The organism is Plantactinospora sp. CNZ320 (assembly GCF_002846275.1).
The window spans coordinates 5,208,039-5,263,999 of the sequence record NZ_PJMP01000001.1 but is presented as its reverse complement, the minus strand read 5'-3'; the positions used below and the strand labels follow the sequence as shown (position 1 = coordinate 5,263,999).

The following is a 55,961-nucleotide window of genomic DNA, read 5'->3' as shown; positions in this document are numbered from 1 at the left end:
ATCGCCGAACTTTCGGCGGAACCGCAGGTCGACGCGGCGGCGGTCGGGCGAGGATGCGCGTCTACCTGACAAACACTTCCTACCCGCGCGCTTCGGGCGTACGCTCCGTTGTGGAGCGCCGGGAAGTCTGGTCGGCAGTCGGATGTCGCGTCGACCGAAGAGGGCTCCCATGGATACGTTCGCGGTTCGCACCGAAGGTCTCAGCAAGCGCTACGGCAGGCTGCTCGCGCTCGACGCGCTCGACCTCGCCGTACCCACCGGATCGGTGTTCGGATTCCTCGGCCCGAACGGCGCCGGCAAATCCACCACCATCCGCCTGCTGCTCGGGATGGCCCGACCGACCGCGGGGCACGCCTGGATCTTCGACACCGACGCCCAGGACGTGCGCACCGCACACCGGTCGTTGGCGTACGTGCCCGCCGACGTGGCGCTGTGGCCGCAGCTGACCGGCGCCGAGACCCTGGAACTGCTGGGGCGCACCGGGCCGGGTGTCGACCGGGTGTACCGGGACGAGCTGATCGAGCGGTTCGCGCTGGACGTGTCGAAGCCGGGCCGGACGTACTCGACCGGGAACCGGCAGAAGGTGGCCCTGGTGGCGGCGTTCGCCACCCGCGCTCCGCTGCTGGTGTTCGACGAGCCGACCAGCGGCCTGGACCCGTTGATGGAGCGGGAGTTCCAGCGGGCGGTGGCGCAGGCGCGCGAGCGGGGACAGACGGTGTTCCTCAGCTCGCACCAACTCGCCGAGGTCGAAGCCGTCTGCGACCGGGTCGCGATCCTGCGGTCCGGCAGGCTCGTGGAGATCGCCGACGTCGCGGACCTCCGGCGGTTGCACCGGGGCCAGGTCGAGGTCACCTTCCCCGGCACCGCACCCGAGCTGGACGGGGTACCCGGGGTCGAGGGGGTCGAGCGGGTCGGGCCGGCGCGGCTGCGGTTCACCCTCACCGGCCCGCCCGCGCCGGCACTGCGAGCCCTGGCCACGGCCAACGTGAACTCGCTGACGATCCACGAGCCGACGCTCGAGGAGATCTTCCTCGACTACTACGACGAGGTGTCCCGGTGACCGCCGTCGACGCGCCGGTCGCCCGGCTGACCGGGGACGCCGGCGGAGGGCACGCGGTGACCTGGCTGGCTCTCCGCCAGGTACGGCGTGGGGCGGTCATCGTCCTCGCGCTGGCCGGCGGCATGTCCGCGATGGTCGCCAGCACCTACGCCAGCACCGTCGGCGACACCATGGACGCCGCCGCCCTCGCCGCACTGGCCGAGAACCCGGCGATCCGTACCCTGTTCGGGGAGCCGGTCGCCCTCGACTCCGCAGGCGGGTTCACCGTGTGGCGCACCGGTACCGTCCTCGCGGTCCTGGTCGGGGTCTGGGCCCTGCTCGCCGCCACCCGGATCACCCGGGAGGCGGAGAACGCCGGTCACTGGGACCTGCTGCTGGCCGGCCGGGTCCCGCTGTCCGAGGTCGTGCTGCGGCACGCCGTCGTGCTGGTCTCGGCCGCGCTGCTCGTCGGACTCGCCACCGGTACCGCCCTCGCCGCCACCGGCACCCCGCCCGCCGGCGCCGCGCTGCACGGCGCCGGTCTCGCCCTGGTCGGCGTCTTCTTCGCCGCCGCCGGCACCCTCGCGGCGCAGCTCTTCCCGAGTCGCGCCGCCGCGAGCGGGGCCAGCGTGGCGCTGCTCGGCGCGGGGCTGCTCCTGCGCATGATCGGTGACGGCGTCGACACACTCGGCTGGCTGCGCTGGCTCTCCCCGTTCGGGCTCACCGCGCTGTCCCGGCCCTACCACGACAACCGGGTACTGCCGCTGGTCGTGCTGGCCCTGGCCGCGGCCGCGCTGCTCGCCGCCATCCCCACGGCCGCCGCGCGCCGCGACGTCCGGGGGAGCTGGCTGGCACCCCGCACCGGACGCGCGGCACGGGTACGCCTGCTCGGCTCGATCCCCGCGTTCGCCCTGCGACGCCTGCTCCGCCCCCTCGCCGGCTGGACCACCGGGGTCGGCGCCTACTTCCTGCTCATCGGAGTGCTCGCGGTCTCCATGACCGACTTCCTGGCCGACAACCAGCAGTTCGCCGAGCTCGCCGCGCGAGCGGGGTTCGCCGGCCTCGGTTCGGTCGAGGGCTACGTGGCGGCGATGTACGTGCTGCTCGCCATCCCCACCGGGATCTTCGCCGCCGTACGCGTCGCCGCCCTCGCCGCCGCCGAAACCGACCGCCGGCTCACCCTCGGCTACGCCGGACCCGTCACCCGGCTGCGGCTCCTCGCCGCCGAAACCGCCGTCACCGCGGCCGGCGCCGGCACACTGGCCATCGGGGCCGGGCTGCTCACCTGGATCGGGGCGCGAAGCGTGGACGCTCCCCTCCAACTGGGCGGGGCACTCGCGGGCGCGGTGAACGTACTGCCGATCGCGGCCCTCTGCCTCGGTGCCGCGATCCTCGCCCTCGGTTGGTTCCCCCGCACGGTCGCGCTCGTCGGCGCGCTACCCGCCGCAGGCGGTTTCCTCCTCCAGGTCATCGCCGACAGCACCGGCGCGCCGCACTGGGTCGGCGAGCTGTCCCCGTTCGCACACCTCGGCTCCGTACCCGAGGTGGCGCCCGACTGGCCCGGGGTCGTCGGCATCCTCGTCATCGCCGCCGGCTTCGCCGTCATCGGCGCCGTTGGATACCGACGCCGCGACCTACGCCTCTGAGGAGGCGACGACGAGGTGCGGTCCCTTCGGAAGGGAGCGGGCTGCCGAGATCGCGGCTCGACCGCCCGCCCCTTCCTTCAGGATCACCGCGTCCCTTCAGGATCACCGCGTCCCTGCAGGGCCACCCCGTCCCTGCAGGGCCACCCCGTCCCTGCAGGGTCACCGCGTCGGGGATCCCACCGGGTTGCTCTCCTCGGCGGGGGAGGGCTGAGGTCGGGACCCCTTCCGCTCCCGGACCGCGTAGTTCAGGTGCGTCACCCTCGGGGAGGACTCCGAATTGACCTGCTCCAGGGCCACGCGGCTCGCGTCCACCCCCTCGAACAGGCGGACTCCGGCGCCGAGCAGTACGGGGGAGAGCGCGATCGAGAACTCGTCGACCAGGCCGGCGTTCACGTACTCCAGAATTGTCGTGCCGCCGCCCGCGATCCGTACGTCGCGGTCGCCGGCGGCCTCTCGGGCCTGGTCGAGCGCGGCTTCGATGCCGTCGTTGACGAAGTGGAAGGTGGTGCCGCCCGGCCGCTCCCATGGGTCACGCTTCTCGTGCGTCACGACGAAGACCGGCGTGTGGAACGGCGCCTCCTCCGGCCACATCTGCTCGCCGGCGTCGAACATGCGCTTGCCCATGACGTTCGCGCCGGTGCGCTCGAACGTCTCCCGCAGGATGTCGTTGTCGCGCCCCTCCTCGCCGCCTCCGCCAAGTTTGAGGTTCTGCCTGAAGAAGCGCTGTGGAAAGACCCACCGTTGCAGTTCCATCCACTGCTGCCCCATCAGTTCGCCGAGGGACGCGGGCGCGATGAACCCGTCCAGCGACATCGACACGCTGAAGAACACCTTGCCGGCCATCAGCCCTGCGCTCCCTTCCGAACGAGCTCGGCGACATAGCCGGCCAGGTTGTTCAGGGTCTGCCGGCCGCCCTCGACGGCGTGGTACTTCTCGACCGCCTCGTCGCGCAGTTCCTTCGAGGGGAAGATCGTGCGCATCTCGATCCGGGTCGCCGCCTCGTTCGGGGTGAACGTGAGGATCGACTCGAAGGCGTTCGGGTCGCCACGGGACTCGCCGTGCAGCAGCGTGATCCCCTCCGGCGGGACGATCTCGGTCCAGGTGATCCACTCCTGGTAGTCCGTCCCGTCCGGGCCGTGCATCACGAAGTCCCACTCCCCGCCGACGCGGAACTCGAAGGACCGCGTGGTGGTGCTGAACCCGTCCGGCCCCCACCACCGCGACAGGTGCCGCACCTCGGTGAACGCCTCGAAGACCAGCTCCCGTGGGGCGTCGATGACCCGGGAGATCACGATCTCGCGGTCGGCCACCGGGGACTGTTCCGGCGTCCCTCGTCCTGTCTCACTCATCAGCTATTCCTCCTGCCTTGCCTGCTTGAGGTCCTGCACGTACGCGTCCAACCGGTCGAAGCTCTCGTTCCAGAACCGCTCGAACCCGCCGGTCCACTCGTGAATCGGCCGCAGCCCCCGGGCGTCGAGGCCGTAGAGCCGCTGCTTGCCCGCCTTGCGGTCTCGCACCAGTCCCACCTCCCGGAGCACCCGCAGGTGTTTGGACGCTCCCGGCTGGGTCATCCCCAGTTCCCGGGCCAGGTCGGTCACCGGCCGCTCACCCGCCCGCAGCAGCATCAGAATCTCCCGGCGCTGCGGCTCGGCGATCGCGTTGAACACGTCCGACGTCGTCGCTGCTCGTGCCATGGCAGCAATCATATTCCCATAAGGGTATGCGTCAAGGAACGACCATGTGTGACCTGCGGCTCAGGTCGCCGGGACGGCACGCCTGCGCAGGGGATGCGGATGTGACGGTGACTCACGGGCAGCCGGTCAGACGAACGACCTCCGGACTCGACCCGCTCGTCCAACAGCGCTCCGCGCTACGCCGACGCCCGCCAGCGCTTCACCACCACCGAGCGCTCCGGCGCGGCCGGCCACACCTGCAGACGCAGCCGCTCCGCCGCACCGAGGTCTCCCCGTTCCACTACTACATCGGCAACGAACCGCTGCGTAACGGCTTCCAATGGGCCGACCCCGGCATACTCGGCTCGACCGTCGGCGTGCTCGTCATCGTCGCCATCGCCGCGTTCAACCGACGCGACCTGACCAGCTGAACCAGGCCCCCCGTCCCGCCGACCCGGCTCGACGCGAATCTGGTAGCCGCCAGCACAGAACTCACACCGGCGGCCGGCGCCCTCACGGTCGGGTGGCCGCCCGGAACCCGGTCCAGCGCAGGTCGCCCGTCAGGTGGCTCTGATCGTTGAACATCACCAGGGTCGGCGACAGGCCGGTCCGGTACTCGATCATCGTGAGCCCGGTGTTGGCGGAGTCCAGGCCCAGCCACCGGGTGGGCGGCGCATCCAGCGCGTGCCGCACCAGCCAGGCGATCGGGTACGCGTGCGTGACCAGCAGCTCGTGCGAGTCGGGCTCGGTACGCTCGGGCGCCCTGGCGAAGCGCGCCACCAGTGCGTCCGCCGTCCGCCTGCCGGCCTCGGCCTCGGCCCGGTCGAAGCCGTCGAAAAAGCCCGCCCAGGCGCGGGGCATCTCGTCCGGGCCCGGCACGTACGGCACGTGGTCGACGAGTTCGGCCGCCTCGGCCACCGGCACGTCCGGCAGGTGCTTGGCGATCTCCCGCGCGCTCGCGGCGGCCCGTGGCAGCATCGAGTGCCACACCGCGTCGATCGGCGACCGGGCGAGCCGCTGGCCGAGCAGGTCGGCCTGTCGGTAGCCCACCTCGGTCAGCTCGCCGAACGCGTCCGCCGCTCCGTGTCGCGCCAGATAGAGATGTCGGGTAGCCACAGAAAGAACCTACCGGCTCCCCGGCTCGGCACCACGGGCCATTCCGAGCGTCGACAGTAGATCCTCGTGCAACTCCATCCAGACGCCGTGGCACGACGCGACGCCGACCCCAGCCACCCACTGCCCCTCGCCCGCCCGCGCCCGGCGCAGCGCGGCGTCGAACCGCTCGGCGTAGCCGTCGAAACGGGCCAGCACGCCGGTGAGCGCGTCCATCAGCCGGGTCAGCTCCGCTCCGACCACCGTGAGCTCGTCCAGCACCCGGCCGTCCCACCGGGGGTCGGTGTGGTCGTTGGACGCCAGCCGGTCGCCCTCGGTGGGCCGTAGCTGCCAGTCGGTACAGGCCTGCACCACCCGTCCGTTGAGGACCTCGAACTCCTTGTGCGTCCGCTCGACGACGTCCCGGGCGCCGGCCTGGTCGAGTTCCTCTCCGAGCCTGCGCGTGTCCTCGGTACGGCCACGTTCGGTGAGCGTCCACCCGCTGGTCTCGCCGAACGCGACGTGCGTCACCCACCCGTACGCCTCGAAGTCGCCCAGAAGTTCGGAGACGGTCTCCTGGTCGATGCCGGTCCGGCGGGCGACCGCCGCATCGTCGGCCATCCCGGTCACCCGCACCGCGTGCAGGACGGACAACTCCGGCGTGGAGGCATGCGTCATGCCAGCGAGCATTCAGCCTCAGGCGCCGAGCGTCAACGTGGCACACCCGATCGCCACAAGTCACGACAGATCCCGCATCCCCCGCTCGCTACGATGCACGGGTGTTGATCGACCTCGCCGACGCCCAACCGGCGACGTCCGGCGGAAAGGCCGCCGTGCTCGCCCGGCTGCTGCGGGCTGGGATACCGGTGCCACCCGGCTTCGTGGTGCCGACCACCGCCTACCAGCACACGGCCGCCGCCGAGCGATGGCAGCACGCGGCCGACGACCACCAGCGGGCGGCCGGCGACCTTCCCGCCGACCTGGTCGACGCGCTCGCCCGGGCGCTGCCGTCGTTAGGCGACGGTCCCGTCGCCGTGCGATCCTCCGCGACCAGTGAGGACACCGCCCACGCCACCGCCGCGGGCCAGCACGACACGTTCCTCGGCGTACGCGGCCCCGACCAGGTGGTCGACGCCGTACGCCGGTGTCGGGCCTCGCTGTGGTCCGAGCGCGCCGTGCAGTACCGGCGCCACCGGCACGACACCCAGCCGCCGTCGATCGCGGTGCTGGTGCAGCGTCTGGTCGACGCCGACGTCGCCGGGGTGATGTTCACCGGGGACGAGATCCGACTCGAAGCGTCCTGGGGGCTGGGCGAGAGCGTCGTCGGCGGCCACGTCACCCCGGACTCCTGGGTGGTGTCCGGCGACACGGTCACCCACCGGTCGCTCGGCACGAAGAGGACCCGGGTCGACCGCACCGTCACCCGGGACGTGGAACAGGCCGACCGCGACCGCTTCTGCCTCACCGACGACCAGGTCACCGGACTCGCACGGCTCGGCCGGCGGATCGCCGACCTGCTGGACGGCCCGCAGGACGTCGAGTGGGCCATCGCCGGCAGCGAGATCTGGATCCTCCAGGCGCGCCCGGTGACCAGTGCCCTCCCGGCCGCGACCACGGCCAGCGGCGACGAGGCCACGGCCAGCGGCGACCAGGGCAGCGCCCTCACGGGTACGCCCGGAAGCCCCGGTTGTGCCACCGGCCCGGCGCGGGTGGTGCGCGGCCCCGCCGACTTCGGCCGGGTACGGCCCGGTGACGTCCTCGTGTGCCGCACCACCGATCCAGCCTGGACTCCGCTGTTCGGCGTCGCCGCCGCAGTCGTCACCGAAACCGGCGGGCTGCTCTCGCACGCCGCGATCGTCGCCCGCGAACAGGGCCTCCCGGCCGTCCTGGCGGTCCCGGACGCGATGACGGCCCTACGCGACGGCGTGCCGGTACGGGTGGACGGGAGCACCGGCCGGGTCGCGCCGCTCGGTTCCTGAGCGGGGGGTCGTTCGACGCTCGCTCGGCCCTTTCCGCGTCACCACCTCATCGATCTCTGTGGCGCAGATACCTCGATGCCGTCAGCGGCCGGCGTCAGTCAGCTTCACCACCCACCGCTCAAGCGCCCGGGCGGATTCCTCCAGGTCAGCGAGCGACAGCAGTCGCGAATCAACCATGTAGAGCAACGTCATTGCCTGCGGGGACGGCAGGGCGAACACGAAGTACAGTCCGGCACTGTCACGCTCGTGGCCGGGCCCGGTGTCGAACGTGCTCTCCGGCAGGACGGCGACCTGGTCATTGTCCGGCAGCGCCACGGGGTTCGCGCCGTCGAAGTAGTTCAGAAAGGCCTGCGGCATGAAACTGTGATCCGTCACGTGGCGCTGGCCAGACAGCGTCTCGAACAGTTCGTAGATGTCGTACCGGGCGGTCGCCGACGCGCGCATCGTCTCGCGGAACGCACTGCGTGCCACCGTCTCCGCCGGAGCGCGTACGTCGAGGACCGACAGGCCCCATTGCATGAGCGTCTCGATGCCGTGGTCCCGCGGATCGGTCCGATTGCCGAACGCGATCCGGATGGCCACCTTCGCAATGCCGAACAGATCGCCCAGCACGCTGCTCATGCCGGCCAGCAGCAGGACGGCCGGAGGAAGCCCCAGCTGCGCCGACGCCGTGGACAACGCACGGCGTAACCGAGGGGACACCAGCCGACCGATCTGGAAGCGTGGACTCAGGCCGGGCAGGGTGGGCGTCGGGGTGCTGGAAACCCCCCTTTCGTTCAGCCGCAGCCACCGGCTGATGTTGCGCTTCGACATCGTCAGCCCCGCCGGAGACTGCTCGAAGACGGTCCGGTCCACCGGCTGGCCAGCGACCGGTGGCAGCTCATCCGGGTGGTCGCCCTTACACAGCCGGCGCAGCTCACCGGCGAGACGGTCCGCGGCGAACGCGTCGGCCGCGAGGTGTGACACGGCGATCAGGAGGGTGGCCGAGTCGTCGGGCCGGTTCAGCACTCCGAACCGCACCGGCAGATCGACTGAACTGAATGGCCGCTGGTAAAGGTCGGTGATGATTTGCTGCGCCTGCTCGTCCGAGCCTGCCGACGCGACCGGCACCAACAGCTCGGCCTCTGCCTGCACTCGCTGCCGCCGGTCCGGCGAGTACAGGGTACGTAGGCTCTCGTGGCGTTCCAGAACGCTCCGCACCGCCGCCGCTATCCGTTGTGGCGGCACTCCCGGCGGTATGTCGACCGACCGACGTTGGCTCAGTCGGTGCGACTCGTCGCCGGCGAAGTCGTAGATGGCCTGCTGAGTGAGTTGACCCCAGCTCATCGGCGCCTCCCGGCCGGAGCCGCACCGGACCTGGACGGGCAGTGAGTCCATGGCATGTCCCCTATTTCGCTGACTCGTACGACACTCGAGAGAGTCCGGTCGCCCGCCCGGCACATCAAGACTTGGGCGCACCCGCCGGACGTGGTCCGCCTTGCCGTGACGGAAGGTATCAACTACCTTGCCCTCACAAGGACGCAGCTCGATGTCGTATGAGTCGGATCGCATGTGCTGATCACCCTCGGCATCCGGTTGACGAACGACGGGGGAATGGTGCGCAACGATGTCAACAGAAAGCTCGACCCAGGTCTCAATGCATCCCACGTGGCCTACATTCCGGGCGAACGGATTCCGATGGGCGACACCTCCGACCCGGAGGTCAGGGGCCAGTTGGAGGGTCTGTACGAGCAGGGCATCCGGCACCACCTAGTCGGCCGGCGGCCTGCGGCCGGTGCCGGAGCTCGCGGTGGCGGCCGTCCGGCCGGCGCTTGACGTCCTCGCCGGATCGCCGCCCGATCTGATGGTGTATTGCACCGGCACGGCGACAGCGCAACCTGTGGCCCGCCAGACGTGGCAGGTGCACCCCGGAGCAGACCTCTGGCCCGTGGGTCGCTGACCTGGGTCAGTGCTTCTCCGCCGACATTCTGATAAGCCTCGCCACCCTGATGGAACGAACGCAGATCGACCCGGGCGACCGCCTGCTACTGCTCGGTTCGAGCCCGCAGTCGTGGTCGGTCATCATCGCCGAATACCAGCCGTCCGACGCAGGTTACGCGGGGCTGGCCCGGCCGCCACGAATCGACGACGAAGGTGGACATTGTGACTGACCACTGGGACGACAACTTCGAGTCGACAATCCGGCAGAGCCTGCCGTATCTCGCGCCGGACGCGTCGCTGACGCCCGACGCCAGGCTGCTCGACCTCGGGCTCGACTCGGTGCAGATGGTGGGTGTCATGATCGCCATCGAGGACGAGTACGACATCCAGTTTCCCGACGAGATGCTGACCGCAGAGACCTTCGCCACGGCGGGCAATCTGTGGCGCGCGGTCTCCAGCCTGAGTGCCGCATCCGGGAGGATTGGATGAGCAGTCCCGCGTTGGCGCCGGCTCGGCGTGCTGAACTGCTGGAGGCTGTGCTGCCGGTCCTGCGCCGGCACGCCCGCGAGGTCGACATGGCCGCAGCCTTCCCGACCGAGAACCTGGCCGCCCTGCGCCGGAGCGGTTTGCTGGGCCTGCTGGTTCCGCAACGGTACGGCGGGCTCGGCGGCGACCTGTCCGACCTGGTGGAGATCGCCGGTGACCTGGCCGCCGAGTGCCTGTCCACCGCCATGATCTGGGCGATGCACTGCCAGCAGCTCGACGTGCTGGTGCACTACGCGTCTCCGGCGCTGCGGGACCGGCTGCTGCCCCGGGTCGCCGCCGGCGAGGTGTACCTCGCCTCGGTCACCACCGAGGCCGGCAAGGGCGGACAACTACTGGGGGCAGTGGCCGCGATCGTCCCCGTGGACGATGACCAGTACATCGACCGGGCGGCACCGGTCGTGACCGGCGGTGAGCACGCGGACGGCTTCCTGATCACGATGCGGACGTCGCCGGACGCCACGCCGAACGAGGTCAGCCTGGTCTACGCCGACCGGGACCAGCTCACCCTCGCCCGTCAGGGCAACTGGGATCCGCTGGGCATGCGAGGAACGCACAGTCTGGCGCTCTCGATCACCGGCCGGGTTCCCGCCGACCAGTTACTCGGGGAACCCGGCGGCTTCCGAGCGATCACCGTCGAATCCATGGTGCCGGCCGGCTACCTTGGCTGGGCGGCCTGCTGGCTGGGTGGGGCGCGGGCGGCTTACGCCGGGCTGCTCCAGATCCTGCGGTCCCCGGACCGCCCCGGCTCCATCGATCTCAGGTCACCACTGGTGGCGGAACGGCTGGCCCGGATCAGGCTCGACCTGGAAGCGGTGAGTGCCTACCTGCACGGCACCCTGGCCGAGGTGGTGGCGACCCGTGAGTCCGGCGGGTCGCTGGGTGGCAACGACAAGCAACTGCACCTGAACTCGCTCAAGGTGCTGGCCGCAGAGCTGACCTTCCAGGCGGTCGACCGGATGGTGCAACTCGGCGGGCTGGGAATGGGCTACCGGCGGGACTCGCCGGTACCACTGGAACGGGTATTCCGGGACCTCCGGTCGGCGAGCCTGAATTACGCCAACGATCGCCTGCTCGTGGGCAACGGCGCACTGTGCCTTATGGACACTACGGTCACTCTGCTGCGGTGACCGCCCCGATGACCGCCGGTATCACCCCAGCTCCCCACGTCGACGCTCCGGACGGCGGCCAACGGGCACTGCACGACTGGTTCCTGCACGGCCTCGGCATCCGCCCGGACGCCGAGGCGCTCCGGGTCGGCGCGCATCGACTCACATACCAGCAACTGCACGAGCAGGCACTGGAGACCGCTGGCGCGGTCCTGGCCGCCGCGGGCACCGACCGGGTACGCCGGGTGGGACTGCTCGCCGGTCGCACCGAGGAGGCGTACGTGGGCGTGCTCGCCGCGCTCTACGCCGGAGCCGCCGTCGTACCGCTACACCCCAACTTTCCGGTCCCCCGTACCCGCCAGATGATCGCTGCGGCGCGGCTGGACGCGGTCATCGTGGACCCGCAGGGCGCCCGCGTCCTGCCATCCCTCGCCGCCGACCTGCACCAGGTACCCGTGATCCGCGAGCCGACCGGCACGCCGCTGCCGAGGCCGCTCCCACAGGGGCCGGACGATGTCGCGTACGTCCTCTTCACGTCCGGCTCGACCGGGCGGCCGAAGGGTGTGCCGGTGCTGCACCGCAACGTCGACGCGTACCTGCGCACCGTGCGGGACCGGTACCGCTTCGGACCGACGGACGTGTTCTCGCAGAATTTCGACCTCACCTTCGACCTCGCGATGTTCGACCTGTTCGCGGGCTGGGGCTCGGGCGGCAGCGTCGTGTTCGTCCCGCCGACGTCGATGGCCAGACTGCCCCAGTTCATGGCAGCGAACGGGATCACCGTCTGGTTCTCGCCACCGAGCACCATCCCGCTGGTCCGTCGGCTACGCGGGTTGGCCGCCGACGACCTGCCGACACTACGCTGGAGCCTGTTCTGCGGAGAACCCCTGCTCGCTCGGGACGCCGCCGCCTGGCAGGCCGCCGCGCCAGGGTCCACGGTCGAGAACCTCTACGGACCGACCGAGCTGACGATCTCCTGTACCGCGCATCGGTGGGACCCGGCGACCTCGCCGGGCAGGTGTGTCAACGACCTGGTCCCGATCGGCCGTCTGCACCCAGGGCTGCGGTACCGGATCGAGGAGTCGGGTGAGCTGTGCGTCACCGGCGACCAGATGTTCCCGGGATACCTCGACCCGACGGACGACGATGGCCGGTTCATCGACATCGACGGTGAACGCTGGTACCGAACGGGTGATCTGGTCCGGCTCATCGGCGACGGTACCGGCGAACTCGCCTTCCTCGGCCGGGCCGACAGCCAGGTGAAGATCCGCGGTGTCCGGGTCGAACTGGCGGAGATCGAGTGGGCGATGCGCCGGGTCGGCGGGATGATCGACGCAGTGGCCGTGGCCGTCGGCGGCGAACTCGTCGTGTACTGCCTCGGGGAACGGCGGCCGTACCCAGACGTCGCGCTCGAGGTCGCCGAGATGCTGCCGCAGGCGTTGGTGCCGCATCGCGTGGAGTATCTCGAGGAGTTTCCGCTGAACGCGAATCGCAAGATCGACCGCAAGGCGCTCACGGCGCGCGCCGCCGAGCTTCTCGGCAGCGTGCGTGGTGCAGCGCCGGACGCGACCGCCAACCGCGCAAGGGCCGATTAACGCGGCGTATCCGGCCCGGGCCGCCTATGTCGATGGCAGGACCAGCGGCGCCCCACGCTGGCGAAAGCGACCAGTTGCCGGCCCGGTTACCTCCCTCGCGTTCGTCCCGCTGGGGGTGGCTGATGAGGACCGGGATAGGTGGCCGATGCGCAGGCGCTCATGACGGCATGCGTGGGCTGGAGGTTTCGGTCAGGCACTGACGCAGGCGCCGCGCCTGTTTGACCGTCTGCGAGCCGGACTTGCTGTCGGCGACGGCGTCCAGCTCCGGGAGCGTGCCTGTCGCACCACATCGGCTGACGCAGTCGGCGGCCAGCGACAAAAGCGCCGCGAGCCGGCGTGGGCGCCGGCCCTCGGGAAGCAGACCGGGTAGGGCGCCGGCCAGGATCCCTCAGACACTGGCGTACGCACCGGTACGCGCCATCTCACTCAGGACATCCAGCAATTCGGGCGGCCGGGGAGTCGTCGCCCTGGTGCCAGCGCCCCAGATACTCACCGCACTGCGCCGCGTCGAACTCGTTGCGGGCGACCAACTGCAACAGCCCGTCGATGACACCGGCCCAGTTCTGCGGGCTGGCCCGCACCAGCGTGTCCGCGACGAGCCGGTGCAGGGCCGGCCCTGCCGGCCCGTCGGCCGCCACGAGCCGGGGCAGATCGCCGGCGTACCTGTCGAGGTGCTCGCCTGCCCCGCTCGTGAGCATCTGCTCCGCGACGTACTCACGCAGCACCGGTACGGTGGCCACCCACTGGGGTAGGTCGATGCCTTCCATGATGAACATCCTCCCGAGGAGCGCACAGCCCCCCTGAGCTGGGATGTCCGTCAAACCGGGTCAGGCCCACGGGGTAGGTGCCGCGGTGTAGGCGACACCCGGACGGGTCCTCGGTCGAGGCAACTCGGCATGCCGGCCCGTACAGGTGTACGATGGGGTCATTCCGGAAGCGACGACATCCCAGCCTTGAGGTGCCCGCCATACCGGCCCACCCCCCAGAGGGGGATGTCATGTCCAACCATCTCCGCACCACCCCCGGCACGCCGATCGAGTCTGCCACCACGGCATCGCCGAAGCCCTCGGCCCCACCGTTGACGTCGCCGACGACGACCCGAGTGCCACACACCCGCACCGGCGCCGCCTGGTTCGGGATCTGCGCCGCCGCGCTCATCTGCGTGGTGCTCATCGTCTTCATGATGCAGAACACCCGCAGCGTCGAGGTCAGCTTCCTGTGGATGCACGGCACTCTGCCGTTGGCCCTGGCCCTGCTGATCGCCGGTGTCGGCGCCGCGATCCTGACCATGGTGGTCGGCGCCGCCCGCATCACCCAACTGCGCAGACTGTCCCGCCGCCAGCGTCCCTGAGCCGCGCCCCACACCCACGTCAACCATGGCCAGTCGCTCACCCCGCTGGTCGCGGTTCACGACTTCGCCGGCAAGTTCGACGCCTCGGCCTGCCATTCTCCTGACCGCAGCCTCTCGCCGGATCCCAAACGCGGCGACGGGCGGAAGGAATTCTCCATGACACACGCCACTGCCGCCAGCCGCGCGACGACGATCCCGCCAACGCCGCCGTCGACTCCACGACTGCGGATGGAACCCACCGGCTCCCGCCGTACCCTCCTGGACGGCGGTTGGTGGCCTCGCTCGACCGACCCCGTCGCGGAACTGCCGGGTCTCGTCCTGGCCATCGACAAACTCCGCGGACCCGTCACCAGGCTCGTCCTCGCCGCCGACGGCTGGGACACCCACCCCCGCCGGCTGGGGGTGGCGGGCCGGGTCCTCCGGCTTGGCTACTTCAACAGCCAGCCCGTCAGCCTACTGACCGCGCTGTGCGACAACGGTGACCGCGTCGACCTGCTGATCGTCCCGCCGGAGACCGCGAGCGACACCGCCGACGCGGCGATGGTCCTCGCCGCCGTCACCAGCAACCAGGTGCACCCCCAACACATCCTGCTCGCCGTCGCCACGTCCACTCCCCGTGCGGTCGATGGCGCTCCCGAAGCCGTGTGGGATGACGAAGGCGGTCAGCCGGGTCTCACGCCGCCCCGGGTCTTGTCGGACGCGCGGTAAGGCGGCGGCAGCGTCCCGTCGACAGTGTGGGCAGCCCACGGTGGGGCGGGGTTTTCGGTACCTCGCGCACCCGGCGCCACCACACGGCGGCGGCGTACGACGAGGTTCCTGAGGCGGACGTTGTCCTTGCACTCTCGGGGCGGCGAGTGCTAGACCGTAGTTAGCACTCGCCCTTTGTGAGTGCCAACCGCATGGGATGAGCCCTTTGTGGGCGTGCGCGATGTGTTTGTCGCAGGTCGCGCCAGCAACGCCGGCCATGAGGGAGCGGTGGTGGCAGAGAGGGTCAACTCACTCCCACCCGGCCAGGGCCTCGACGCCGCCACAGGCGAGTATGTCGACATGATCAAAGCAGGCATCGTCGAACCTGCCAAGGTGACCCGTTCGGCATTACAGAACGCTGCGTCGATCGCCGCGCTGTTCCTGAGCACCGAGGTACTCATCGTCGACAGGCCGTAGCCGCCCGGACGGCGGGGCGCCGGTCAACGGCGGCCTCGGGTCTGGCACCGAGCGGGCCGGCCAGCGCTGCTGCGGTCGCACTGACCGACCCGGACAGGAATGAAGCAGATCGACCCGGCCGTCTCCGGACGGCCGGGTCGATCTGGGATCAGGCGGTGACGGTGAGCTGGTTCTTGACGCTGGTGACGCCGGCGCCCGACCACGCCACGTTCTCGGCCTGACGGCGTTCGGCGCACGAGCGTACGGCCCCCCGCAGCGTTACCTCGGTGCCGTTGACGTCCGCCTCGACCTGCTCGGCGTCGAGCTGGGCGTTGCGCCGGATCGCCGAGCCGATCGCCGTCTTCAGGTCGTCGGAAGCCGATCCGGTCGCCATCAGCCTGATGGTGTTGCTGACCGCGGTGACGCCCCTGAGATACATGACCGCCCGTGCGGCGGCCTCCCGCTCGTGGTGGCGGGCGACGGTGCCGGAGAGGGTGACCACACGATTGCGGACCTCGACCGTGACGGCGTCGGAGGGTACGTCGACCGCCCAGCCGAGCATCTGGTTCGCCGCTTCGGCGATGTCGCTGTCCTTGGCGCCGAACGCGCCCGGGTCGCGGACCACGATGTCGATGGTGACGGCCTGGACACCGGCCACCCGCATGGCCGCCCGTTTCGCCGTGTGTCGCTCGGGCAGGGTGCCCACGTCACCGGAGAGTGTCACCACGCCGGCGTTCGCCAGCACCACGAGATGCGCGGCGTCGATGCTGGAATCGAAAGTCAGTTCGTTGGTGACGTTGGTCTGCAGGTCCTTGTCACTTACCTGGGCGGTCTGTGTCATGGGCCAACCCTGACCCTTTGGCCGCCAATATGCCACCACATTTGGTGCATATTCAAATATATCTTGAGCTTGATTCTCAACTGCGGACTTTTAGTATGCTATGCACTCCTATTCCGTGTGTCATTGTTCCTTGCCTGAGTGTCTGACCGCGGTGGTATCCGGGGTGCGGTTCGCCGACGGGTCGCCGGCATCCTGGTGTAGATGAGTGCGGGTACGGCCACCAGCAGCACCCCGAACGCCGTGGCCATCACCAGCGCGATGCCCATGGGGATCTGTCCGTGCGCCCCCAGGAAATGTACGTCGGACGGTTGGCTGTTTTGCAGGATGACGATCAGCGACAGCAGCATCATCGCGGAGGCGGCGAGCGCGGCCCACAGACTGATGCTGCGGGTGGGTTCCGTCAAGCGGAACTCGCCGTTGGTCCTGCGGCGGTTCCGCTCGGGAACGGACCGCGCCGGGCTGAGAAATCGTGTCATTGCTGGACCTCATCTCGACGGGGGTACGCGGAGTCCGTAAGACCTGAGGCGCCCGGGTCCAAGACGTCGCAAGCCTAGGGCCGAGCCTGGTTCCCGGTAGGACTGGAATGTCGGAGTTGGTTGCCGGCCGGAGAATGGACCGGCGAGTGGTTGCGTCGGAAGCGTCCCGGAGATGCGCGCCCGGGCGAGGTGTCGTCGCGCCGGAGCTGGTGGATTCGCCGGTCCGGCCGGCGCGGGAGTACCGGGCGTGTCGGGCACGCCGCCGTCCTCGGGTGAACGCGAACCGCCGATCCGAGCGCGGCGGGGCGTAGTGTTCGGGTTTACCCGGGCTGACTCGTTCGCTCCACTCCGGCCCCGCTCCAGCACGTCAGGCGCTTCGGGGCCGGCCGGAAGGCTGATCTGAAACGTCCGACGGACATCGAAGGTCGCCACGATCAGGTGTCAGGCCGTGCGGGCGGGTGCCGTCGGCAATCGTTCGGGCGCGATCGGACCGGAACCTGCGGTTGACCCGGCTGAATTCGTACGCGAGGAGAAGCGGATGGCGATCGACAACGACATAGCCGTCGAATTGTTGCGTGGTCGTGGTCACCAGGTCAGGGCCGACTGGATCGACCGCGAGCCGCCGGACCGGGTCGACGGCGTCTGTCACGCGGGCGCGCTCCCGATCGGCCTCGACCCCGCCGACCTGGCCGATCGCGCATCGCGGTGAGGGTGGCCCTGCTGGGACCGGTGGCGTGGCGCACGCCTCCACACCACTACGGACCGTGGGAGCAGGTGACCGGCCTGCTCGCCGATGGTCTGGTCGCCCGGGGTGTGGATGTGACGCTGTTCGCCACGCTGGACTCGGTCACCTCGGCCCGGCTGGACGGGGTGTGTCCGCGGGGGTACGCGGACGATCCGGCCGTGGACGGGCGGGTGGCGGAGGCGATGCACGTCGCGCATGCGCTGGCGCGGTCCGCCGAGTTCGACCTGGTGCACAACCACCTCGACTGGCTGCCGCTGGCCTTTGCCGAGCACTGCCACGCCCCGCTGGTCACCACCATCCACGGTTTCTCGGATCCGGGGATCCTGCCCGCGTACGCGAGGGCCGGGTCGGCCTATGTGTCCATCTCCGACGCCGACCGGGTCGCCGCGCTCGACTATGTCGCCACCGTGTACCACGGGATCGACTTCGACGGGTTGCCGTTCGCGCCCGACGCCGGACCCGGGCTGATCGCGTTCGGCCGGATCCACCCCGACAAAGGCACCCACGTCGCGATCGAGATCGCGCGGCGGGCCGGCCGGCCGCTGGCCATCTGCGGGATAGTCCAGGACGAGCGGTACTTCGCCGAAGAGGTGGCCCCACATATCGACGGCGAGCGCGTCGTCTTCCACGGCCCGGTCGGTCCACGTCGCCGCGGCGAACTCCTCGGCGCCAGTGCGGCGCTGCTGCACCCGATCGCCTTCGACGAGCCGTTCGGCCTGTCGGTGGTGGAGTCGATGGCGTGCGGCACACCGGTGGTGGCGTACCGGCGCGGAGCGATGCCGGAGGTCGTCGACGAGGGTGTGACGGGTTTCCTGGTGCGTACCGTCGAACAGGCCGTCGCGGCCGTCGCCCGGGTCGCGACGATCGACCGGCTCGGCTGCCGGACCCGTGCCCGGCAGCGGTTCGACGCCGAGCGCATGGTGGCCGACTACCTGCGCGTGTACCGCGACGTCGTCCGCTGACCGGATCGGTACCGTCCGCTGACGGGCCGATACTGATAGTGTCGACCCGCCGATGGCTTTTCGAGGGTCCGGCGTAGGTCCGCGATCGGCCAGACCCCGCGTAGAGGCGGTGGCTCCCCGCGGACCCGTCCCGCCCGTCACACACGCTGACCGGGTAGACGCCACTATCGCGTGAGGTCCGTAACCGCTCACGCGGCAGCGGCCGACAACCGAAAGGCGCGGCAGATGGCCCGCAGCTACGGTTTTCTCAGCACCCATCCACCGACCCAGTGCGGACTGGCCACCTTCAACGCGGCCCTGGCCGCTCATCTCGCCGCCGACGGACCGCCGGACGGCGTTGTCCGCATCGTCGACGCTGGCGAGGACCCCGCCGGTCCGGCGGCGCAGACCACCGGGCACGCGGGACCGGTCGGCCCCGAGGTCGTGCATGACTGGTCGACGCGGACAGTCGCCGGTTGGCGGGACGCCGCCGCGGCCCTCGACCGCTACGACATCGCCGTCGTCCAACACGAGTACGGCATCTACCCCGGACCCGACGGCGCGGATGTCCTGCCGCTGCTGCGCCGGCTCACGGTACCGAGCATCGTGGTCCTGCACACCGTGCTCGCACATCCGACCGCCGGGCAGAAGGCGGTACTGGAGCAGCTGGTGGAGGCGGCCAGCGCGGTCGTCACCATGACCGACACCGCCCGCGACCGGTTGCTCGTCGGCTACACCGTCGACCCGGGCAAGGTTACGGTGATCCCGCACGGCGCGGCCGAACTCGCCGCCCCGGCTATCGAACCGCGTGAGCGCCCCCACCTGCTCACCTGGGGACTGCTCGGCCCCGGTAAGGGAATCGAATGGGCGTTACGGGCCCTCACCCGCCTGCGCGACCTCCGCCCGATGCCCAGCTACACCGTCGCGGGCCGGACGCACCCGAAGGTGCTCGAGCAGGACGGTGAGGCGTACCGGGCGGAGCTGCACCGCTTGGGTGCGATCCTGGGCGTCTCCCACGCCGTCGACTACCAGCCGGTCTACCACGATGAGACCGCACTGGGCCGGCTGATCCGCTCCGCCGACGCTGTCGTGCTGCCCTACGACTCTCGCGAACAGGTCACCTCCGGCGTGCTCGTCGCGGCGGTCGCCGCCGGCATCCCCGTCGTCGCGACGCCCTTCCCGCACGCCGTCGAGATGCTCACCGACGGCCCCGGCCTGCTCGTGCCCCACCAGGATCCGGCGGCACTGGCCGCCGCCATCCGGCGGATCCTGACCGAACCCGGTCTGGCCGCCAGGCTCGCCGACCGCACCCGCACCAGGAGTTCGACACTCCGATGGCCTGCGGTGGCGGCCCGGTACCACGCTCTCGCCGAGCGGCTCCTCACCGACAGAGTCCACACCGGTGGCTCACCTGCCGTAACCACCGCACCGGCATGACCGCACCCGCGTCCCGCGTGCCCGTGCCCGCGCCCAGTTTCGCGCACCTGGCCCGGCTGACTGACGACACCGGCCTGTTCGAACATGCCCGTAATGCCACCGTGCGCCGCGAGCACGGCTACTGCACCGACGACGTCGCCCGTGGATTGGTCGTCACCAGCCGCGAGCCCGATTCGCCCGACAGGGTGCTGCAACTCGCCGAGTGCTACCTGACCTTCCTCACCCACGCCCAGGACGACAGCGGTGCCTTCCACAACCGGCTCGGTCACGATCGACGCTGGACCGACGAGCCCGGTCTCGGCGACTGGTGGGGGCGGGCGGTGTGGGGGTTGGGCACCGCCGCCGCGCGCAGCCGAGCCCCGTGGATCCGCGACGAGGCCCTCGTCGCCTTCACGCTCAGTGCCGGTCGGCGATCGCCCGCGCCGCACGCGATGGCCTTCGCCGGCCTCGGTGCCGCCGAGGTGCTGCACGGACAGCCGGACAACCGGGTCGCGGCCGACCTGCTGGTCGACGCCGCCGTCGCCGTCGGCGTTCCGGGCACCGACCCGGACTGGCCGTGGCCGCAGCAGCGGTTGACCTACGCCAGCGCCGCGCTCGCGGAGGTGGTCATCGCCGCCGCCGACCTGCGCGGCGACACCAGGCTGCTCGCCGCCGGGCTGCGGATGCTGACCTGGCTGCGCGACATCCAGTACGCCGGTGGTGTGCTGTCGGTCATCCCCGTCGCCGGCTGGCAGCGCCATGCCCCACGAGCCCGGCACGACCAGCAGCCGATCGAGGTCGCCGCGCTCGCAGACGCATGCGTCACCGCCGCCGCCGTCACGGGCAACTCCGTCTGGGGAACCGGGGTGGGCCAGGCCGTCGCCTGGTTCCTCGGCGCCAACGACGGCGGCACGGCCATGTGGGACCCGGCGACCGGCGGCGGTTACGACGGCCTCACCCCGGATGGCCCCAACCTCAACCAGGGCGCGGAGTCGACCCTCGCGCTCATCTCCACCCTCCAGCACGGCCGGCGGTGGTCATGACCGAGGCATCCGTCGACCCACCGAACCCACCATCGACCCGGTCGGCAGCTCCCGGCCCGGACCGCCGGCGCGAGTCGACATGACCGGGCCGGACCTGGCCACCAGGCTGGACCTCACCCTCAACCCCGACCCGGCACGGGTCGTCGTCAAACTATTCGTCCCCGGCGAGGACGCGGCCCTGGTACGCACTCGCGCCTCCGCGATCATCGAGCGCATCGCCCGCCTCGACGACGACGAAGCCGCCCGCCTGCTCCAGCAGACCCTGCAACGCTTCGGCGGCCGGCACCACGATCTGGAAGGCACCTTCCGGCACCACCACGACCTGGTCCACCACCGGATTCCCCGGACCAGCGAACTGTCACCCACGGCCCGCCTGCTCGTCGGCGCATACTTCAGCCACGAGTACGCCGTGGAAGCCGCCGCCCTGTGCAACCCGTCCATGGTGCCGCATCCGGATCAGACCGGCCTGGGCCCCGACCAGTTACGTGTCGCGGTCAGCCTGCGGCAGATCGGCGAGGGACACCTGTCGTCGATCGGTTTCGCTGCCGCCATACTCGGACCCGGGCACCGGCTCACCGTCACCGACCGGTCGGGCCCGCTGGTCACCGGCCGCCGCGTCAGCGCCCGTCACCGCAGGGACCTGCTCGCCGCCGGACTAGCAGAGGAAGGCTGGGACAACGAAGTCTCCGCCACCGTGCTGGGACGCCTGCCCGAACGGTTCGACGACCACACCTTCGAACAGGTGCTGACCAGCCTTCCCACCGACCTGCTCACCCGCACCACGAGCCAGCGCACCCTCGAGCAACTGCGCCGTACCGCCTCGGCCAGCTACGCCGTGACCTTCCCCACCGACGTCCCGCTCCAGCGACGGATCCTCTGGCCTGCCGCGCCCGCCGAGAGCAACGGCATGGAGGACGCCCGCTTCGTCAGAATCACCGGCGACGACGGCGAATCGGCCTACCACGCCACCTACACCGCCTACGACGGCCGACGCGTCGCCGCCCGCATGCTCAGCAGCGACGATCTTCGCCACTTCCAGGTGACCCCGATGCGCGGGCCGGCGTCCCGCAACAAGGGCATCGCACTGTTCCCCCGCCCGATCGGCGGCCACCACCTCGCGCTGTGCCGCTCCGACGGCGAAACCATCGGCCTGACCCGCCTCGACCGAGCCAACCGGTGGCAGCCTCCGGTGCCGTTGCACGCTCCGCACCGCGGCTGGGAACTCATCCAGGTCGGCAACTGCGGATCACCCATCGAGACCGAAGCCGGCTGGCTGGTACTCACCCACGGAGTCGGCCCGATGCGCCGCTACGCCATCGGCGCCCTCCTGCTCGACCTGCACCGGCCCGACCGCGTCCTCGCCGAACTACCCGGCGTACTCCTCGCCCCCGACGACACCGAACGCGACGGATACGTGCCCAACGTCGTCTACTCGTGTGGCGGTCTGCTGCACGCCGGCACCCTGTGGCTGCCGTACGGGGCCAACGATGCCCGGGTCCGGTTCGGCGTCGTCTCCCTCACCGCCCTGATGGAGGCGATGGACGACGTACCCGCGCGGTAGATCGGCGCGGGACAGAGGTTCCGGCATCGCCTCGGTGGCCGGCCCGCTCGAACCCGATACTCGGGTCCAGCACCCCGCGTCGGTGACACCTGCCTTCCGATGCCGGCGAGGCAACCGGCCTGGATCATCGCTGCCGGGGCTGGCCCAAGACACGAAACCTCCTACCTGTCGTAGGTGGGTCTCCCACGGTGACATCGTGCCTACGCTGGGATCGAAGGAGGCGTCCTGGCAGCTTATGATGTCGTCTGAGGGTGTGCGGGCGGTTGACGACCGACGTCGATGCGTGTCGACGCTACTCCGACCGTCAACCGGACCAGGTATCCCGTGACGACCGACCGGGCGATCGGGTTGGCGCGCCGAGTCGAGGGGCCGCAACGAGCGACCCTGTTGGAACTGTTCCTCGATCTGGTGTTCGTCGCCGCGCTCGCCCTGACCTCGCAGAAGCTCGCCACCGACATGACCTGGGCCGGCGTCCTCCAGACCCTGCTACTACTGCTGGCGATCTGGTGGGTCTGGTCGATCACCGCCCTGTCCACCGACCTCTACCTGTCCCAGCGGCCACCGATCTTCCTGATGACCATCTCGGTCATGTTCGGCACCATGCTGATGGTCGCCGCGCTGCCCGCGGCCTTCAGCGGTGACGGGTTGGTCTTCGCGGGCGCGTACGTGGCCATCCACCTCGGTCGCAGCCTCTTCCTGACCCCCGCGCTGCGGGGCCGGCAGGCACGTCGGCACGCCGCGCGGTTTCTGTTCTGGTTCTCCGTCTCGGCCGTGCCGTGGCTGTTCGGCGCCATCGTGACAGGCACCGCGCGTGGCGCGCTGTGGACGGTCGCGCTCGCCCTGGACTACGGAGCGGCCTGGCTCCGCTACCCCACGCCCTGGCTCGGTCGGGTCCCCAGGTCGCAGTACAGGATCGCGGCCGAGCACCTGGCCGAGCGGTACCAGCAGTTCTTCACCCTCGCCCTCGGCGACCTCATTCTGGTCACCACCCTCACGTACGCCGGCTCCGGGTTCGCGGTCGACCGGACCGCCGCTTTCGTGGTCGCGTTCGCCACCACCGTGCTGCTGTGGCAGATCTACGTCCAACGCGCCGGAGCACTGCTCCAGGCCGCAATCGAATCTTCCCGTGACCCGGGACGGCTCATGCGGTCGGCCCCCTACACCCACCTGCTCATGGTGGCCGGCGTGGTCGCCTCCGCCGCCGGAGCCGAAACCGTCATCCGGCACCCCACCGGAGACACCACCTTCGGGCTGGTCGGCATCGTTCTCGGCGGTCCCGCGTTGTTCCTGGCCGGCCGGGCCCGATTCGAGTACGAGGTATTCAACCGGATATCCCCGTCCCGACTGATCGCGCTGCTCGTGCTCGCTGTGGCCGTACCCGCGATGATGCACGTACCACCGCTGGGAGTCGCCATCGTCGGTAACCTCGTCCTGGCAGGGATCGCCGCCACAGACCTCCTTCGCGCCCACGGTCGCCCACCCGAAGCGCCATCCCCCGCTCTCTAAGGAATGGCCTGCTGGCGTACGTTGCGGGACTGGAACGACGCCGCCGTGTGGCAACGACAGTACGCAGTGCTCCTGCGCGAACTGCGGGCCGCCGGCCAACCGGACATACTTCGGGGTGATCGACGACGCCCACATCCAGGCGCTCGAAGGCGGCCTGAACCGGACCGAGCCCGGTCGACCGCCGCAAGCCAGGCTCGAACCACCACGTCATCACCGACGCTGGCGGCATGCCCGCTCGCCGCGAGCCTGACCAGCGGCAACCGCCACGACGTCACCCAGCTCCCCTGGTCGAGGCGATCCCACCGGGCAACGGCATCCGCGGCCGGCCTCGACAACGCCCCGACACGCTGCAGGCCGACCGCGGCTACGGCTTCGACACCTACCGGCCGCCCGCTGCGGGTCAGAGCATCGTCCGGGTCACCGCCCGGCGTGGTACCCCGCCCGGCTCCGGCCTCGGCACCCGCCGCTGAGCCGTCGATGGGACCCTCGCTCTACCGCACTGGTTCCGACGGCTACGCATCCGCTGGGAGATCCGCGACGACATCCTCGAAGCGTTCCTCACCCTCCGCCGCCACGACTGTGCGGACACTGATCACGATGATCATCACCGCTGAGCCGGCCGTGGACACGGCGGCGCCACCACCTGCCCCGCCAGACCGGCGACGGCAGCGAGCCGGAGCGTGAAGTGTCTGGTGTCCGCTCCCTTGCCTTCAGGGGTTGAGGTATGCGAGGACGGCGAGGACCCGGCGGTTGTCGTCGTCGGAGGGCGGCATGTTTAGTTTGGTGAGGATGTTGTTGATGTGCTTGCTCACGGCTTTCTCGGTGATCCGGAGTTTGGCCGCGATCGCGGCGTTGGAGCGGCCCTCGGCCATCACGCCGAGCACTTCGCGTTCTCGGGCGGTGAGCACCGCGAGTGGCTGCCGACGGGCGAGCAGTTGCGACACCACTTCGGGGTCCATGGCGGTGCCGCCGTCGGCGACCCGGCGGACGGCGTCGACGAACTCGCCGACGTTCGACACGCGATCCTTGAGCAGGTAGCCGACACCGCCGTGCGGGGTGGTGAGCAGTTCGCGGGCGTAGAGCGGCTCGACGTGTTGGGAGAGCATGAGGATCGGCAGGCCGGGGATCTGGGCGCGGGCCGCGATCGCGGCTTGCAGACCTTCGTCGGTGAATGTCGGGGGGAGACGGACATCGATAACCGCCACTTGTGGATGGTGTGTGATCAGGGCCGGCAGCAGGTCCGGGCCGCTGTCGACCGCTGCGACGACGTCGAAATCGAAGGCCTGTAGGAGCCGGGTCAGTCCGTCACGGAGGAGGGCATGGTCCTCGGCGATGACAACGCGCACGGCACCTCCATGGTGATGACGGTCGGCCCTCCGGGCGGACTCGACAGCGCCATCGTGCCATCGAACGCGGCGAGGCGACGTTCGATGCCGCGCAGACCGGTGCCGGCGACGGGGTCCGCACCTCCTGCGCCGTCGTCCGTGACGACCATCGTCAGCACCCCGTCGGTATGCCGTAACGACACCGATGCGGTGCGCGCGCGACTGTGCCGGATCATGTTGGTCAGCGTTTCGGCGACGGCGAAGTACGCCGCGGACTCCACGGGTGTGTCGGGCCGGCCCGAAAGGGCGGCATCGACTGTAATCGGTACCGGGAGGCTGAGCGCCAACGCGCGGACCGCGCCGTCTAGGCCGCGTTCGGCGAGCACCGGCGGGTGAATGCCGCGGACCAGGTGCCGCAGCTCGACGAGTGCCGTGCCGCTGGACTCACGCGCTTCGGCGAGCAGTTCGTGAGCCGCCGCCGGGTTCCGGTCGATCAATTCGTCGGCCAGACCGATCATCATACCCAGCGAGACGAGGCGTGCCTGGACGCCGTCGTGCAGGTCTCGTTCGATGCGGCGCAGCTCCGCCGCCTGGGCATCCACGGTGTCAGCACGCGTCTCCGTCAGCTGGGTGACGCGCAGCCGGAGTTCGGCGGCCCTGGTCGGTGCAAGGAAGAGTCGGGCGAAGTACGCGTCGACGCGGCCCAGCCACGGCGCGGCCCACAGGCCGCTGGCGAGGATGACGGCGCCTTGCGGCAGGCAGAGCAGCCCGTCGCTGAACGTGTCGATGGTCCAGATGGCGCCGTAGCCGTACCAGCCGGTGCCGAGCCAGATCCACAACGGCGTCAGCGTCAGACCCGCGAGCCCGTACAACGGCACGACCACACGGATCGTCCCGAGCGCGAACCCGACGATCGCGCCGGGCACGAGCCAGGCAAGATCGCGCCAGGTGGCCGGGTCCGTCACGATCCACCGGAAGCGCTGCCAGCCACCGGCCAAGGCCCCCTTCGGGGGCGGGTGGTACGGACGTGTCACAAGGACACCGGTCCGTGAGGCACGTCTGCGCTCGAGATCGGCACGCATCCGGACCAGCGTCATCGTCCAGGGCACCAGCGCCAGACCGAGGAACGGCACCGGCGCCAGGGCCAACACGACCACGGACACGGCGAGCAGCGGCACGTTGGTGAACGCCAGACCGATCCCGGCCATGCCGGACAGCACGGAGCGCACACCGCGCCGGGCCCACCGGCCCAACTCCTCGCCCGTCCCGGCCGCGTTCACAGGTCATAATGTGCCCGCCGACTCACGGCTCAATCGTGGTGCTAGCACCTCCCTGACGGAGGACGTAGCGCTCCTGACGACGCAGGCATCGAGCGGCTTTGATAGAGACATGACGATTACCATGACGCCGTCACGGACAACGACCGGCAGCGACTTCGCCGTCCTGTCCCGGCGGATCAACGGCGAAGGACTGATGCAGCGCCGGCCCGCCTACTACATCGTCCGACTGACCGTCGTCACGCTCATGCTCATCGGCGGTTGGACCGCCTTCTTCACCATCGGCTCATCCTGGTGGCAGTTGGTGACGGCCGCGTTCCTCGCCGTCACGTTCACCCAGGTCGCGCTCGTGGCGCATGATCTGGCGCATCGCCAGGTATTCCGCACCAAACGCCCCAGTGAATTCGCCGGACGGCTGGCCGGAAACCTCGGGGTCGGGATGAGTTACGGCTGGTGGATGGAGAAGCACACCCGTCACCACAACAATCCCAACCATGACGACCTCGACCCGGACGTCGCGCCCGAGGTGCTCATCTGGGCCACGAAGTCGGCCCTCGGCCGGCGCGGGCTGAAAGGCTTCATCACCCGGCATCAGGCCGCCCTGTTCTTCCCGCTCCTCACCCTGCTCGCCGCCGACCTGAAGGTGTCCAGCATCAAGGCGTTGCGCAACGGCACCGTGAAGCGCCCAGGCCTGGAAACCACGCTGCTGATCCTGCACGCCGTCGGCTACCTCGCGGCACTGCTGATCGTTCTCTCGCCGCTGCAGGCCATCACCTTCCTGCTGGTACACCAAGCGCTGTTCGGCGTATACCTCGGCATGACATTCGCACCCAACCACAAGGGCATGCCGCACCCGACCGGTGCCGAGGACTACCTCCGCAAACAGGTACTGACCTCCCGCAACGTCCGCGGCAGCTGGCTGACCGACACGGCACTGGGCGGCCTGAACTACCAAATCGAGCACCACCTCTTCCCCGGCATGCCGACCCCCAGCCTGCGCAAGGCCCAGCCGATCGTGCAGGCGTACTGCGCCGAGATCGGCGTCGCCTACGAACAGACCAGCCTCATCACCTCCTACCGCCAAGCCCTGCAATACCTGCACCAAGTGGCCGCACCGGCCCGCGCCGAACACGCGGCACGCTGAGCCAGCCTCGCCAGAGCACCGACCGTCCATGGCGCACCGGCCAGCACCCAGCTTGATCAGCCTTTTCCGCTGCGACTGGCTCGGCCAGGTCGTCGTACGGCTCGGCACCGTGGAGGACGCATCTGATCTGCGGCGTCGAAGGCCGGCGACTGGGGATTGTCGTGACGGGGTTGGTGGGTACGTCCTTTTGATACGGACGGCTGACGACGCTGCTTCCCATTACGGCGGGCACGGCGTCAGCTACGCCGAGGCCCGACCGTTCGTCTCGTACCGGCAGATCCTGCGCCACCTACACCAGGTCGGAAGCCCAAACACCGGCGCCACACCCCTCACACAGGGCGGCCAACCATGCTTACCGCCACGCAACGGGCCACCATGATCCCGTCGTCACCGCCCTCGCGACCTCGACTGGTACTCGCCCCGTCCGAGCCAGCCGGGCCATCCTGGACGGCGGATGGTGGCCCCGCTCCCGGGACCCGGTGGCCGAACTCCCCGGGCTTCTCCTGGCCCTGTCCAGCCGCTACGGACGGATCCGGAGCGTGATACTCAACAAAGACGCCTGGGACAGCCGCTTCCGCCGACTCGCAGTCGGCACGAACGTGGTCCGGGTGGGCTGGTTCGACTCGCTGGACACCGCCTTGTTAATCACCACCACCGACCGCGAAGACCAACTCGACCTGCTCGTCGTACCACCGGACAGCACAGCTGCGGCCGCGGAGCAGGCGATGACCACCGCAGCCGAACCGACCCCACCACCGGCAACCAGCGAACAGCCCGCGCCATCGGGCTGAGTCGCAGCCGTCGTCACCGCTCCGTGGAGACAGGTGACCGTCGTGATGTGCATAGCCGGCTCGGCAGGGCCGACCGCCGTGATCAACGCACAGGGCCGCAGTAGCCCATGACGGCAGGGCGGGTTAGGCCTCTGCGCCAGCGAGGGCGGGCAGCACGCTGGTCAGCGTCAGGGCCCGCCGGACACGCCCCGGTGGGACTGACGAAGACCAGCCGGTGTCCAGCCTCGGTGGCGGCCCGATGAGTGACAGTCAGGGGTACTGATCACACGGGAGTCGATGAAGGTGAGCTGGGCGACATCGACGTCCACCTCACTCGCGCTGCATCGGCCGCTCCAGGTCTGATCCGTGTCGTCACCGTCCACCTTCGCGGCCGGAAGATGTGGGAACAGGTACGGTGACCGAGGCCGTCCCTCCGCGGGGGTGGCTGTCGACCAACAATCCGCCGCCGAACTGTTCGACCAGCCGTAGCCTTCGGCATCCGGAGACGTTTGAGGCGGGCGGATCCACCTGGGCCACCCCCGGCCGATGGCCGGGCCGGTGTCGCTGACTCGGAACAGTAGCCGGCGGCGGTTGATTTGGCGGAACCCGGTCGGCTCCGGAGGGGAACTTTGCGGGTAGCCTTCAGGTAGCCGCGCGGCACGGACGTGCGCAGCTTGTCGAGCCTGCAACGGCCACTGTATCCGACAGGGGTGTTGCTTCCCGTCCCCCGGGCCCAGCCCTCGCCCGCCCTTCAAGCGATTTCTGTCTTCAGTTGGGCTGGAGGAACACAATGGCTCCCAATTCTTCGCCTCTGAACCCCCTCGCGCAGCTACCCATCGACACAAGTTGCCCGTCGCCAGCGACGGCCCGACTCGGCGTGGCCGGAGAGATCGACCTGGCAACCGCCCCGGTACTCCGCGACAACCTGCTCACCCTGTTGCGTGATCAGAGTCCCGCGGTTCTCATCGTGGACCTCGCCGGAGTTACCTTCCTGGACTGCGCCGGCATCAGCGCGCTCATCGGCGTGCGCAACGCCGCTGGCGAGACTGGATGCCAGGTTCGGATCATTTACCCGCAACCCTGCGTCCGCCGCGTCTTGGAGGTAACCGGGCTGCTCGGGATCTTCACCGCACCCACCGAGCAGCCGCAGCGCCTTCCCGCAAGATCGGAATATCCGCCCCGGACGAGGCCCGCCCCTGCGGCCGCGGCGGAGCCACCCGGCGTGGTGGCTGCCGCCTGACGGACGCTTCCACGGGCCGGATCACTGAGCGCTCTTCAACTGAGTAGATCGGGTTCTCCCCGTGGTGTAGGACGAGGATGACCTGCACGATCGTGGTTACGCGGGCCACCCACGCCCGGTACCTGTCCCGGGCGCCGCGGTCCTGGGCCCTCCCCTGTCTTCGCGCGTGTCCGCGAGCAACGCGGCGGCAGGCTCGACGGGCCGGGACGTGACGTGGTGACGACCGGTCCCGTGGTGGGTACTTCTCAGCCGCGCGGGAACGATCGGAAGGGAGCGGCCATGAGCTGGATCGGGTCTGTACGCGAGCGGGCGCGTACCCGGTTGACGACCGCCCGGCGAGGCGGCTCGCTGCCGCCGTTCCGGGGCGACAGCGTATTGGGGTATACCACCGAGCCGGTGGTCGCCGGGCCGACACCGACCGTGGACGACGGTATCCCCCGCGGCGTGCGCATCGCCGGGGCGTGGGCGTGGCGGCTGATTCTGTTCGTCGCCGTCGCCTACCTACTGATCAGAGTGATTGCGATCCTGCATATCGTGGTCATCCCGGTGGCGGTGGCGCTGCTGCTCGCCGCCCTGTTCGAGCCAGCCGTCCGAGTGCTGCGCAACCGGGGAATCAACCGGTCCCTGGCCGCCAGCGCGGTGCTCGTCGGTGGGCTGGCGGCCGTGTCCGGCGGCCTCGGGCTGATCGTCGGTACGGTCATCTCCCAGCTCGACGACCTGTCGACCCAGGTCCGCGACGGCGTGAACGAAGTACAGACCTGGCTCGCGCGCGGCCCGCTGCACATCTCCCAGGCCCAGCTCACCGGATGGTTCGAAGGGCTACAGCAGCAGATATCCGAGAACCAGGGCGCGATCACCTCCGGCGCGTTGAGCACCGCCACGACGGTCGGCGAGGTCGTTGCCGGGTTCTTCCTCGTGCTGTTCACCCTGTTCTTCTTCCTGCGCGACGGCGCTCAGATCTGGCGGTTCGTCTGCCGCCTGCTGCCGCACCGGGCCCGCATCCCGGTGGCTCGGGCCGGTCACTACTCCTGGCACACCCTCGGCTCGTACGTACGCGCCACGGTGCTGGTGGCGTTCGTCGACGCCGTCGGCATCGGCATCGGACTGGCCGTGCTGCGTGTCCCTCTCGCGCTGCCACTGGCCGCGCTGGTGTTCCTGGGCGCCTTCATCCCGGTCATCGGCGCCACCCTGTCCGGCACGGTCGCCATCCTGGTCGCGCTGGTCACCCAGGGCCCGGTCACCGCGCTCATCGTGCTCGGTGTCGTCATCGGCGTGCAACAACTGGAAGGCCACGTGCTGCAGCCGCTCATCATGGGCCGCGCCGTGGCCCTGCACCCACTCGCCGTCATCCTCGCGATCGCCACCGGCCTCGTCGTCGCCGGCATCGTCGGCGCGCTCGTGGCCGTACCGCTGCTGGCCGTGGCCAACACCGCCGTGCGCTACCTGAGCGCACACCCGCAGGGCGAGCCCACCCCCGACCGTGAACCGCCCGGCACCCGAGCCACCGACGACGAGCAGGCCGAAGCCGAGCAGACCGCGCACCAGAGCGAGACCCGTATCGAGCAGGAAACCCCGCCACCGATGGCGACCTCCGTCAACCCCGATCCGGGAACGCCGGCCGACGGTGCCGCAACCGGCACATGACTCCTCAGGACACCACCGGATACCACAGCACCTCGGGCGCGCGTCCCCATGTGGCTTGTCCGGAGCGTGGCCCCGGTGACCGCAGGGTACGACGGGCGACATGACGACCCCGAGCACGGCGCAGCGGGCCGCCGCGCTGTGGCGGCGCGCCCGCCGCCACCACGGCTGGCTGGACCACCTCGCCCGAGCCGTGGCGCGCTATCGCCAAGCCGACGGCGGCCGGCTCTCCGCCGCAGTCACCTACTACGCCTTCTTCGCCACGTTCGCGCTGGCCCTGCTGGGCTTCGCCGTCTTCGGATTCGTCCTGGACGATCCGGCGGTGCAGCGCTCGGTGCAGCGGTACCTCGCCCAAAACCTGCCCAGCCTCGACGTGCGGGCACTACGGACCGCCCGCAGCACCATCGGGGTGATCGCGTTCCTCGGCCTGCCGATCACCGGCTGGTTCTGGGTGGACTCGCTCCGGTCCTCCATCCGCAAGGTCTGGCAACTGCCTGAGTACCCGGGTACCTTCGTCGTCCGCCTGCTGGTCGACCTGCTCGTGCTGATCGGACTCGGCCTGCTGCTGGCCGCCTCCCTGGCCACAGCGTTCGCCACCACCGCCCTGGCCAACCGGCTGGTCGATACCACAAGCACGAACGCCGCCCCGGGCCGGTGGCTGCTGGCCGCGATCGGCCTCGTGATTGGCATCGCCGTGAGCACGCTGCTGTCGGCCGCGCTGCTCACCGGGCTGCCACGGCTACGCATGCCGCCGCGCCGTGTCGTCCTACCCGCGCTGCTCGTCGCCATCGGCTTGGAACTGCTCAAGACCGTTGGCAGCTTCTACGTACAGCGCACCGAGGCCAACCCGACGTATCACGTCGTTGCCGGCACCGTCGGGCTCCTGGTCTTCCTCAACGTCGTCAACCAGCTCATCCTGTTCGCGGCGGCACTGACCGCCACCAGTACCGCAGGCGAGGTCATCGACCTCGCCATGCGCCCCCGCTCACCGCAATCCACCGACGACAAATGTGCCGACCCGGCCGAACCGACCACCGTGTCCGACGCCAGTCCGGTGCACGAGCAGACCACGACCCACAGGCGTCCCAGCCGGCAACCACGGTGGTGACGGGACCGATGCCCCGCCGCGCCGACCGCCGACGTGATACGGGAGCCAGGAACATCGCTACGAAATGTCCACAGCGTCGGCAGGTGTGACACAGATCAGGCCGGTCCGTCCCCGAGCGGCGGTGGCGCCGCCATCGCCGCGAGGAGGTCGGTCACCGGCACGGTGGCGAACCCGACCCGCGCGTCGCTCGCCCGTACGGCAGCCACAGATCGCCGCCGTGCACGAGGCCGCCGCAGGAGTAGACGACGTTGGGCACGTACCCGTCCCGGTCGGCTTCCTCGGGGGTCAGCAGCGCGCCGGGGAGCCGCGCGATGACCCGTTCCGGTCGATGCAGGTCGAGCAGGAGCGCGCCGATGGCGTACCGGCGCATCGGGCCGACCCCGTGGGTGAGCACGAGCCAACCGGCGTCGGTCTAGATCGGGGACCCGCAGTTGCCGACCTGGATGAGTTCCCAGCTGTTGATCTTCCCCCGGTTTGGTGGAGTCGGTTTGGTTGACTTTTGTGCGTTTCGCTCGTTGAGGAGTGACGTGCCGAGGAGTTACCCGCCCGAGTTCCGCCGCAAGGTCCTTGATCTACTGAAGGCCGGCCGATCGGTGGCCGACCTGGTGCGGGACCTGCAGATCAGTGACCAGACCATCTATACCTGGCGTCGCCAGGAGTTGATCGACACCGGGCAGCTTCCCGGGATCACGTCGAGGGACCAGGTCGAGCTGGTCGCCGCGCGGCGTCGTATCGCCGAGTTGGAGACCGAACTCGCGGTCCATCGTCGTGCCGCTGAGTTACTCAAGGAGGCGGTGCCCCCAAAAGGCCGGTACGCGGTCATCAAACAGATGGCCGCTGAGGGTCTGCCGGTCAACGTGGGCTGCCGCGTCCTGAGGGTGTCCGTGTCGGGCTACTTCGCCTGGCTTAGCCGACCGCCATCGGCACGGGCGTTGCGGCACGCGTGGCTGACCGAACGGATCCGGGCGGTCCACGCCGCGTCTCGAGGCGTGTACGGCGCCGGCCGGGTCCACGCGGAGCTGCGACTCGGGCAGGGCATCGTTATCGGCCACAACGCGGTAGAGATGCTGATGCGGCGGGCCGGGATCAAAGGCCTTCCCCACCGACGGCGTCCCCGGCCGAAGCATCAAACCCCGACCGCGGCGGACCTGGTCAACCGCGACTTCACCCGTGGTGAGCCCAACCGGCTGTGGGTTAGCGACATCACCGAACACCCGACCAGGGAGGGCAAGGTCTACTGCGCGGTCGTGCTGGACACCTACTCACGGAAGGTCGTCGGCTGGTCAATCGACGCCACGCAGACCGCCACCCTGGTCACCAACGCGCTGGGCATGGCGATCAGCAACCGCCAACCGCAGCCGGGAACGATCATTCACTCGGATCACGGAGTCCAGGGCGGTTTCAACCGGTCGTCGCAACACCTTGATCGGGGAGGTGTGCATGGGCAGGAACACCAAGCTGGAGCAGGTGCCGGAAAGGGCGCGGAGGCAGTGGGCCGCGGACCGGGCGCTGCGGGCGCCGATGCGGTCGCCGGGTCGGCCTGAGCCTTCGCGCGCTGTGCAGCGGCAGTTCTGGCGACTGATCGCGACGGGGATCACGACGGTCGAGGCCGCGCTTGCCGTTGGCGTGTCGTGGCCAGTTGGATCGCGGTGGTTTCGTCACGCTGGCGGCATGCCGCCGATCAGCCTGGACGAGCCTTCGGGCCGCTATCTGTCCTTCGCCGAACGCGAGGAGATCGTGCTGCTGCGGGCTCAGGGCGAGGGCGTGCGTGAGATCGGCCGCAGGATCGGACGCGATGCGGGGACGATCTCGCGTGAGTTGCGGCGCAACGCGGCGACCCGGGCCGGCAAGCAGGAGTATCGGGCCACGGTGGCGCAGTGGAAGGCGCAACAGGCGGCCAAGCGTCCGAAGACCGCCAAGCTGGTGTCCAATCCGCGGCTGCGCGAATACGTGCAGGACCGACTGTCCGGGGCGGTGCGCCGGGCCGACGGCGAGCTCGTGGCGGGGCCGACGGCTCGGGCCTGGAAGGGACGAAACAAGCCCCGCCGGGAAGACCGTCGCTGGGTCACCGCCTGGAGCCCGGAACAGATCAGCAACCGGTTGAAGCTCGACTTCCCGGATGATGAGTCCATGCGCATCTCGCATGAGGCGATCTACCAATCGCTGTTCATCCAGGGCCGAGGCGCGCTGAAGCGTGAACTGGTCGCGTGTCTGCGCACCGGCCGGGCACTGCGGGTGCCGCGGGCCCGGGCCCGGCAACGCCGCGACGGCATGGTCACCCCCGAAGTGATGATCAGCCAACGGCCGGCCGAGGTCGAGGACCGGGCCGTGCCGGGGCACTGGGAAGGTGACCTGATCATCGGGCTGGACAGGTCCGCGATCGGCACCCTCGTGGAACGAACCACCCGCTTCACCATGCTGCTGCACCTGCCCCGCATGGACGGATGGGGCACCGAAGCGCGGTCGAAGAACGGCCCGGCCCTGGCCGGGCACGGCGCCGAAGCCGTCCGCGAAGCGATCGCCGCGACGATCACCGCCCTGCCCGAGCAGTTGCGTCGCACGCTCACTTGGGATCGCGGCAAAGAACTCGCCCAGCACGCGAAGCTAACGATCGACACCGGCGTGCAGGTCTACTTCGCCGACCCGCACAGTCCGTGGCAGCGCGGCACGAACGAGAACACCAACGGGCTGCTCCGGCAGTACTTTCCCAAAGGTACGGACCTGGCCCGCTGGAACACCGAAGAACTCGGGGCGGTGGCGGCAACATTGAACAGCCGGCCACGCAAAGCACTCGGGTGGAGAACGCCGGGCGAAGCCCTCAACGACCTGTTATCGTCCACGCAGGACAATGGTGTTGCAAGGACTGGTTGAAACCGGTCAGTACACCTCTTGGGTCTTCACCCGCCGGGTCCACGACGCCGGCCTCGCGCCGTCGATGGGCTCGATCGGCGACTGCTACGACAACGGCATGATGGAGTCGTTCTGGGGCCGCATGCAGACCGAACTCCTCGACCGGCAACGGTGGCGCACCCGCATCGAGCTCGCCAACGCGATCTTCGAGTACCTCGAGATCTTCCACAACCGGCAACGCCGCCACAGCTCACTGGGCATGCTCAGCCCGACCGAGTATGAGAGAGTCCGACCGATATCCCTGTCCGTGGCATGAAACCAACCACGACGACTCCGTGAAACCCGGGGAACATCAGACCAGCACAGGTAGAAGGCCAGTTCACTGGTGCTGCGGTTGCGGCGGATGAGCAGCCACCGGTGCTCACCGGGCCGGGTGGCGGTGGTGATCCACGCCCACAGGTAGTCACGGGGCCCTTTCGCCCCGGGTCCGCAGCTGTGCTGCTGCCACTCGCGGGTCGGGATCCGCTCGGCGACCTCGTCGACGCGTACGAGGGTGCGGCCGTCGTTGACGGCCACGCGTCGGTCGCAGCCGACGGCCAGGACGTAGCCGATCTCGCGGTGTTCCAGGTCAGCGCGGAGGCCGGGGTCGGCGCCGTAGACCTCGTCGGCGGTCACCCACCCGAACGGGACTCCGGCATCGAGGGCGGCGGCGATCATCTGCCGGGCCAGGGCCGGCTTCGTCGCGAACCCGACGTCGTCCGGGACGCCGGCGGCGGCGCGGCGGTCGGGCCGGTCGCACCAGGTCGTCTCGGGCAGGTAGAGCCGACGATCGATCATCGCCCGCCCTAGAGGTGAGACGTAGGCCAGGAACACTCCGACTTGGCTGTTCTCGACACGTCCGGCGGTTCCGGTGTACTGCCGCTGCACGCCGACTGAGCACAGGCCCTTCTTCAGGAACCCGGTCTCGTCGGTGGCCAGCACGGCGTCGGGGTGGCCGAGCTGTTCGATCAACCAGGCCCGAACGTCGTCGCGGACGGCGTCGGCGTCCCATACCGCCGTGCGCAGCAACCGCTGCATCGCCTGCGGATAAGCGTGCCCCGCCCGCTCCGCGAGGGACCAGCAGGTCTTGCGTTCCACGCCCGACAGCAGCCCTTCCACGAACTGCCCCGCGGTCCGGCGCGGCTCCGCCCGCACGAACCGACCAGCGACACGCGTTACCGCCTCGTCCAGGATGACCCGCCAACCGGCGGGGTCTACGCTGTGGCACGCGGCCACCGCATGATCTTCGGTTGTCCTCACAAACCATCGATGATCAACGCGGTGGCCGTCTTCATGCCCGCGCCACGCCCAACGTCAAAGTCAAGTGACGTTGGAGTACTAGATGCTAGCGTCACGTAACCGCTCACCTACTTTGCGTCATCGTATAGGCGAGCATGGATCACCCGAAAGCACAGCCCTGTATGATGCATTTCACACCCATGCATCCGTTGCCGGATCCGGTTGATCAACTGCCGTCAGCTTCACATCGACCGTCGACCCGGCCGGTTCCGCGCCGATAGCAGCGGCTCATCCGCCCACTGGGTGTCGGTCAGGTCGAACCGCCTCGTCACCGCTAGGGTGCCCACGAGGCCTCCGGTGTCAAGTTCTGCTTGCTCGCTGAACCATCTACCGGAGACCTCGCTGCAACACGACCACCGACACGCGAAGATCCTCACGCCAGTTCAAGCCCTGGCACCGACTTCGACACACGGCCTAGTCCGGTCCGACGCTGGTCAGGACGACCAGTAGCCGCAAGAATCAGGAGTAGGCGTGGCGAGGGTGGAGCCGTGCGCTTGGAGATGCCACGCATTATCTCGGCTGGGATGCCTCCGCTGGTGGACGCGAGCCGGCGGATGACACCTGGCGTTGGCGGCAGCTTGCCCGCGAGGACGCGTGGTAGCAGTTTCATGTCGACCGTCCATACGTCTGCTGCAGCAGGCTGATCTACTTCGGTGGCCGAGGTCCGTATCTGCGTTCCAGCTCAGCCTTGTCTTCGTCCGCAGGGGCGAGGTGGCGGCTGGTGCTGCGCTGGATGTCGACGGCGTCAGAGACGGAAATGTTAATCGAGCTGAGTGGATTCAGTTTGCTCTGCCAGACCAGGCGGGTCACCTCGTCGATGAAGGATGTGAAGTCGGTACCCGCTGTCAGGGTGGCGGTGACGTCGACTCGTTCGGCGGCGCTCAGGTTGTTCTGGTAGCCGACCTTGACGGTGACGACGTCCGGCCGTTCGGCGAGCGCCGTCTGGATCTGCGCGGCGATCGCGTCCGAGGATTCCTGCTCCTGCGGCGATTCGGCCAGCACGGAACAGGAGGCCAGGGCGATCAGCGCGACCGCTGCCGTGACAACCAGCCGTCCAGCGCCGACCAGCCTACGATTCCTCGGCCACCGCATCCGCGCCCCCTTCCCTCAACTAATGATCAGTGGACTCTGTGTAGTTCGTACACCTTCGACTCCACCGTCGTGCCGTCCCCGCCGCCGGTGAGGAACGCGCCGGCGCTGTCCCGGTACGCCACCACGGACGGGTCCGTACTCTGGTCCAGCGCTCTAGCAGCCGGCAGGTAGGCCAGGTCGGTGGCGTGGTTCTTACCGATGCTGCCGTTCTGGTCGTCGAACGTGACGGTGGTGTGGTTGGGCCGATCGGGATTGTCACCCGCGTCGAGGTGCGGCACGATGTCGTGCGCGTTCTCCATCGCCAGGACCTGCACCCCGGCGGGTATGTCGGTGTTGGCGATCGGGGAGCCGGCGGTGACGACATGGGTGACGTTGTACGGGAAGCCGCTGGTGCCGGAGTCCTGGGCGGCCTGCGCGGCGACCATTCCGCCCTGGCTGTGCCCGACCAGCATCACCGGGTCGGTCGGGCTCGCCCCGGCCATCTTCAGCGCTTCGGCGATGGCGTGCTGGCGGGAGGTGGTGTCGCCGCCGAGGACGTGGACGTTGGTGCCCATGTCGTTGAGGAACGGGCTGGCGGGGTCCCACGGCATGTTCATGACCTTGGTTCCGGGGATGTCGACGACGTAGGCCGTGCTGCCGTCCGGATGGGTAATGACGCGGACGTCGATCTGGTCGGGCTTGCCGGCGTCGGCTTCACCGTTGCGGTAGTTCAGTCCGTCGATCAGGTCGGCGAACCCCTGCGGGGGGCGGACCATCGTGTCGGAGGTGTCGATGTTGGTTCCGGTGCCGTTGAGGTCGGTGGCGGTGAAGGAGCCGTCCTGGTACCAGTCGGCGAGCAGGTTCGCCGCGCCGGGCACGTCGCCGACCAGTGGGGCGCCGGGCAGGCTGCTGACCAGACCCGGTCCCATGCCGACCAGGGTGTCGATGATGCCGGGGTGGTCGGTGAGTAGCTGCTGCCAGTCGACGTCGTCGCCGAACAGGGCCCCGGCGGCGCCGAGCGTCGACACGAACGGCAGCGCCGCCAAAGGGTTCACCGCGGCGCCTTGGAGGCCGAGGCCGAGGCCGAAGCCCAGGCTCCAGCGCAGGGTGTCGATCGTGCGGGCCTGCGCCTCGTCGACCGCCTGGTAGGAGGCGACGACGGCCCGCAGCGCGATCGCCCGTTGGCCGAAGTCGAGGGACAGGGCGGTCAGCCCGTCCGGGCCGTCGAGCGCGTGGAGGAGGCCGGCTTCGATTTTCGTGAACCCGTCGGGGTTGAGGACTGCGGAGGCGAGCAGGTCCGGGTCGGCCAGCCTGCCGTGGCCTTGGGCGGTGATCGCGGCCAGGTCGGCGGCGAGGTCGTCGCTGTGCTCGGCGAGCAGGCCGATGTCCTCGTAGCGGGCGTTCGTGCCGCCCGCGCCTCCGCTGACCTGAAGCTGCGGGTCACTCATCAGCGTCTCCCAGGATTTGTGCCAGGTACGGGGCCAGCCACACCCCGATGTCCTCGCGGTCGGCCGGCTCCACCGCCACCATCCGCCGCCCCGACCCGTTTGGATCCGGTCGCAGGCCGAGCCAGCCGTCGTCGGTGGCCAACCACACCACCTGGCCCAACCCCACCCCGTCGCCGACCCGACCGGTCACCACCGCCCGCAGCACCCCGACTGTGCGGCTGTTCATCTGCTCGGCCAGCCACGCCTGGGCGGTGGTCAGGCCGAGGGCTGAGACCACCTGCTGCCGTCCGGACGCCCCAGTTAGGTCCCCCGCCTGGCCGTATTCGGCCAACGCGGCCAGCGGCAGCCGCCCCGACAGCTCCCGGCCGCCACGGTCGCCGCCGAGGGCCTGGTCGAGCAGCGTTGCCCGGGTGCCGGCGAGTTCGTGTGCGGCCGGCACGGCGCGGATCAGCTCGGCGCCGAGGGTCACCGAGGCGAAAATCGACAACTCGACACCGCCGCCGTCCAGCGCGATCAGGCCGCTGCCCACGTTGCCGGCCACGGCGAACACCGCGCGTGTCCCCCGGTCTCCGGTGGACAGCTCCAGCTGCACGATCGCCCGGGCGGCGCCGAGGGTTGCCAGGTTCGCCGCGACCGGTCCGACCGGCCGGTATCCGGTCGGGTTGTCGGGATCGGTCGTCACGACACCCCGGTCGGCCAGCGCGGTCACCGTCTCCGACAGCAAATCCGTCGGCGGATCCGCCGGGTCGAAACCGGGTGGTGGCCGCAGTCCGCTCGCGTGCACGAGCAGTGCCCATTCCGGGGCGGACAGCAGCAGCCGGTGCGCCGGCAGCACGGTGTGTGCGGCGGCCATCTAGAGCCCCTTGCCCCGCATGAACTCGCCGACCTCGAGCCACTTCCGATCCCCCCGAGGCGGGCAGATTTCCGGGCTGGAACGGCCAGGCGGCCCATGGCGCTTCGACGGCGGCCTTCAGCAGCGGTCCGCCCGCCAGCGGCGCGTAGTCGCGCAGCCGCTGGGCCGCGGTCTCGAACCAGCCGGTGACCTCGTCCTCGATACGGGCGATCAGCGCCAGCAGTTCCCGAACCTCCTGAGCGTGGGCAACCACGGTGTCGGCGACTCGGTCGAGGTCGTCCGCGACCCGGTCCGCCCGGGCCCGATCCTGCGCGACCCGGTCCCGAAAGGACTGGGCCGACACCGACACCCATCGCGCTGCCTGACCACGGCGTTCGTGATCGGCGGCCTGCTCCCGCACCTCGCCGGCCCGGGTGCGTAGACGTCCGGCCAGCCGGTCGAGTTCGTCCGGATCTCCGTACAGTCCCAACACCCCGCTGTCCCCCTCAGCCTCCATGCCGCCATCCCCGGCGGACCCGATGTACGCGCAGAGCGCACGAGCCATCGCTGTCCGTCGAAGTAGCAGGCAGGCCCAGCGTGCCCCACCGACTTCGCAACCCCGATCCCCAGCTTGAGGCATCGACGCCAGCGGCAGGTAGGGGCCGGCGGCCCGGTGTTCGGACTCCATGCCGGATCGCGACGCGGCGGTAGGAGCCTCCGCCGGGTCGGCTGCTCGACCCTCGCAGCGTCTGCCACGACGCGGTCGTGTGTTGCCCGCACGGCCGATCCGAGCCTTGGTGGGTTCGGCGCAGCCTGGCGGGCGTGATCGTGGTTCTCGCCGGTATGGGCGGCCTCCCGGAACGGGTGCCTGTTTGGGTCGTAGGTCGGCGTCGCCCTCGCCGTCGCCACGACGTCCGGTTTCAAGAGGCGCACCGGGTGTTGCCGCGGTGGGCCGCTTCGGTAGTGCCCCCCCCCCGGGCACGGTGTCCCAGCATTCAGGAAGAGGAGGCCAGCGACTCGAATCGCGGTCAAACGCACCCGGACTGATCGGGACCCGCCCGGACCCGGTGGGACGGAGGGGATACTCGTCGTACGAGCACCCACCGAGCACCCAACCGACCACAAGGGACAGAAAAGCGAAGGCGCCTGACCTATGTTCTTGCAGGTCAAGCGCCTTTTGATGTTGCGCGCCCGAAGGGATTCGAACCCCTAACCTTCTGATCCGTAGTCAGATGCTCTATCCGTTGAGCTACGGGCGCAGGTGCCGGGTCAGTCTACACACCATCCTCAGCGCGGAGACTCCGGGATTCGAACCCGGGAGGGGCTTTAAGACCCCAACCGCATTAGCAGTGCGGCGCCATAGACCAGACTAGGCGAAGTCTCCCCGTGGTCCCACCAGACCACGTCGGTCGAGGATACAGGGCGGCGACCCGGCGGAGCAAAACGACTTCCCGGGTACGCCCGGCGCGCGGCGACCCGGCCCCCCAGGCTGACGTCACGAGCTCCGCCGATTCCTGTTCGGTGCCGATCCGCCACCGAGACTAGGCTCACGTGATATGGAGGAGCAGCCGCCCACCGAGCCGCCACGACGCCGCCCGGAGCCGAAGTCCACGCGCCGCTCCGGCCCGACCAAGGCCACCTTCACCCCCGCTCCGGACCCGGAGACGGTCGCAGAGACGGAACCGGCCGACCGGCCCCCGGCGCCGCCCCGGCCCCGTGCCCGCAAGACGCCTCCGACGGTGCTCTTCCAACCGCCCGCCGAAGTCGAACCACCGCCGCCGGCACGGCCACCCACTCGACCGGCCCAAACGCCGGAAGTACTCCCGCAGGCGTCGGGAGCGCCCGCACAGCCCGCTCCTGCCACACCTCGCTCGACCGAACGCCGCGCCGACCCGGCTCCGGCTCCGGCTCCGGCTCCGGCTCCGGCTCCGGCTCCGGCTCCGGCTGAAAGATCCGGCGCGGCGACCACGGCCGGAGAAGCCGTACCAGCATCCGAGAAGGCTGCCGCCGACAACATCACGGCCGACGACGAGGGGACCACGGGCGACGCCGCTTCGCAGGGCGACCCCACGAAGAGGGTCGCCACCACCTCCGAGGCCGCCGTCAAGATGACAGCCGGGTCCAAGGCCATCCCGCAGAAGGCCGCCACGGCGAAGAAGACCAGCGCCGCCAAGAAGACCGGCGCGGCGAAGAAGGCCAGCAGCGCCAAGAAGACCGGCGTGGCGAAGAAGGCGGCTGCCCGGAAGGCCAGCACCGCGAGCGAGACACCCGCGAAGAGGGCCAGCGCCGTGACGAAGGCCACGGCCAAGAAGACCGGCACTGCGCAGGAGACAACTCCGGCGTACGTCCCCAGCGCCGAGCCGACCGGCATCGGTACGTCCCAGCCGGTCCTCGCGTCCCCCGCAACAGTCCCGGCTGATCGGGGCGCTTCGGGGCGTACCCGGGAATCGGAGGCGCGACCCTCGACGGTCCGGCAGATTCTCGACCACCCGGGGTACGCACCCGAACTGCTCGCCCTGGCCGCCGTACGCGGACTGGGCCCGGAGGCTCGATCCTGGGCCGACTGGGTCCGGGCCACGTACCCGGGTGCCACCCCCGACGGCCTGGTCCGGCTGGCGACCCGGCGGTACGTCCGGCTCGCCGCCACCGGTGCAGCCCTCTCCACGGCGACCGGGATGCTCGCCCCACTCGCCGAACTCGCCGCCGTCGCCTGGGCGCAGGCCGGCCTGGTGCTGCACCTGGCAGCCGCCCACGGTCAGGATCCGACCGGGCCGGACCGGGCAGCGGACGTGCTGGTGCTGACCCGGGTCCACCCGGATCTGGCCAGCGCCCGAGCCGCGCTGGCGGCCGCCGAGGCAGCGGTCGCCGGGCCACGGCAGGATGACGACCCGGCCGACAACGCCGACGACCCAGCCAGGAACAACGGCAACGCCCCAGCCAGGAACGGCGACGACCCGGCCGACAACGTCGACGACTCGACCGGGGACGTCGACGGGGGGCCGGGTCGACTGGTCGAGGCGGGCTGGCGGCTGGGTGCGCCGATCGTCGCCCGGACCGCGAACTGGCTTGTGCTGCGGCTGGCCGTACGGCGGCTGCCCGGAGCGATGGCGCTGGCCGCCGCGATGCTGGGTTCCGCCGACACCGAACGGCTCGCCGCCCGGGCTGTCGGGTACTACCGCTCGGCAGCGCTCCGACCGGATCCGCCTCGACATCCGGCACTGACCGTCGACGGCGGCCCGGCCGGCCACGGCCAGCAGTAACCGCCGAGGGCGGACCGGCCGGCTACGGCCAGCGGTAGCCGCCCGAGGGCGGACCGGCCGGCTACAGCCAGTCGAACCATTCCCGGGGCAGCAGCGCGTAGCCGACGAAGGCGACCACGTCCAGCAGGGTGTGCGCGACGACCAGTGGCAGCACCCGCTTGGTACGCAGGAAGAACAGCGCGAACACCACTCCCATGATCACGTTGCCGACGAAGGCGCCGAAGCCCTGGTAGAGGTGGTAGGAGCCGCGCAGCAGGGCGCTGGTGGCGATGACGGCGCCGATCCGCCAGCCCAGTTGCCGGAGTCGGGTCATCAGGTAGCCGACCACGACCACCTCTTCGAGGATCGCGTTCTGCGCGGCCGAGAGGACGAGCACCGGTACGGTCCACCACAGGTTCGGCAGGCTCGCCGGGACGACGCTGGCGTTGACGCCGAGCTGCGCGGCGATCCAGAAGAGGCCGAGCCCGGGTAGGCCGATCGCGGCGGCCAGCGCCGCACCCCAGGCCAGGTCCGAGCCGGGCCTGCGGCCGTCCAGGCCGAGCATCTCCCGGGCACCGCCGGGGCGCCGCTCGGGCACCGCGTCCGGGGTGAGCAGCCCGTCGCGGTCCAGGATCCGGTCCCGGTTCAACAGGTGTACGGCGAGCAGCACCGGTACGAGGGCGAAGAAGATCCCGAGGAGCTGGTACGTGAGGTCGAGCCACGGCCGCGTCGACTGCGAGGCGTTCAGCGTGGCGGTCTGCTCGGAGAGCGGCCGGTCGGCGGTGAGCCGGGCGATGATCGTCACCGCCGAGTAGACCGCGGACTGTCCCAGCGACACCCCGAGGACCAGGAGCACCTCGGTACCGAGTACCCGGCGGGAGAGCGGGCGGGCGAGATCAACCGTCACCCGACAACTGTGCCCGATCGCGCCGCTCCTCGGGAGCGTCCGAACCGGTGTTCCGACGTCTTTCCAGCCTCCCTCCGGGGCTCGTTCCGGAGGTGCTCCACAATTCCGCACCACACTTCCGGGCGTACCGCAGCCATTCTCGGGCGAATGGGAGTCGGTTCTCCGACACCGTGCCTTCAGCTACCAATCGCACACTCTGTGCGACCGACACTGACTCACGGTATTCATTCTTATCCGCGCAGTGGCCCCGACCGAGAAGGTGTCATGGACAACCTCGCGCAGCTGTTGAAGGAGAGCTGGACCCTCGTCGAAGACCGACGGGAGAAGATCGCGGGATACTTCTACGCCCGGATGTTCCTGTCCGATCCCGCCCTGCGCACACTGTTTCCGGTGCAGATGAGCGGCCAGCGGGACCGCCTGCTGGAGGCGATCGTCACCGCCGTGCAAACCATCGACGATCCCGAGAACTTCGACGAGTACCTGCGGTCGCTCGGTCGTGACCACCGCAAGTACCACGCCCGGCCGGCGCATTACGACGCCATGGGCACGGCGCTGCTGGCCGCGTTGGCCGAGGTCGCGGGCGAGCAGTGGACCGTCGAGTACGACCAGGCATGGCGGGACGCCTACCGGGTGATCGCCGAGCGCATGCAGGCCGGCGCGGCCGACGACCCGAACCCGCCGTTCTGGCACGCGGAGGTGATCAGCCACGAACGGCGGGGCAGCGACGTCGCCGTACTCACCTGTCGGGCGCTCCAGCATCCGCTGCCCTACCGGGCCGGTCAGTACGTCAGTATCGAGGCGCCGCGATACCAGCCGCGCCTGTGGCGGACGTACTCGATCGCCAACGCCCCACGCGCGGACAACACGCTCGAGTTCCACGTCCGGGCGGTCGGCGCCGGCTGGGTCTCCAGCGCGCTGGTACGCCGGGTCAAGGTCGGTGACCTGCTGCGGGTGGCCGCCCCGATGGGCGGGATGACGCTGGACCGGGACTCCACCCGGGATGTGCTCTGCGTGGCCGGTGGCGTCGGCCTCGCTCCGATCAAGGCACTCGCCGAGGAGCTGGCCGGATACAACCGCACCCGGTGGATGCACGTCTTCGTCGGGGCGACCAGCCGCGACGAGCTGTACGGGCTGACCGAACTCGACGAACTCGCCGCCCGGCACCCCTGGCTGTCGATCATCCCGGCGTGCAGTGCGGATCCCGGCTACTCCGGCGAGCGGGGCGAGATCAGCGACGTCTTCGCCCGGTACGGCCCGTGGACCACCCACGACTGCTACGTCTCCGGGTCGGCCACCCTGGTCCGGTCCGCGCTCCGTGTGCTCGCCGCCGACAACGTGCCCCCGGAGCACATCCGGTACGACGCCTTCGGCGATCTCTAGACATCCTCCCTCTCCCCCAAAGCCGGGTCTCCGTGTCCTCCTCCCCGTAGGACACGGAGACCCGGCTCCCGTTTTGGTGCCCACGGCAGCCGGGCGGGGTCGGTAGAGCGGAGCCGGCTCAGTAGCGCCAGGGGTTGCCGGTGTCCCGGTACTCCTCGATCGGCACCAGCGGGACCTCCGGGTCCATCCGGTCGACGTAGAGCCGGCCCTCCAGGTGGTCGATCTCGTGCGCGACCAGTCGGGCCATGGCGAGTTCGAACGACGTGATCATGCGCTTGCCGTCCCAGCGTGCGTGCTCGACGTCGAGCCGCAACGGCCGGGCGACCAGGCCACGGAGGTCGAAGAGGGAGAGGCAGCCCTCGTACTGCTCGTCGGTCTCCAGGGCGGCGTCGACCACCCGGGGATTGAGCAGTACGACGGGTTCGGCGTCCCGGTCCGGTGGGCGTACCACGGCGGCGGCCCAGGGCAGCCCGATCTGCGGCGCGGCGAGCCCGACCCCCTTGCTGAACGGGTGCAGCTCGTCGAGGCGCTCCAGGGCGGCCCGGAGCCGGGCCACCACCTCCCGGGCGTTGGCGTCGTCCCGGGGCAGGTCGAACTGCCGGGCCGGCTGGCGGAGCAGGTCCGCGCCGAGCTGCACGATGCCGGCGGCCCGCATCCGGTCACTGGCCCGGCCCTCCGTCGATCCCGCCGGTGCGGTGGCGGGCGCGGCCGGCTGGGCCCGGTAGCGCCACTCCAGGCGGTAGCGGGCGTTCAGCGGCGGGTCGTCGGTGGACCACTCGAAGAGCGCCCGGCCGTCCTCGTCGCGCCGGACCAGTGGGGTACGCAGCGGCCCCTCCTCCGCCGACAGCGACGTCTCCACACCCCAGACCTGCGGGTCGAGGTCGAGCGGCAGGTCGAGCCGGAGCGCGAGCCGGCGGGTGGGCAGCCGTACGGCCCGCTGGAACCACTGCCCCCACTTGTCCTGGTTGACCCGGTACGAGTACTCGGTGGTCACCCGCTCGCCCGGGTACAGCGGAAACCGGCCGTCGACGTTCTCGAAGAGCAGCCACACCTCCTTGAACGCGTCCCGGTCGTGCTTCTTGCGCCACTCCATCGGCTCGCGGCTGCCCTGGTCGTCACAGAATGCCTGGAGGTCCAGCTCGGCGAAGGTGAGCGGGTTCTCCCGGTGGTGCCGGTTGGACCGGGCCGGGTCGTTGGGGTAGCGGTCCACGGCTATCCGCACGAGGTAGCGGGTCACCGGCTCGGTGCCGGCGTTGTAGAGCGCCCGCCGGATCACGCACCGGTACGCGCCCTCGTGGAAGGCGAGCGTCGCGGTCTCCTGCTCCACGATCAGGCCGGTGCCGGGCGGCATCCACTGCTCGGGTACGGGTGGGTCGCGGTGGGCGACCGTGCTGGAGCGGGCCTGCCGCAGCTCGTCGTACTCCTGGAAGCGCTGCCAGATCGCTCCGGCGGCACCGAGTACGGCCTCGGCGCGCCGGGCGAAGTCCTCGGTCGGCCGGTGCCGCCGACCCTCGACATGGCTGACGTAGGAAGGGTCGAATCCCATCCGGGCCGCGAGCTGTTTCTTGGTCATCCCACGCTCGACCCGCCGACGGGATAGCTCGGCCGCGAACGAGTCGGCAGCCCGCTCGATTGGCGTGGTCATCTGGTTCCTCTGGCCGGGAATCTCAGTTTGCTGGCCGAGCCGGCCAGTCTGACAGAACTGGCGCGTTAACGACAATGGCTTGACATTCCACCCTCCGTGGATGATCCTCCCCCGCCCACCCCTGGCGTACCGGTCAGATCTTCGACGTGTCCGGACGAACATCTCTGGTCGAGGTGCGCGAGACCCCAACTCTGGTTAGCCTTGCCTTAGTGGGCTATCGTGACGGTCAGTGTCAGACATGGGGGGTTGATCAGGTGTTCCCGAGGCAGACCAGTCCGGTCACGGCCGTCGTGCCGGGCACCTGCCCGCCGGCCGGAACGCCGCGAAACGGCGACGCAGCGTGACCACCCTGATCGGCGACCGCGCCGCCGCACCGCTGGCCCCGGTCACCGCGACCCTGCGGGCCGCCTTCGGCACCGACGAGCTGCCCGGTCTGGCGACCGGTCTGCTGGTCACCGATGAAACCGGCTGGGCCCCCGCCACCGAACTGGTGGACGGCACCCGCCTTCCCGAGCTGCTCGCCGTCACCCGGCAGCGCCGGGGCGCCACCTCGCACGCCGCCGCCGCGCTGGCCTGGAAGTCCTACACCTACTGGCTCCTGCTGCCCGTGGTGCTCGGCTGGGCCTCGGCCCGTCGGGTGCCGCTGCTGCGCCCGGCCGACGTACTGGTCCGGTTCGAGGAGAATCGGCCACTGCTCACCCTCGGCATGCGACGCGGCACCGAGATCGCGGTACTCCCCTCGGACCCGCTGGCCCTGCACGGCCTGCCCGAGGTACGGGTGGTGCTCGGCGAGGCCGAGTTGCTCGCCGCGCTGCGTGCGTCCCTGCTCGACGCGCACCTGACCCCGATGCTGGACTCGCTGCACCAGCAGGTCCGGGTCGGCGCCCGTACCCTGCTCGGCTCGGTCGCCTCGGGCGTGGCACACGGCGTGCTCCGGGCCGCCGACGCGCTGCCCGGCGGCTCGGCCGAAACGATCGGGGCACTCCTCGACACGCTGGGCGTGGCGGACCTGATCGAGCTGGTGCCCGGTCCGACCGGCGAGCTGACCGTGCAGCGCAAGACCTGCTGCCTGGCCTTCACGCTGCCACAGCCCAAGGTCTGCGCCGGCTGCTGCATCCGTACCCCCTGAGCCCACCCGGCAGCCGACGATCCGAGGCGTCACCGACGCGTTCCGGAGCGTGGCGGCCCGCCGAGAGATCGACGCTGGACTGTTACCCCCGCGTCACGCCGGCCCAACGTCCTACGGCTATGTTCGGGTGGTCTGTAACGAAAACGCCCCCGAACCGGCCACAACCGATGCCCGAAGTCGTGAGTTCGGCTCGCACGAGTGCCCCAATTTCCCTACGGTCGTCGTAGATGGTTCACTCTGTCGGTCCAGTGCAGGTCGAGTCAGAGCGTGAGGGATCTACGCATGGCAGAAATAACTGGAGATCAACGCATTCAGGAAGAGGTGCTCGAGGGCCTCGCCACCGCCGTCAACCACCGACGCTGGTTCGTCGAGCTGGCCCTGCCCTACCTGGGCAACAACCCGATCGAGATCGGCAGCGGCCTGGGCGACTACGCCATCGAGTGGGCGCCGTTCCTGGAGCGGTTCACCGCGACCGAGGCCGACCCGGACCGGCTGGTGGCGCTGAAGGAGCGTCTCGCCAGCGAGCCGACCATCGAGGTACGGCAGATGCTGCTGCCCAACACCGAGCAGGGTGACTACAGCGCCGCCGTCTCCTACAACGTGCTGGAGCACATCGAGGACCACGTCGGTGCGCTGCGGAGCATGCGCAACCTGGTCCGGCCCGGCGGGGCGATCGTGCTGATCGTGCCGGCCTTCCAGTTCGCGATGAGCCCGGCCGACATCGCCACCGGGCACGTCCGGCGGTACACCAAGAAGACCATGCGGGCCGCGCTCGAAGAGGCGGGCCTGGAGGTCGAGACGCTGCACTACGCCAACGCGCTCGGCCTGATCGGTTACTACATGGCGACCAGCGTCTTCCGGTTGATGCCGAAGGAAGGGCCGATGGTCAAGGTGTACGACAGCCTCGTACTGCCGGTGACCAAGGCCGCCGAGCGGGTGGTCCGGCCGCCGTTCGGCCAGTCGGTCTTCGCGGTCGCCCGAGTGCCCGCCTGAAGCCACCGCGGGCCACGGGCCGGCATCGGCGGCTGACCTCGCCGGATGCCGGCCCCGCCGCCAGTTTCAGCCCTTCACCTGGTACGTCGGCCGGATCACCGCCCGGGCCAGGGTGTGGAAGGTCAGGTTGAACCCGACGTACGCCGGGCTCGCCTCCGGAGTGAGGTCGAGCTTGGCCACGTCGAGGGCGTGCACGGCGAAGACGTACCGGTGCGGGCGGTCTCCGGCTGGCGGCGCGGAACCGCCGTACGTCTGCTCGCCGTAGTCGTTGCGTACGCTGAACGCGCCCTCGACGCCGGCCGACGACTCCTGCCCGGCCCCCTTGGCCAGCTCGGTCACCTCGGCGGGCACGTTGACAAGCACCCAGTGCCAGAACCCGCTGCCGGTGGGCGCGTCGGGGTCGTAGCAGGTGACAGTGAAGCTCCTGGTCTCGGCGGGGAAGCCGGTCCAGGCGAGCTGTGGCGAGAGGTTCCCGCCGCCGACGCTCGGGTGGGCGAACTCGGCCGCCATCGGCTCGCCGTTCTGGACGTCGTTACTGGTCAACGTGAACGCCGGCACGCTCGGCAACATCTCGTACGGGTCGGGTGGAACGGGTCGGTCGAGAGTCATCGCGATGTCCTTTCCGCACAGCAGGTGGCTCGGGCCGGACAACCGGCGCCGTGCCCTTTCTACCCGTTCGAGGGGTAACCACCCGCGCGGCCCTCGCCAGGCCCGCCGCTCCGGACTGCCGGTGCCGGCGCTACGACTCGGCGTCCTGCGACACCGCGTCGGCGGCGATCCGCAGCGCGGCGGCGGTGACCCCGGGCGGCGGTACTGCCGCGCGGCGGTGGATCTCGACCACCATCGGCCGGCGCGGCTCCTCGACCCGGGCCAGGTAACCACGTGCCGCCGCCAGCGCCTCGCAGTGCAGGACACCGCAGATCCGGCAGATCCCGTCGGCGTCCGAGGCGTGGTCGGCGACGATCCGCCGGGCCACCAGGATCAGTCGGTTCCGCACCTGCACCGGGGTGAGTCGCAGCTCCATGGCGCCCTCGCTTCACACTCCGTACGCCCACCCGGGCGTGACCGTACCCAGCGGTCCCGTACCGCCGATTTCCGCGAAAGTTTTGCACGCAGAATCACCGTGCGATTACTACGCGTAGAGCGTAGGGGTACGCCCCGCGTAGCCGTCAACAGTGTGTGGGACATCTCCCAGGTACCGGAACAGACCCGTACGCAACAGATCCACAAGGGCGGAGGGCGTGGGATTCGAACCCACGAGGACGTTGCCGCCCTACCGGTTTTCAAGACCAGCGCCATCGGCCACTAGGCGAGCCCTCCCGGGGCCGTGGTCGTCGATCCAACGGCGGTCACGGCCGTGCCTAGTGTGCCATGACCGGCCACGGGCCGGGCGTACCAGGCCGGGGCCGCCGGCCGGATCGACGGGTGTGGCCGGACGGATCCCGGATCGAGGCTCGAAGCGGAAGCGAGATCGGGTAAGAGCTTGGGGCGGGAGCGAGATCAGGTAAGACTGGAGCGATGAAGGCGATCACGATTCCCGAGCCGGGTGGACCCGACGCGCTGGTCTGGGCCGACGTGCCCGAGCCGACCCCCGGGCCGGACGAGGTGACGCTCGACATCCGGGCGAGCGCGGTCAACCGGGCGGACCTACTGCAACGCCAGGGGAACTATCCGCCGCCGCCGGGTGCTCCGGCGTACCCGGGTCTGGAGTGCGCGGGCGTGATCAGCGCGGTCGGTGCCGACGTGACCGGCTGGAGCATCGGCGATCCGGCCTGCGCGCTGCTCAGCGGCGGCGGCTACGCCGAGCGGGTGGCGGTGCCGGCCGGGCAGCTTCTGCCGGTACCCGAGGGTGTCGAGCTGGTCGACGCGGCGGCGCTGCCCGAGGTCGCCTGCACGGTCTGGTCCAACGTGGTGCGACTGGCCCGGCTCAGCATCGGGGAGACGCTGCTCGTGCACGGCGGCGGCAGCGGCATCGGTACCTTCGCGATCCAGCTCGGCGCGGCCCTCGGCGCAACGGTGCTGGCCACGGCCCGGGGCAGCAAGCACGACCAGCTCCGCGAGCTGGGCGCCAGCGGTCTCGTCGACTACGCCGAGGAGGACTTCGTCGAGGGGACGAAGCGGCTCACCGACGGCCGGGGCGCCGACGTGATCCTGGACATCATGGGCGGCTCCTACCTCGGGCGTAACGTCAAGGCGCTGGCCACCGGCGGCCGGATCGTGGTGATCGGCCTCCAGGGTGGGCGCAAGGGCGAACTCGACCTGGGGGCGCTGCTGGCCAAGCGGGGTTCGGTGGCCGCGACCGCCCTGCGCTCCCGGCCCGCCGCCGACAAGGCCGCGATCGTCCGGGGCGTACGCGAGGAGGTCTGGCCGCTGGTCGAGTCCGGCGCGGTACGCCCGGTGATCTACCGCCGGCTGCCCATGTCCGAGGCGGCCGAGGCGCACCGGATCGTCGAGTCCAGCGACCACGTCGGCAAGGTGCTGCTCACGGTCGACTGAGTCACCCCGGCGCGTCGGTCGGGTCCGGCTCCGGCTCCGAAGGCCGGGGCGGGGACAGGGACGGGGGCGGGGCGGGCAGCATCCGGCGCGGGCCGGGGCCCTCGGCGGCCAGCTCGTCGCCCGGGTTGTAGAGGTTGCAGCTGCGCAGCGACAGGCAACCGCAGCCGATGCAGTTGGTCAGCTCGTCGCGCAGCCGGGTCATCAGCTCGATCTTCTCGTCCAGCCGGCGACGCCAGCGGGCGGAGAGCCGCGCCCAGTCGGCCTTGGTCGGGGTACGCCCGTCCGGCAGCTCGGCGAGCGCCTCCCGGATGTCCTCCAGCGAGACCCCGAGCTGCTGCGAGATCCGGATGAACGACAGCCGGCGCAGCTCGGACCGGTCGAAGCGCCGCTGGTTGCCCCCGGTACGCCGGGCCCGGATCAGCCCGAGCCGCTCGTAGTAGCGCAGCGCCGAGGTTGCCACACCGGAGCGGGCGGCCAGCTCCCCGATGGTCAGCCCCTCCTGATGCACGTCGATCCTCCCCGTCCCGAAGTGCCTGGGTGAGCGGTCTTGAGTTGAAGCGCGCTTCAACTTGCAGGGTAGAGCCATGACGACAACCGCTACCGCGCCGGGGCGTACCCGCCGATCCGCGCCGAACCCTCGGCGCTCCGAACTGCCGGCCGGACTCTGGCCGCTGCTACACCGGCTGACCGGCGACGAGAAACACGCGCCCAGCGCACACTCGACCCTCGACGTGCTCTGGGTGCTCTACGACCGGGTCCTGCGGGTCTCCCCGGCCACCGTCGACGAGCCCGACCGGGACCGTTTCCTGCTCTCCAAGGGTCACGGGCCGGCCGCCTACTACGCCGTGCTCGCCGCCAAGGGGTTCATCCCGGAACACTGGCTCGACGGCCTCGCCGGCCCGGAGAGCCGGCTCGGCCACCACCCGGACCGGGTGCTGGTCCCCGGAGTCGAGATCGGCGCCGGCTCGCTCGGCCACGGTCTCGGGCTGGGCGTCGGCACCGCGCTCGGGCTGCGCGCCCAGGGCCTGGACAAACCCCGGGTGTACGTCCTGCTCGGCGACGCCGAACTCGACGAGGGGTCGAACCACGAGGCGATGGCGTACGCCGGGGCTACCGGGCTCGGCACGCTCACCGCGATCGTGATCGACAACCAGTCTGCCAGCCACGGCTGGCCGGGCGGCATCGCCAGCCGGTTCACCGTGCACGGCTGGTCCGCCAGCACCGTCGACGGCCGCGACCACGACGCGATCGAGACCGCCCTCACCACCACCCGATCCGCAACCCGATCCGATCGTCCGCACGTGGTCGTCGCGGTCGTCGACCCCAAGGAGTGACCGACGATGCGGGACACCTTCATCGACACCGCCACCGCACTGCTGGACGACGATCCGCGTACGGCAGTCGTGCTCGCCGACATCTCAGCGTCGAGTTTCGCGCCCGCCGCCCGGGCGCACCCGGACCGGGTGCTCAACGTCGGCATCCGGGAACAGTTGATGGTCGGGGTGGCCGGTGGACTCGCCCTGACCGGGTTGCGCCCGATCGTGCACTCGTACGCCACCTTCACCGTCGACCGGGTGTACGAGCAGCTCAAGCTCGACCTCGACCACCAGGGAGTGGGTGCGGTGGTGGCAAGCGTCGGCGCGTCGTACGACGGGGCGAGCATGGGCCGCACGCACATGTCCCCGGGCGACGTGGCCCTGCTGGACACCCTCACCGACTGGACGGTGCACGTCCCCGGGCACCCGGCCGAGGTACCCGGGCTGCTCCGGGCCGCCGCCCGGCACGACGATCGGGTCTACCTGCGACTGTCCACCCAGGTCAACGAGGCACCGATGCCCGGTGCGGGGCGGCTGGCGGTGCTCCGCCGGGGCTCGGCGGGCGGTGCCCTGGTGGTGGCGGTCGGCCCGATGCTCCGGCCGGTGCTGGAGGCGACCGCCGGGCTGGACGTGACTGTCGCGTACACCCACACCCCGCGCCCGTTCGACGTGATCGGACTCCGGGAACTGGCCGGTACCGCCACCTCGGCCGGCACCACCCCGGCGGTGGTACTGGTCGAGCCGTACCTGGCCGGTACCTCGAGCGCGCTGCTCGGCTCGGCGCTGGCCGGGGTACCACACCGATCGCTCTCGCTCGGCGTGGGCCGCACCGACCTGCGGCGTTACGGCGATGCGGCGGACCACGCCCGGTGGCACGGCCTCGACCCGGCGGGCCTGCGCCGGTCGATCGTCGAGTTTCTCGGCTGACCACACGGCACGGCAACCAACCACCAGGTGCGCCCCTGGCCCATCCTCGGGCCGGGGGCGGTCTGGCGTTCTGGTGGTCAGCGCCGGCCGGGGGTCTCCCGTCGGCGGGTACGCTCCCGGCCGAGGATGAACAGCGCCTCGACGCCGTCCTTCCAGGTGATCTTCTTGCCCTCTTCCCGGTTGCGGGCCCGATAGCTGATCGGCACCTCGTAGGGGCGGATCCGGCGGCGCAGCAGCTTGCCGGTCACCTCCGCCTCCATCCCGAAGCCCCGGGAGCGGACGTCCAGCGAGCGGTAGAGCGCGACCGGCATCAGCTTGAAACAGGTCTCCAGGTCGCCGATGTATGAGTTGAAGAGCACATTGGCGGCGGTGGTGACGGCCTTGTTGCCCATCACATACCAGAAGCTGTAGGCGCTGTGGCTGCCGAAGGTCCGATTTCCGTAGACCACTGTGGCCCGGCCGTCGAGTACCGGGGCGAGCAGCTTGGGGATGTCCTGCGGGTCGTACTCCAGGTCGGCGTCGAGGATCACCATGTACTCGCCCTCGGCGTTGTCCACCGCCGTCCGGATCGCCGCGCCCTTGCCGGAGTTGCGCGGATGGGTGATCACCCGGAGCCGGGTGTCGTCGGCCCGGCCGAGGATCTCTCCGGTACCATCTCGGCTACCGTCATCGACCACGACGAGTTCGATTTCGCACGGATAGTCGACCGCGAGGGCCTGCTTGAGGGCGTCCGCGATGCGTTCTTCCTCGTTGTAGACCGGCATGAGGATCGAGAGCTTCACGGGAGTCTCCACGGTGCCGACGACAAATCGGCCCTAGCCTAGCCTGATTACCGGCCTGGGCCATGCCTGGCATCCGCACCCGGCCTCCCCGGGAACGTCCGGCCGGCCGGATCGGCGCGGGCCGGCGGCGGGGTCGCCCGGGTCGGCGACAAAACCGAGGTAAGGAGCGCCCAGCTCTGCGGCGGTGACGTGTCCTAGCCTCCGGCCGGTAGCCGGACGGTGAACCGGGCGCCACCCTCCGGCGCGTGCCCGGCGGTGATCCGGCCGCCGAGCCGGCGCACCAGACCGGCGGCGAGAGCCAGCCCGAGACCACTGCCGACCTTGCGTAACCCCTGGTAGCGCTGGCGCAGCGCACCGCGTTCGAAGGCCACCGCGAGATCGTCGTCGGTCAGCCCCGGCCCGCCGTCCCGGACCTCCAGCACCCCGCCCGGCGGCTCGGCCGGCCCCGCCGGGCGTACCGCGAGCACGATCACCTCGCCCGGCGGTACGACCCGGAGCGCGTTCTCCAGCAGCCCGTCCACGACCTGCCGGATCCGGCCCGGATCGGTGTGCACCGGGATCGGACCGGCCGGCGCCTCGACCCGCAGTACGACGCCGAGCGCGGCACAGCGGGCACTCCACACCCGCGCCGCGTCGGCGGTCAACCGGTTTAGGTCCACCGGCACGGGTTCCAGGGCGAAGTCGGCCGCCTCCAGCCGGGCCAGCGACAGCAGGTCGCCGATCAGCCGGTCGAGGTGTTCCGCCTCGGTGAGCATGGTCTGCCCGGCCCGCTGGGCGCCCTCCGGGCCGACCACCCCGTCGGCCAGCGCCTCGGCGTAGCCCCGGATCGCGGTCAGCGGGGTGCGCAACTCGTGCGAGACGGAGAGCAGGAACTCCCGCTGCCGCCCCTCGCTCTGGGCCAGCGCGGCGGCCAGCTCGTTGAGCGCGTACGCCAGGTCGGCGGCCTCCTCCGGCGGCTCCACCGGCAGGCGTACCGCCCGGTCGCCGGAGCGCAGCCGCGCCGCAGCCGTCGCCGCCTGCCGGATCGGCCGGGCCAGCCGGCGGGCCAGCAGCGCTCCGGCCACCACCCCGGCGGCCAACCCGGCGAGCAGCGGCAGCCAGAGCAGCCCGGCGACGTCCCCCCACAGCCCGGTGGTGGCCGGCCGGGCCAGCACGACGCCGTTGCCGCCGGGCAGCCAGCGCCCCTCGACCATCGCCGGCCGGCCGCCGACCGCCCGCCGCCCGGAGAAGTTCCGGCCGGCGGCGACCCGGTCGACCACCTCGGCGGGCAGGCCGGGCCGGTCGGGGCTGCCGGCCCTGATCAGGTACGCGTCGATGCCCTGGTTGCGCAGTTGCCTGACGATCCGCTCCTCGTCGGCGGCCCGTCCCCGGTCCAGCCGGTTGCGCAGTGCCTCGGCGGCGAGCCGGGCCTGGGCGGTCAACGCGTCCCGGGCCTGCCGTTCGGCCGAGCGGGCCGCCAGTGGCACCGCGACGACGGCGGTCAC

General features: G+C 70.3%; 55 protein-coding genes, 3 tRNA genes and 3 pseudogenes (1 of these 61 only partly in view). 35 read left to right on the top strand and 26 right to left on the bottom strand.

Annotated features, from left to right (window positions below; all coding sequences use genetic code 11):
• The first annotated feature begins 169 nt into the window (after nt 1-169).
• The gene (locus CLT71_RS23485) at nt 170-1,060 is read left to right on the top strand and encodes an ABC transporter ATP-binding protein (RefSeq protein WP_199187693.1); all 891 of its coding nucleotides are present in this window, start codon (nt 170-172) and stop codon (nt 1,058-1,060) included.
• Nucleotides 1,057-2,685 carry an ABC-2 transporter permease gene (locus CLT71_RS23480; protein WP_101369005.1) on the top strand — a complete coding sequence of 543 codons (1,629 nt, stop codon included), beginning with the start codon at nt 1,057-1,059 and terminating at the stop codon, nt 2,683-2,685. Before CLT71_RS23485 ends, CLT71_RS23480 begins: the two co-directional genes overlap by 4 nt.
• A gap of 225 nt (nt 2,686-2,910) precedes the next feature.
• Here the strand turns inward: CLT71_RS23480 and CLT71_RS23475 are convergent.
• The 3 genes and pseudogenes from CLT71_RS23475 to CLT71_RS23465 all read right to left on the bottom strand — a co-directional run.
• A pseudogene (locus CLT71_RS23475) lies at nt 2,911-3,528 on the bottom strand (dihydrofolate reductase family protein); the annotation flags it as partial.
• Entirely contained in the window at nt 3,528-4,034 is a 507-nt protein-coding gene (locus CLT71_RS23470) for an SRPBCC family protein (protein WP_101369003.1), read from the bottom strand. The gene CLT71_RS23470 and the pseudogene CLT71_RS23475, both read right to left, overlap by 1 nt.
• A gap of 3 nt (nt 4,035-4,037) precedes the next feature.
• A complete protein-coding gene (locus tag CLT71_RS23465) occupies nt 4,038-4,379 on the bottom strand; it encodes a metalloregulator ArsR/SmtB family transcription factor (RefSeq protein WP_101369002.1) in 342 nt (113 codons plus the stop codon).
• 107 nt (nt 4,380-4,486) lie between these two features.
• Here CLT71_RS23465 and CLT71_RS37530 point away from each other — a divergent pair, with 107 nt between their 5' ends.
• Nucleotides 4,487-4,789 (top strand): hypothetical protein, encoded by a 303-nt coding sequence (locus tag CLT71_RS37530; protein WP_199187691.1) that lies wholly within the window; start codon nt 4,487-4,489, stop codon nt 4,787-4,789.
• Between the two features lie 82 nt (nt 4,790-4,871).
• Here CLT71_RS37530 and CLT71_RS23455 read toward each other — a convergent pair whose 3' ends face one another.
• Complete coding sequence (locus tag CLT71_RS23455) at nt 4,872-5,474, bottom strand: histidine phosphatase family protein (protein ID WP_101369001.1); 603 nt, start codon at nt 5,472-5,474, stop codon at nt 4,872-4,874.
• Between the two features lie 9 nt (nt 5,475-5,483).
• A complete protein-coding gene (locus CLT71_RS23450) occupies nt 5,484-6,128 on the bottom strand; it encodes a transcriptional regulator (protein WP_101371720.1) in 645 nt (214 codons plus the stop codon).
• Between the two features lie 101 nt (nt 6,129-6,229).
• Here CLT71_RS23450 and CLT71_RS23445 point away from each other — a divergent pair, with 101 nt between their 5' ends.
• The gene (locus CLT71_RS23445) at nt 6,230-7,429 is read left to right on the top strand and encodes a PEP/pyruvate-binding domain-containing protein (protein ID WP_101369000.1); all 1,200 of its coding nucleotides are present in this window, start codon (nt 6,230-6,232) and stop codon (nt 7,427-7,429) included.
• Between the two features lie 81 nt (nt 7,430-7,510).
• Here the strand turns inward: CLT71_RS23445 and CLT71_RS23440 are convergent, their stop codons facing one another.
• Nucleotides 7,511-8,806 (bottom strand): condensation domain-containing protein, encoded by a 1,296-nt coding sequence (locus CLT71_RS23440; protein WP_101368999.1) that lies wholly within the window; start codon nt 8,804-8,806, stop codon nt 7,511-7,513.
• 174 nt (nt 8,807-8,980) lie between these two features.
• On the opposite strand from CLT71_RS23440, the gene CLT71_RS23435 reads away from it, so the two are divergent.
• The 5 genes from CLT71_RS23435 to CLT71_RS23415 all read left to right on the top strand — a co-directional run bounded on the left by CLT71_RS23435 (nt 8,981) and on the right by CLT71_RS23415 (nt 12,596).
• Nucleotides 8,981-9,244, top strand: a complete 264-nt coding sequence (locus CLT71_RS23435; RefSeq protein WP_101368998.1) for a hypothetical protein — start codon at nt 8,981-8,983, stop codon at nt 9,242-9,244.
• A gap of 173 nt (nt 9,245-9,417) precedes the next feature.
• Entirely contained in the window at nt 9,418-9,579 is a 162-nt protein-coding gene (locus CLT71_RS37100; protein ID WP_158242287.1) for a hypothetical protein, read from the top strand.
• Nucleotides 9,572-9,838: a phosphopantetheine-binding protein gene (locus CLT71_RS23425; protein ID WP_101368996.1), complete on the top strand. Its 267-nt coding sequence runs from the start codon at nt 9,572-9,574 to the stop codon at nt 9,836-9,838. Before CLT71_RS37100 ends, CLT71_RS23425 begins: the two co-directional genes overlap by 8 nt.
• The gene (locus CLT71_RS23420) at nt 9,835-11,022 is read left to right on the top strand and encodes an acyl-CoA dehydrogenase family protein (RefSeq protein ID WP_101368995.1); all 1,188 of its coding nucleotides are present in this window, start codon (nt 9,835-9,837) and stop codon (nt 11,020-11,022) included. The genes CLT71_RS23425 and CLT71_RS23420 overlap by 4 nt, the downstream gene beginning before the upstream one ends.
• The gene (locus tag CLT71_RS23415) at nt 11,019-12,596 is read left to right on the top strand and encodes an AMP-binding protein (protein WP_486483407.1); all 1,578 of its coding nucleotides are present in this window, start codon (nt 11,019-11,021) and stop codon (nt 12,594-12,596) included. The genes CLT71_RS23420 and CLT71_RS23415 overlap by 4 nt, the downstream gene beginning before the upstream one ends.
• A 422-nt stretch (nt 12,597-13,018) precedes the next feature.
• Here CLT71_RS23415 and CLT71_RS23410 read toward each other — a convergent pair whose 3' ends face one another.
• Complete coding sequence (locus CLT71_RS23410) at nt 13,019-13,363, bottom strand: hypothetical protein (protein WP_143743572.1); 345 nt, start codon at nt 13,361-13,363, stop codon at nt 13,019-13,021.
• A gap of 230 nt (nt 13,364-13,593) precedes the next feature.
• Here CLT71_RS23410 and CLT71_RS23405 point away from each other — a divergent pair, with 230 nt between their 5' ends.
• The 3 genes and pseudogenes from CLT71_RS23405 to CLT71_RS23395 all read left to right on the top strand — a co-directional run.
• Nucleotides 13,594-13,947 (top strand): lipopolysaccharide assembly protein LapA domain-containing protein, encoded by a 354-nt coding sequence (locus CLT71_RS23405; protein ID WP_158242286.1) that lies wholly within the window; start codon nt 13,594-13,596, stop codon nt 13,945-13,947.
• Between the two features lie 228 nt (nt 13,948-14,175).
• Nucleotides 14,176-14,655 (top strand): DUF5994 family protein, encoded by a 480-nt coding sequence (locus CLT71_RS23400; RefSeq protein ID WP_101368992.1) that lies wholly within the window; start codon nt 14,176-14,178, stop codon nt 14,653-14,655.
• Between the two features lie 240 nt (nt 14,656-14,895).
• A pseudogene (locus CLT71_RS23395) lies at nt 14,896-15,111 on the top strand (TCP-1/cpn60 chaperonin family protein); the annotation flags it as partial.
• Between the two features lie 148 nt (nt 15,112-15,259).
• Here CLT71_RS23395 and CLT71_RS23390 read toward each other — a convergent pair.
• Together CLT71_RS23390 and CLT71_RS23385 are read right to left on the bottom strand one after the other, a co-directional pair.
• On the bottom strand, nt 15,260-15,931 hold the full coding sequence (locus CLT71_RS23390; RefSeq protein WP_101368990.1) for a BON domain-containing protein: 672 nt from the start codon (nt 15,929-15,931) through the stop codon (nt 15,260-15,262).
• 98 nt (nt 15,932-16,029) lie between these two features.
• Complete coding sequence (locus tag CLT71_RS23385) at nt 16,030-16,407, bottom strand: LapA family protein (protein WP_101368989.1); 378 nt, start codon at nt 16,405-16,407, stop codon at nt 16,030-16,032.
• A gap of 538 nt (nt 16,408-16,945) precedes the next feature.
• Between CLT71_RS23385 and CLT71_RS37525 the strand changes: the two genes are divergently transcribed.
• The 7 genes from CLT71_RS37525 to CLT71_RS36605 all read left to right on the top strand — a co-directional run bounded on the left by CLT71_RS37525 (nt 16,946) and on the right by CLT71_RS36605 (nt 24,089).
• Nucleotides 16,946-17,116, top strand: coding sequence for a hypothetical protein (locus CLT71_RS37525; RefSeq protein ID WP_199187690.1), 171 nt, complete (start codon nt 16,946-16,948; stop codon nt 17,114-17,116).
• Complete coding sequence (locus tag CLT71_RS23375; RefSeq protein ID WP_101368987.1) at nt 17,113-18,114, top strand: glycosyltransferase family 4 protein; 1,002 nt, start codon at nt 17,113-17,115, stop codon at nt 18,112-18,114. Before CLT71_RS37525 ends, CLT71_RS23375 begins: the two co-directional genes overlap by 4 nt.
• A gap of 225 nt (nt 18,115-18,339) precedes the next feature.
• Complete coding sequence (locus CLT71_RS23370) at nt 18,340-19,530, top strand: glycosyltransferase (protein WP_101368986.1); 1,191 nt, start codon at nt 18,340-18,342, stop codon at nt 19,528-19,530.
• Nucleotides 19,527-20,552 (top strand): glycosyltransferase, encoded by a 1,026-nt coding sequence (locus tag CLT71_RS23365; protein ID WP_101368985.1) that lies wholly within the window; start codon nt 19,527-19,529, stop codon nt 20,550-20,552. Before CLT71_RS23370 ends, CLT71_RS23365 begins: the two co-directional genes overlap by 4 nt.
• 79 nt (nt 20,553-20,631) lie before the next feature.
• Nucleotides 20,632-22,113, top strand: coding sequence for a glycoside hydrolase family 130 protein (locus tag CLT71_RS23360; protein WP_101368984.1), 1,482 nt, complete (start codon nt 20,632-20,634; stop codon nt 22,111-22,113).
• Between the two features lie 324 nt (nt 22,114-22,437).
• Nucleotides 22,438-23,619: a low temperature requirement protein A gene (locus CLT71_RS23355; protein WP_486483406.1), complete on the top strand. Its 1,182-nt coding sequence runs from the start codon at nt 22,438-22,440 to the stop codon at nt 23,617-23,619.
• A 227-nt stretch (nt 23,620-23,846) separates the two neighbouring features.
• Entirely contained in the window at nt 23,847-24,089 is a 243-nt protein-coding gene (locus tag CLT71_RS36605; protein ID WP_143743570.1) for a hypothetical protein, read from the top strand.
• 240 nt (nt 24,090-24,329) lie between these two features.
• On the opposite strand, the gene CLT71_RS23350 is transcribed toward CLT71_RS36605, so the two are convergent.
• Nucleotides 24,330-24,965, bottom strand: a complete 636-nt coding sequence (locus CLT71_RS23350) for a response regulator transcription factor (RefSeq protein WP_101371717.1) — start codon at nt 24,963-24,965, stop codon at nt 24,330-24,332.
• Complete coding sequence (locus tag CLT71_RS23345) at nt 24,917-26,224, bottom strand: sensor histidine kinase (protein ID WP_486483405.1); 1,308 nt, start codon at nt 26,222-26,224, stop codon at nt 24,917-24,919. The genes CLT71_RS23350 and CLT71_RS23345 overlap by 49 nt, the downstream gene beginning before the upstream one ends.
• A gap of 109 nt (nt 26,225-26,333) precedes the next feature.
• Here CLT71_RS23345 and CLT71_RS23340 point away from each other — a divergent pair, with 109 nt between their 5' ends.
• The 5 genes from CLT71_RS23340 (at nt 26,334) to CLT71_RS23315 (ending at nt 32,124) form a co-directional block, all read left to right on the top strand.
• A complete protein-coding gene (locus CLT71_RS23340; RefSeq protein WP_101368982.1) occupies nt 26,334-27,365 on the top strand; it encodes an acyl-CoA desaturase in 1,032 nt (343 codons plus the stop codon).
• A gap of 200 nt (nt 27,366-27,565) precedes the next feature.
• A complete protein-coding gene (locus CLT71_RS38170) occupies nt 27,566-28,156 on the top strand; it encodes a DUF5994 family protein (RefSeq protein ID WP_486483719.1) in 591 nt (196 codons plus the stop codon).
• An 856-nt stretch (nt 28,157-29,012) separates the two neighbouring features.
• Nucleotides 29,013-29,375: an STAS domain-containing protein gene (locus CLT71_RS23325; protein WP_158242285.1), complete on the top strand. Its 363-nt coding sequence runs from the start codon at nt 29,013-29,015 to the stop codon at nt 29,373-29,375.
• A gap of 321 nt (nt 29,376-29,696) precedes the next feature.
• On the top strand, nt 29,697-31,019 hold the full coding sequence (locus CLT71_RS23320; protein ID WP_486483404.1) for an AI-2E family transporter: 1,323 nt from the start codon (nt 29,697-29,699) through the stop codon (nt 31,017-31,019).
• 100 nt (nt 31,020-31,119) lie between these two features.
• Entirely contained in the window at nt 31,120-32,124 is a 1,005-nt protein-coding gene (locus CLT71_RS23315) for a YhjD/YihY/BrkB family envelope integrity protein (RefSeq protein WP_101368977.1), read from the top strand.
• Between the two features lie 151 nt (nt 32,125-32,275).
• Here the strand turns inward: CLT71_RS23315 and CLT71_RS23310 are convergent, their stop codons facing one another.
• On the bottom strand, nt 32,276-32,518 hold the full coding sequence (locus tag CLT71_RS23310; protein ID WP_486483403.1) for a glycoside hydrolase family 130 protein: 243 nt from the start codon (nt 32,516-32,518) through the stop codon (nt 32,276-32,278).
• Nucleotides 32,519-32,567: 49 nt separating this feature from the next.
• Between CLT71_RS23310 and CLT71_RS36595 the strand changes: the two genes are divergently transcribed.
• Genes CLT71_RS36595 through CLT71_RS23290 form a run of 3 tightly spaced genes read left to right on the top strand, consistent with a single transcriptional unit; the run spans nt 32,568 to nt 35,290 of the window.
• Entirely contained in the window at nt 32,568-33,668 is a 1,101-nt protein-coding gene (locus CLT71_RS36595) for an IS3 family transposase (protein ID WP_143743566.1), read from the top strand.
• Nucleotides 33,646-34,995 (top strand): IS30 family transposase, encoded by a 1,350-nt coding sequence (locus tag CLT71_RS23295; protein ID WP_486483718.1) that lies wholly within the window; start codon nt 33,646-33,648, stop codon nt 34,993-34,995. The genes CLT71_RS36595 and CLT71_RS23295 overlap by 23 nt, the downstream gene beginning before the upstream one ends.
• The gene (locus tag CLT71_RS23290) at nt 34,973-35,290 is read left to right on the top strand and encodes an integrase core domain-containing protein (RefSeq protein WP_101368975.1); all 318 of its coding nucleotides are present in this window, start codon (nt 34,973-34,975) and stop codon (nt 35,288-35,290) included. Before CLT71_RS23295 ends, CLT71_RS23290 begins: the two co-directional genes overlap by 23 nt.
• Before the next feature lie 29 nt (nt 35,291-35,319).
• Here CLT71_RS23290 and CLT71_RS23285 read toward each other — a convergent pair.
• The 4 genes and pseudogenes from CLT71_RS23285 to CLT71_RS23270 form a co-directional block, all read right to left on the bottom strand.
• A pseudogene (locus CLT71_RS23285) lies at nt 35,320-36,249 on the bottom strand (IS701 family transposase); the annotation flags it as partial.
• 708 nt (nt 36,250-36,957) lie between these two features.
• Complete coding sequence (locus CLT71_RS23280; protein WP_101368974.1) at nt 36,958-37,404, bottom strand: hypothetical protein; 447 nt, start codon at nt 37,402-37,404, stop codon at nt 36,958-36,960.
• 26 nt (nt 37,405-37,430) lie between these two features.
• Nucleotides 37,431-38,831: an alpha/beta hydrolase gene (locus tag CLT71_RS23275; protein WP_101368973.1), complete on the bottom strand. Its 1,401-nt coding sequence runs from the start codon at nt 38,829-38,831 to the stop codon at nt 37,431-37,433.
• Nucleotides 38,824-39,684, bottom strand: a complete 861-nt coding sequence (locus CLT71_RS23270; protein ID WP_101368972.1) for an ESX secretion-associated protein EspG — start codon at nt 39,682-39,684, stop codon at nt 38,824-38,826. Before CLT71_RS23270 ends, CLT71_RS23275 begins: the two co-directional genes overlap by 8 nt.
• 19 nt (nt 39,685-39,703) lie before the next feature.
• On the opposite strand from CLT71_RS23270, the gene CLT71_RS36590 reads away from it, so the two are divergent.
• The gene (locus tag CLT71_RS36590) at nt 39,704-40,105 is read left to right on the top strand and encodes a hypothetical protein (protein ID WP_143743564.1); all 402 of its coding nucleotides are present in this window, start codon (nt 39,704-39,706) and stop codon (nt 40,103-40,105) included.
• Nucleotides 40,106-40,849: 744 nt separating this feature from the next.
• Here the strand turns inward: CLT71_RS36590 and CLT71_RS23260 are convergent.
• Together CLT71_RS23260 and CLT71_RS23255 are read right to left on the bottom strand one after the other, a co-directional pair.
• Nucleotides 40,850-40,922, bottom strand: a tRNA-Arg gene (locus CLT71_RS23260).
• Nucleotides 40,923-40,956: 34 nt separating this feature from the next.
• Nucleotides 40,957-41,047, bottom strand: a tRNA-Ser gene (locus CLT71_RS23255).
• A 724-nt stretch (nt 41,048-41,771) separates the two neighbouring features.
• On the opposite strand from CLT71_RS23255, the gene CLT71_RS23250 reads away from it, so the two are divergent.
• Nucleotides 41,772-42,923 (top strand): hypothetical protein, encoded by a 1,152-nt coding sequence (locus tag CLT71_RS23250; RefSeq protein WP_199187689.1) that lies wholly within the window; start codon nt 41,772-41,774, stop codon nt 42,921-42,923.
• A 61-nt stretch (nt 42,924-42,984) separates the two neighbouring features.
• Here CLT71_RS23250 and CLT71_RS23245 read toward each other — a convergent pair whose 3' ends face one another.
• A complete protein-coding gene (locus CLT71_RS23245) occupies nt 42,985-43,809 on the bottom strand; it encodes a CPBP family intramembrane glutamic endopeptidase (RefSeq protein ID WP_101368970.1) in 825 nt (274 codons plus the stop codon).
• Between the two features lie 264 nt (nt 43,810-44,073).
• On the opposite strand from CLT71_RS23245, the gene CLT71_RS23240 reads away from it, so the two are divergent.
• The gene (locus CLT71_RS23240) at nt 44,074-45,189 is read left to right on the top strand and encodes a globin domain-containing protein (protein WP_101368969.1); all 1,116 of its coding nucleotides are present in this window, start codon (nt 44,074-44,076) and stop codon (nt 45,187-45,189) included.
• Between the two features lie 118 nt (nt 45,190-45,307).
• Here the strand turns inward: CLT71_RS23240 and CLT71_RS23235 are convergent, their stop codons facing one another.
• On the bottom strand, nt 45,308-46,834 hold the full coding sequence (locus CLT71_RS23235; protein WP_101368968.1) for a peptide deformylase: 1,527 nt from the start codon (nt 46,832-46,834) through the stop codon (nt 45,308-45,310).
• Between the two features lie 349 nt (nt 46,835-47,183).
• Here CLT71_RS23235 and CLT71_RS23230 point away from each other — a divergent pair, with 349 nt between their 5' ends.
• Nucleotides 47,184-47,963, top strand: a complete 780-nt coding sequence (locus CLT71_RS23230) for an IucA/IucC family C-terminal-domain containing protein (protein WP_101371715.1) — start codon at nt 47,184-47,186, stop codon at nt 47,961-47,963.
• Between the two features lie 282 nt (nt 47,964-48,245).
• Nucleotides 48,246-48,956 (top strand): class I SAM-dependent methyltransferase, encoded by a 711-nt coding sequence (locus CLT71_RS23225; protein WP_101368967.1) that lies wholly within the window; start codon nt 48,246-48,248, stop codon nt 48,954-48,956.
• 66 nt (nt 48,957-49,022) lie between these two features.
• Here CLT71_RS23225 and CLT71_RS23220 read toward each other — a convergent pair whose 3' ends face one another.
• The 3 genes from CLT71_RS23220 to CLT71_RS23210 form a co-directional block, all read right to left on the bottom strand.
• Complete coding sequence (locus tag CLT71_RS23220; RefSeq protein ID WP_101371714.1) at nt 49,023-49,565, bottom strand: YbhB/YbcL family Raf kinase inhibitor-like protein; 543 nt, start codon at nt 49,563-49,565, stop codon at nt 49,023-49,025.
• A gap of 130 nt (nt 49,566-49,695) precedes the next feature.
• On the bottom strand, nt 49,696-49,980 hold the full coding sequence (locus tag CLT71_RS23215) for a hypothetical protein (protein ID WP_101368966.1): 285 nt from the start codon (nt 49,978-49,980) through the stop codon (nt 49,696-49,698).
• Nucleotides 49,981-50,189: 209 nt separating this feature from the next.
• Nucleotides 50,190-50,276: transfer RNA gene (locus CLT71_RS23210), tRNA-Ser, on the bottom strand.
• A 198-nt stretch (nt 50,277-50,474) separates the two neighbouring features.
• Between CLT71_RS23210 and CLT71_RS23205 the strand changes: the two genes are divergently transcribed.
• Nucleotides 50,475-51,452, top strand: a complete 978-nt coding sequence (locus CLT71_RS23205; RefSeq protein ID WP_101368965.1) for an NAD(P)H-quinone oxidoreductase — start codon at nt 50,475-50,477, stop codon at nt 51,450-51,452.
• 1 nt (nt 51,453) lies between these two features.
• Here the strand turns inward: CLT71_RS23205 and soxR are convergent, their stop codons facing one another.
• Nucleotides 51,454-51,960 carry a redox-sensitive transcriptional activator SoxR gene (gene soxR, locus CLT71_RS23200; RefSeq protein WP_486483402.1) on the bottom strand — a complete coding sequence of 169 codons (507 nt, stop codon included), beginning with the start codon at nt 51,958-51,960 and terminating at the stop codon, nt 51,454-51,456.
• Between the two features lie 76 nt (nt 51,961-52,036).
• Here soxR and CLT71_RS23195 point away from each other — a divergent pair, with 76 nt between their 5' ends.
• Nucleotides 52,037-52,786 carry a thiamine pyrophosphate-dependent enzyme gene (locus CLT71_RS23195; protein WP_101368963.1) on the top strand — a complete coding sequence of 250 codons (750 nt, stop codon included), beginning with the start codon at nt 52,037-52,039 and terminating at the stop codon, nt 52,784-52,786.
• Between the two features lie 6 nt (nt 52,787-52,792).
• The gene (locus tag CLT71_RS23190) at nt 52,793-53,695 is read left to right on the top strand and encodes a hypothetical protein (RefSeq protein ID WP_101368962.1); all 903 of its coding nucleotides are present in this window, start codon (nt 52,793-52,795) and stop codon (nt 53,693-53,695) included.
• Between the two features lie 77 nt (nt 53,696-53,772).
• Here the strand turns inward: CLT71_RS23190 and CLT71_RS23185 are convergent, their stop codons facing one another.
• Together CLT71_RS23185 and CLT71_RS23180 are read right to left on the bottom strand one after the other, a co-directional pair.
• Nucleotides 53,773-54,477 (bottom strand): glycosyltransferase family 2 protein, encoded by a 705-nt coding sequence (locus CLT71_RS23185; RefSeq protein WP_101368961.1) that lies wholly within the window; start codon nt 54,475-54,477, stop codon nt 53,773-53,775.
• A 194-nt stretch (nt 54,478-54,671) separates the two neighbouring features.
• Nucleotides 54,672-55,961, bottom strand: partial view of a sensor histidine kinase gene (locus CLT71_RS23180; RefSeq protein ID WP_486483401.1) — the 3' portion only. Its footprint extends 117 nt past the window's final position; the window shows 1,290 of its 1,407 coding nt (coding positions 118-1,407); its start codon lies off the right edge, out of view; it ends in the stop codon at nt 54,672-54,674.

Coding starts and splice junctions, on each gene's coding strand:
- CLT71_RS23485 (WP_199187693.1), top strand. CDS start 170: ATGGATACGTTCGCGGTTCGCACCGAAGGTCTCAGCAAGCGCTACGGC.
- CLT71_RS23470 (WP_101369003.1), bottom strand. CDS start 4,034: ATGAGTGAGACAGGACGAGGGACGCCGGAACAGTCCCCGGTGGCCGAC.
- CLT71_RS23465 (WP_101369002.1), bottom strand. CDS start 4,379: ATGGCACGAGCAGCGACGACGTCGGACGTGTTCAACGCGATCGCCGAG.
- CLT71_RS23450 (WP_101371720.1), bottom strand. CDS start 6,128: ATGACGCATGCCTCCACGCCGGAGTTGTCCGTCCTGCACGCGGTGCGG.
- CLT71_RS23440 (WP_101368999.1), bottom strand. CDS start 8,806: ATGGACTCACTGCCCGTCCAGGTCCGGTGCGGCTCCGGCCGGGAGGCG.
- CLT71_RS37100 (WP_158242287.1), top strand. CDS start 9,418: ATGGAACGAACGCAGATCGACCCGGGCGACCGCCTGCTACTGCTCGGT.
- CLT71_RS23420 (WP_101368995.1), top strand. CDS start 9,835: ATGAGCAGTCCCGCGTTGGCGCCGGCTCGGCGTGCTGAACTGCTGGAG.
- CLT71_RS23410 (WP_143743572.1), bottom strand. CDS start 13,363: ATGGAAGGCATCGACCTACCCCAGTGGGTGGCCACCGTACCGGTGCTG.
- CLT71_RS23405 (WP_158242286.1), top strand. CDS start 13,594: ATGTCCAACCATCTCCGCACCACCCCCGGCACGCCGATCGAGTCTGCC.
- CLT71_RS23400 (WP_101368992.1), top strand. CDS start 14,176: ATGGAACCCACCGGCTCCCGCCGTACCCTCCTGGACGGCGGTTGGTGG.
- CLT71_RS23390 (WP_101368990.1), bottom strand. CDS start 15,931: ATGACACAGACCGCCCAGGTAAGTGACAAGGACCTGCAGACCAACGTC.
- CLT71_RS23385 (WP_101368989.1), bottom strand. CDS start 16,407: ATGACACGATTTCTCAGCCCGGCGCGGTCCGTTCCCGAGCGGAACCGC.
- CLT71_RS37525 (WP_199187690.1), top strand. CDS start 16,946: ATGGCGATCGACAACGACATAGCCGTCGAATTGTTGCGTGGTCGTGGT.
- CLT71_RS23370 (WP_101368986.1), top strand. CDS start 18,340: ATGGCCCGCAGCTACGGTTTTCTCAGCACCCATCCACCGACCCAGTGC.
- CLT71_RS23365 (WP_101368985.1), top strand. CDS start 19,527: ATGACCGCACCCGCGTCCCGCGTGCCCGTGCCCGCGCCCAGTTTCGCG.
- CLT71_RS23360 (WP_101368984.1), top strand. CDS start 20,632: ATGACCGGGCCGGACCTGGCCACCAGGCTGGACCTCACCCTCAACCCC.
- CLT71_RS36605 (WP_143743570.1), top strand. CDS start 23,847: ATGCCCGCTCGCCGCGAGCCTGACCAGCGGCAACCGCCACGACGTCAC.
- CLT71_RS23340 (WP_101368982.1), top strand. CDS start 26,334: ATGACGATTACCATGACGCCGTCACGGACAACGACCGGCAGCGACTTC.
- CLT71_RS23315 (WP_101368977.1), top strand. CDS start 31,120: ATGACGACCCCGAGCACGGCGCAGCGGGCCGCCGCGCTGTGGCGGCGC.
- CLT71_RS36595 (WP_143743566.1), top strand. CDS start 32,568: ATGAGTTCCCAGCTGTTGATCTTCCCCCGGTTTGGTGGAGTCGGTTTG.
- CLT71_RS23295 (WP_486483718.1), top strand. CDS start 33,646: ATGCGGTCGCCGGGTCGGCCTGAGCCTTCGCGCGCTGTGCAGCGGCAG.
- CLT71_RS23290 (WP_101368975.1), top strand. CDS start 34,973: ATGGTGTTGCAAGGACTGGTTGAAACCGGTCAGTACACCTCTTGGGTC.
- CLT71_RS23280 (WP_101368974.1), bottom strand. CDS start 37,404: ATGCGGTGGCCGAGGAATCGTAGGCTGGTCGGCGCTGGACGGCTGGTT.
- CLT71_RS23275 (WP_101368973.1), bottom strand. CDS start 38,831: ATGAGTGACCCGCAGCTTCAGGTCAGCGGAGGCGCGGGCGGCACGAAC.
- CLT71_RS23270 (WP_101368972.1), bottom strand. CDS start 39,684: ATGGCCGCCGCACACACCGTGCTGCCGGCGCACCGGCTGCTGCTGTCC.
- CLT71_RS36590 (WP_143743564.1), top strand. CDS start 39,704: ATGAACTCGCCGACCTCGAGCCACTTCCGATCCCCCCGAGGCGGGCAG.
- CLT71_RS23250 (WP_199187689.1), top strand. CDS start 41,772: ATGACAGCCGGGTCCAAGGCCATCCCGCAGAAGGCCGCCACGGCGAAG.
- CLT71_RS23240 (WP_101368969.1), top strand. CDS start 44,074: ATGGACAACCTCGCGCAGCTGTTGAAGGAGAGCTGGACCCTCGTCGAA.
- CLT71_RS23235 (WP_101368968.1), bottom strand. CDS start 46,834: ATGACCACGCCAATCGAGCGGGCTGCCGACTCGTTCGCGGCCGAGCTA.
- CLT71_RS23225 (WP_101368967.1), top strand. CDS start 48,246: ATGGCAGAAATAACTGGAGATCAACGCATTCAGGAAGAGGTGCTCGAG.
- CLT71_RS23220 (WP_101371714.1), bottom strand. CDS start 49,565: ATGACTCTCGACCGACCCGTTCCACCCGACCCGTACGAGATGTTGCCG.
- CLT71_RS23215 (WP_101368966.1), bottom strand. CDS start 49,980: ATGGAGCTGCGACTCACCCCGGTGCAGGTGCGGAACCGACTGATCCTG.
- CLT71_RS23205 (WP_101368965.1), top strand. CDS start 50,475: ATGAAGGCGATCACGATTCCCGAGCCGGGTGGACCCGACGCGCTGGTC.
- CLT71_RS23195 (WP_101368963.1), top strand. CDS start 52,037: ATGACGACAACCGCTACCGCGCCGGGGCGTACCCGCCGATCCGCGCCG.
- CLT71_RS23190 (WP_101368962.1), top strand. CDS start 52,793: ATGCGGGACACCTTCATCGACACCGCCACCGCACTGCTGGACGACGAT.